Source organism: Streptomyces sp. NPDC008092 (assembly GCF_042957285.1).
GTDB lineage: Bacteria > Actinomycetota > Actinomycetes > Streptomycetales > Streptomycetaceae > Streptomyces.
In genome coordinates this window covers 1-57,671 of record NZ_JBIBHY010000013.1, presented here as the reverse complement: position 1 = coordinate 57,671, position 57,671 = coordinate 1, and the positions used below count along the sequence as shown (strand labels likewise).

Genomic DNA, 57,671 nt, shown 5'->3' with positions numbered 1-57,671 from the left:
CTGAGCGGTCGGCAGCCGGCGCATCGCGGCACGTCCGGCGGGGTGCTCAGACGGTCTGCCAGGGGTTGGTCTCGTAGCAGTCCACGAGCAGGTCCGTGACGGCCGGGGCGACGGCCAGCGCGGTCCCGTCGATGCTCGCCACCGGCAGGACCGGCGAGATCGAGTTCGCCAGGAAGGCGGAGCAGGCCGAGGAGCCGGACGCGCCGGCCACGAGGTCCCCGAGCCGGATCTCACGCCGCTCGGACGGGATGCCCTTGGCGTCCAGTCCCCGCTGCAGCAACTGCATCGTGATGCCGGGCAGCATGGCGGCCTCGGGCCAGATCACCCGCTCCCCGTCGTGGAAGCCGATGTTGGAGACCGACGCCTCGCTGATCCGGCCGTACCGGTCGGTGAAGAGCGCGTCGTCGTACCCGGCGAGCACCGCCTGCCGCCGACGGAGCGTGAGCCCGAACGTCCCGGCGTGCTTGACGTGCGGCAGGTCCCGCTCGTACTCGACCGCGCACAGCCGCACCGGTCCGGGCTGCGCCTCCGCCGGCGCGCTCGTCACCACGGCCAGGTCGGGCTCGACGAGTTCGCCGCGCACCACGTCACCGAGCCTTCCGGTGAAGGCCGTCACCCGGACCGACACCGCGTCCGGGCCCCCGGCGAGGGCGTGCCGCACGCAGTCCCGGACCCGTTGGGCGTCCAGCCCCCTGCCGAACAACTGACGGGCGCTCCCGTCCAGCCGCGCCAGGTGCAGATCCAGCCCCCGGACCGCGCCGTCCCGCACCTGCATCGAGGTGAAATGCGCGTAGTTGACCCGCGCGAGCAGCTTCAGATCCTCGCTGTCCGCTTCCGCCCCGTTGACCTCCACGCGGTCGATGGCGATCCCCCCTCCCGCCGTTGCCCACGGCCCGGCGGCCGTGCCCGGCCACGTTAGGCGCACGCAAGGCCGGTTCGAAAGCGAGCCGGTTCGGAAGCGAGCCAGTTTGGAGGCAGGCCGGTTCGGAAGCGAGCCAGTTCGGAGGCAGGCCGGTTCGGAAGCGAGCCAGTTCGGAGGCAGGCCGGTTCGGAAGCGAGCCAGTTCGGAGGCAGGCCGGTTCGGAGGCAGGCCGATTCGGAAGCGAGCCGGACCGGAAGCCGGCCGGACCGAAAGCGAGGCGGACCGACTTCCGCGACGACGGCCACCCCCGTAGCGCCCTCGGGGCGCGTTAAGCTGGCCGTGCAGCTGGTTCGTCCCCTCCGCCAGACGGGACGTCGCAAGAGGGAACCCGGTGGGAATCCGGGACTGCCCCGCAGCGGTGAGCGGGAACGACCGCCGTCATACGCACTGGATCCACCGGGTCCGGGAAGCGACGGCCAGTAGGTGTCCTCCGGAGGGAGGGCGTGCCCGCGAGTCCGAAGACCTGCCATCTGCCCGTGCGCGGACCACTCGTGCGCGGACATCCCGGTGACCTCGTGGGCGGGTCGGCGTGCATATCGGACGGACGGTCGCGTACTCGTTCACGGCGTACGACCGTTGCCGTCCGGTTCGTCACCCCTTCGCGCTCTCGTCCCGTCACCGGGATCTCAGGGAATCGTCTCGCGAAGGAGATCTCCGTGACAGCCAAGTCCGCAGCCGCGGCAGCCCGGGCCACCGTGTACGGCTACCCCCGTCAGGGGCCGGCCCGGGAACTGAAGAAGGCGATCGAGAGCTACTGGAAGGGCCGGGTCACCGCCGACGCCCTGCGGGCCGCCGCCGCCGGGCTGCGCCGCTCCACCTGGCGGCAGCTCGCCGAGGCCGGCCTCCACGAGGTGCCGACCGGCGACTTCTCGTACTACGACCACGTCCTCGACACCACCGTGATGGTCGGCGCCGTCCCCGAGCGGCACCGCGCCGCCGTCGAAGCCGATGCCCTGGACGGCTACTTCGCCATGGCCCGCGGTACGCAGGACATCGCGCCGCTGGAGATGACGAAGTGGTTCGACACCAACTACCACTACCTGGTGCCGGAGCTGGGCCCGGACACCGTCTTCGCCGCGAACTCCGCCAAGCAGGTGGACGAGTTGACGGAGGCGCTGGACCTCGGGCTCGCCGCCCGGCCGGTGCTGGTCGGCCCGGTCACCTATCTGCTGCTCGCCAAGCCGACGCCCGGCGCGCCCGCCGGCTTCGACCCGCTCACCCTCCTCGACCGGCTGCTCCCGGTGTACGCCGAGGTGCTCGCCGACCTGCGGGCGGCCGGCGCCGAGTGGGTGCAGCTCGACGAGCCCGCGCTGGTCCAGGACCGCACCCCGGCCGAACTGAACGCCGCCGCCCGCGCCTACCGGGATCTCGGCGCCCGCACCGACCGGCCGAAGCTCCTGGTCGCCTCCTACTTCGACCGGCTCGGCGAGGCCCTGCCGGTGCTGGCCAAGGCCCCGGTCGAAGGGCTCGCCCTCGACTTCACCGGGGCGGCGGCCGCCAACCTGGACGCCCTGGCCGCCGTCGGCGGGCTGCCCGGCAGGCGGCTGGTAGCCGGTGTGGTCGACGGCCGGAACATCTGGGTCAACGACCTGTCGGCGTCCCTCACCACCCTCGGCACCCTGCTGGGCCTCGCCGGCCGGGTCGACGTCGCCGCCTCCTGCTCCCTCCTCCACGTGCCGCTGGACACCGCCGCCGAGCGGGACATCGAACCGCAGATCCTGCGCTGGCTGGCCTTCGCGAAGCAGAAGACGGCCGAGATCGCGACCCTCGCCAGGGGCCTCGCCCAGGGCCCCGACACCATCGCCGCCGAACTCGCCGCCAACCGCGCCGACCTGGCCTCCCGAGCGGGTTCACCGATCACCCGTGATCCCGCCGTCCGTGCCCGCTGCGCCACCGTCACCCCGGCCGACGCCCGCCGCGCCCAGCCGTACCCCGACCGCGCCGCCGCCCAACGCGCGCACCTGCGGCTGCCGTTGCTGCCCACGACGACCATCGGTTCGTTCCCGCAGACCGGCGAACTGCGGGCCGCACGGGCGGACCTGCGGGCGGGCCGGACCGACACGGCCGGTTACGAGGCGCGGCTGCGGGCCGAGATCCAGGAGGTGGTCGCCTTCCAGGAGAAGGCGGGCCTGGACGTCCTGGTGCACGGCGAACCCGAACGCAACGACATGGTCCAGTACTTCGCGGAGCAGCTGACCGGGTACCTGGCCACCCGGCACGGCTGGGTCCAGTCGTACGGCACCCGGTACGTACGCCCGCCGGTGCTGGCCGGCGACATCTCCCGTCCCGAGCCGATGACGGTGCGCTGGACGTCGTACGCCCAGTCCCTCACCGACCGTCCGGTCAAGGGCATGCTGACCGGGCCGGTGACCATGCTGGCCTGGTCGTTCGTCCGTGACGACCAGCCGCTCGGCGACACCGCCCGCCAGGTCGCCCTCGCCCTGCGCGACGAGGTGGACGACCTGGAGGCGGCCGGGACCTCGGTGATCCAGGTGGACGAGCCCGCGCTGCGCGAGACCCTGCCGCTGCGGGCCGCCGACCGTCCCGGGTACCTGGCGTGGGCGACGGAGGCGTTCCGGCTCACCACCTCCGGAGTCCGTCCGGAGACGCAGATCCACACGCACATGTGCTACGCCGAGTTCGGCGACATCGTGCAGGCCATCGACGACCTCGACGCGGACGTCATCAGCCTGGAGGCGGCCCGCTCGCACATGCAGGTCGCCCGCGAACTCGCCGCGCACGGCTACCCGCGCGAGGCCGGCCCCGGGATCTACGACATCCACTCGCCCCGGGTGCCGGGCCCGGCGGAGGCCGCCGCCCTGGTGCGGACCGGCCTGGCGGCCATCCCCGCCGAACGGCTCTGGGTCAACCCCGACTGCGGGCTGAAGACCCGCGGCTGGCCGGAGGTCCGGGCCGCCCTGGAGAACCTGGTCGCGGCGGCGCGATCGGTGCGCGCGGAGCTGTAGCCGGCTCCTGGCGCGGGTGCCGGACGGCGTACTGTCGTGCGCGTCCGGCACCCGCCGTCACCGACACCCGCCGTCACCGACACCTGGCTCCGCCGGTATCTGCAGTCGCCGGTATCTGCAGTCGCCGGTGTCTGCTGTCCGACCGAGGAGGAACTTCCGCCCGTGACCTGCCGAGTCGTCCTCATAGCCCCCGCCATCACTCCCTCGCTGCGGCGGGCCCGCTTCGACGACGGTGACTCTATCGAGAAACCCGAGGCGGTGGCGCTGTCCCTGCCGGCCGCGGGCGAGACGGTCTGTTCCCCCAGCGTGCGCTGCCGGGAGACGGCGGCCGCGCTGGGCCTCGACGCCTCGGCGGAGCCCGAGTTGTCGGGCCTGGACGCGGGCCGCTGGCGGGGGTGGACGCTGGAGGAGGTCGGCACCGCCGAACCCGACGCGCTGCTCCAGTGGCTGACCGACCCGGGTGCCGCGCCCCACGGGGGCGAATCGGTACGGGAGTTGTGTGCCCGGGTCGCCGGCTGGCTGGACCGGACGGGCCTGACCATCGGCCGGACGATCGCCGTGGTGGAGCCGGAGGTGGTGCGGGCCATGGTGCTGCATGTGCTGGGGGCGCCCGAGGCCGCGTTCTGGCGGGTGGACGTCCCGCCGCTGTCGGCGACGGAGGTCACGGGCGGGCCTGGACGCTGGAACCTGCGGCTCGGCCAGGTCGGCGGTTAGACACCCGCCGGTCGGAGGTCGGCAGTCGGAGACCGGCAGTCGGAGACCGGGGGCCGGGGGCCGGGGGGTGTCCGGCGGGGCGCCGGAAATGCGGTGGAGCGGTGGGCCCCGTCCTGCCTAGGGTCGCGCCATGACCACCCGCACCTTCCGCGTCACCGTCCGCGGCGTCTTCGACGGCCTCGGCGCCGAGCAGCGCGCCGAACTGCTCTCCCGGGCCGCCGAACACGACGTGCTGCGCGCGGCCTTCACGGCCGAGGGCCACCTCACGTACGACATCGCCGCCCGCCCGGCCTTCACCTTCCGCTTCCAGGACACCGGGGAGGAAGAGGAGGACATCCTGGAGGCGACCGAGCGCGCCGAGGAGGCGGCGAGGGCGTGGCTCACCGAACGGGGCTACGGCTACAAGAACCTGCGGTCCAGCGCGGAGGACCTCTCCCAGGCGCCCTTGGGCAAGCGGCAGCGCCGGGCGGCCGCGCAGCGGCGGGACTGACTCCGACTCTCCTGGATACGGCCAGGGCGGCCTGAATTCGCCGTGGTTCAGGTCACGTCGGGATGTGGCCGGATTGTGGGGACCCTGTGCCCCGGGCGTGGCATGCTCGGGGCCACACCGAGTTACCGACCAGTTCTACTCGCCGGTAACCATGATCGGTGCCTCTTCGTCACCCCCCACCCTCAGGACTGACCTTGCGCAGACGCACAAGGCTCGGGCATGCCCTCATGCCCGCCTTCGCCGTGACCGCCCTTCTCCTCGCCGCGGGCTGCTCCGCGCCGCAGCACCAGGCCGCCGACGATCACGCCCGGGAGGCCGCCCAGGTCTCCGACGACTCCACCGCCGCCGCCGGCGCGGACGACCGGACGCTCGCCGTCGCCGCCGCACCGGCCACCGCCGCGACCACGGCCGCGGGCTCGGCCGGTGCGGGCCGGCCGGCACACCGCACCACGCTCACCGTCGCCTCGTACGACAGCAGGACCCGACGTGCCGTCATATCCGCGGCGGCGAAGGGGAACACGCCCGGCCATTCGAACGGCGGCTCGGCGGGCGGTTCGGCGGGCACGGTGAAGCCTGCTTCCCCGGCCGTCTCCCCGAGCCCCTCGCCGTCGCCCTCGACGTCGGCATCGGCCTCCGCCCGGCAGACCGCCGTCGGTGACGTCATCGCCAGCGCCCCCGCACCCGGCGCCCCGGACGGACTGCTCGCCAAGGTGACCAAGGTGCTCGGCGAGACCGACGCGGGCACCGAGGTGCAGACCGAGCCGGCGACCCTCGACGCCCTGCTCGGCGACGACACCGCGAAGGGCACCGTGCCCGTCGACCCGGCCGCCTTCGACGTCGACAAGCTGCTGCCCGACGTCAAGGTCTCCTGGTCCAAGGCCGGTGACGTGCACGTCGGCCCCGAGGGTGCCACCGTGCCGCTCGGCAGCCTCCGCCTGGACGTCAGCACCGGGATACCGGCCGCCGAGGGCGCGCCGGCCTCCGCCGCGGCCTCGGTCTCCGGCTTCGTCCAGGTCGCCCCGCAGGTCGACTTCGCCTACGGCGGCGCGGGCACCGGTACCGCACCCGGCTCCGCCTACCTCGGCGTCTCCGGCGACTGGGACTCCGGCTGGGCGGTCAGGGGCCGGGCCGGGGCCACGGCCACCCCGTTGCGCATCCCGTTCGCCAAGCTGCACGCCGACCCGGTCCTCCAGGTCGGCGCGGTCCCCGTCGTCGTCAACCTCGACCTGACCTGCTACCTCCAGGTGAGCGGCGACGGGAAGATCACCGTCGACGTGGAGCAGAACCTGAAGGGCGGCTTCAAGGCGGGCGGCACCTTCGGCACGGCCCAGGGCTGGACGCCGGTCAGCAGCTCGACCATGACGAGCACGCCGGTGCGCACCTCCGTGACCACGTCGGGAAGCGTCCGGACCACGCTGGGCGCCGAGGCCTCCGTCGGCCTCTACGGCAGCGTCGGCGTCACCGCCGACCTGGCGCCGTACCTGCGCGGCGAGGCGACCGGCACGGTCACCGCCACCTCCGCGACCCCGGGCGCGGACGTCCAGGGCACCTGGAACCTGTACGGCGGGGTCGACCTCTCCGGCACCCTCCGCCTCCAGCTGTCGGTCTTCGGCACACCGGTGCTGGAACGGGGCATCCCGCTGGGCGCCCTGCACCGCGAGTGGAAGCTGGCGGGCGGCAGCCTCTGACCCCGGGTCAGGCCGCGCCGCCCGGTATCCAGCCCTGCCGGCGCAGCACCGCCGAGACGTCCGGCGCCCGGTAGTGCTCCCCCTTGAGCACCTTGCCGTCGGCCCGGCGGGCCACCTGCCCGTCGGGCCCCAGCTTGCTCATGTTGGACCGGTGGATCTCGGCGAGCACCGCGTCGAGGTCGATCCCGTGCACCAGCGCGGTGCCGTACGCCACGTAGACTACGTCCGCCAGCTCGTGCGCGAGCCGGTCGAGGGGCCCGTCGACCGCGACCTCGGCGACCTCCGCGGCCTCCTCGGCGAGCAGCTCCCCCCGGTGCGCGGCCAGTTCGGGGGACACCTCGGCCGGCGTGGTGCGGGTGTCCAGGCCGAAGGCGTGGTGGAACTCCCGGACGAGGCGGGCGGGCGAGGTACCCGTCGGGGCACCGGGGACGGAACTGGTCATGCGAACGACTCTAGCGGCCGCCACTGACAGTCCCGGTCCGCCGCCGTGCCCCGGGCCCCGTCCCCCCGCCCTGGTCAGGACGGGGACCGGCTGGCAGGATCGCGCGCATGTCCAAGCTGCTCCCCCGTATCGGCAGGCGCCGCGCCCTCCAGGGTGCGACCGCCGGCGTCGTCGCGTTCGGCCTGCTGCTGTGGTGGCTGCTGCCGCTCGGCGAGAAGCCGCCGACCGGGACCATCGTCTTCAGCACCGGGACGCTGCGCGGCGTCTACCAGGAGTACGGCGAACGGCTCCGCAACGAGCTGCGCAAGGACATGCCGGGCCTGAAGGTGGAGCTGCGGCAGAGCAACGGGTCGTACGAGAACGTGCAGCGGGTGGCGACCGGCCACGCCGACTTCACCATCGCGGCGGCCGACGCGGTGGAGACGTACGAACTGAACGGCGGCCAGGACGCCGGACTGCTGCGCGGGGTGGCCAGGCTCTACGACGACTACGTCCAGCTCGTCGTACCCCGCGACTCGGGCATCACCAGCGTCGCGCAGCTGCGGCACAGGCGGGTGGCGATCGGGCTGCCCAACTCGGGGGTGCGGCTGATCGCCGACCGGGTGCTCAGGGCCGCCGGGATCGACCCGGCGAAGGACATCACACCGGTGTCCGACGGCATAGACACCGGCCCGGACCAGTTGCGGCGGGACAAGATCGACGCGTTCTTCTGGTCGGGCGGTCTGCCGACCAAGGGGCTGCTGGACCTGGCGAAGAAGTTCAGCTTCACGTTCGTCCCGATCGGCGGCAGCCTGGTCGCCAAGCTGCACACCGAGGGCGCGGCCTCGCTCTACTACCGGGCGACCAACATGCCGGAGTCGGCGTACCCGTCCGTGCAGCAGGGCACCACGGTGCCCACGATCGCGGTGTCCAACGTCCTGATGACCCGCAAGGACGTCGACCCGCGCCTCACCGAGTGGGTGACCCGCACGGTCATCAAGAGCCGCGACGACATCGGCAACCACGTCCACTCGGCCCAGCTGGTGGACCTGCGCACCGCGATCTACACGGACCCGCTGCCGCTGCAGGAGGGGGCGCGGCGCTACTACCGCTCGGTGAAGCCCTGAACTCAGCCCGGAGCGCCCCGGCTTGAAAGCGCCCCGAAGGGGCACTGGGGTACCCACCCCTCTCTCACCCGCCCCGCGGCACGGACACAGTCACCCGCAACCCCCGCGGTTCATGGTGCTCGTAGGCGATCGCTCCTCCCCCCGCCGCCAGCAGCGCCCGTGTGATCGACAGCCCCAGCCCCGACCCCTTCACGTTCTGATGCCGCCCGCTCCGCCAGAACCGGTCCCCCACGCGCGCGAGTTCCTCGTCCGTCAGCCCCGGTCCCGTGTCGGTCACCACGACCGTCGACACGTCACCGGCGGCGGTCACGGTCACCGCCACCGTGCCCCCCTCCGGCGAGAACTTCACCGCGTTGTCGATCACCGCGTCCAGCGCGCTGGACAGCGTGACCGGGTCGGCCCACCCGGTGGTCGGCGTGCAGTCCCCGGTCAGCCGGACCCCCTTCGCCGCCGCGGCCGGTGCCCACGCGGCGATCCGCTCCTCGGCCAGCCGCCCGAGATCGGTCAGCATCAGGACCGCCTCGGCGTGCTCGGCCAGCGCCAGGTCGAGCAGGTCGTCCAGGACCTGCGCGAGCCGCTTGCCCTCGGTGCGGACCGAGGCGATCTCCTCGTTGTCCTCGGGGAGTTCGAGGGCGAGCAGTTCGATGCGCAGCAGCAGCGCGGAGAGGGGGTTGCGCAGCTGGTGGGAGGCGTCGGCGACGAAGGCCCGCTGCTGCTCCAGCACGTCCTCGACGTTGTCCGCCATCTCGTTGAACGCCCGGGCCAGCCGTCTGAGTTCCGGCGGGCCGCCGGCCGCCGCGACCCGGGACTTGAGCCGGCCGCTGGCGATCGCGTGCGTGGTGGCGTCGAGCACCCGTACCGGCCGCAGCACCCAGCCGGTCAGCCGCAGCGCCGCGCCGACGGCGAGCAGCATCGCCGCGCACTCGCCGGCGCCGATGAGCAGCCAGTCGCGCAGGGTGCGGGAACGCATCGGCCCGGTGGGCGAGTCGGTGACCACCACGGCGACGACGTCGCCGTCCCGGATCACCGGCGAGGCCACCACCAGCCGGCTGCGCTGCCAGGGCCAGACCTGCGCGGGATCGTGGCTGCGGCGGCTCAGCAGTGCCTCGCCGAAGGCCTCCCGGACCTCGCCGGTCGTCGGCAGCACCCAGTCGTCGGGCGCGTTGGCCATGGAGGAGGAGTTCCGGTAGAAGACGCCCGCGCGGATGCCGTAGACGCCGTAGTAGCTGGCGAGTTCGCGGCGGAGGGTCTCCAGGCGGTCGTCCGTGTTCACGGGGCGCGCGGTGGCGGGCGTGTCGGTCACGAACTGGGCGAGGGCCGCGAACCGCGCGGTGTCGTCGATGCGGTCGACGACGACCTTCTGCTGCTGCGCGGAGGCCGTGCTGACGGCGAGCGGAACGCCGAGCGCGAGCAGCACGGCCGCCATCAGGACGATGAGCAGCGGAAGGAGGCGGGTGCGCACCCGTCCCCGCTACCCGGCCGGGGCGACGAGCCGGTAGCCGACGCCTCGTACGGTCTCGATGAGCGCGGGCATGCGCAACTTGGCGCGCAGGGAGGCGACGTGCACCTCCAGGGTGCGGCCGGTCCCCTCCCAACTGGTCTGCCAGACCTCGCTGATGATCTGCTCCCGGCGGAAGACCACGCCGGGCCGCTGGGCGAGCAGCGCCAGCAGGTCGAACTCCTTGCGGGTGAGCTGGACGACCTTGCCGTCCACGCTGACCTGGCGGGTGGGCAGTTCGATGCGGACGGCGCCGAGCCGCAGCGCGCTGTCGCCGTCGGCGCCGGCCTGGCCGTCCTCGTGGTGGGTGCGCCGGCTGACGGCGTGGATCCGGGCCAGCAGCTCCCCGGTGTCGTACGGCTTCACCACGTAGTCGTCGGCGCCGAGGTTGAGGCCGTGGATGCGGGAGCGGACGTCCGAGCGGGCCGTCACCATGATGACCGGGGTGCTGGTGCGCTTGCGGATCTTGCCGCAGACCTCGTAGCCGTCCTGGTCGGGCAGGCCGAGGTCGAGGAGGACGACGTCGTAGCCGTCGCTCTCGGGGACGAGGGCGCGGAGGGCCTCCTCGCCGTTGCGGGCGTGGGTGACGGAGAACCCGTGCCGGGCCAGGACCGCGGAGAGTGCGGCGGCGACGTGGTTGTCGTCCTCGACGAGCAGCAGTCTCATCCCGGCCCCCTCCGGTTCAGCGGTCGTACGGTCGTGGTTCGTCGCCGGCTTGTCCGTGGAAAACCTGCGCGTTGTAGAAAGCGCGCACGCGCGCGTGCACGAGGAGCAGTCACGCTGATGGACGCCGACGGCGTCAAGTGGGTTCCGGTGGCGGGCGGGTTCCGTTACGCGGCCGATACCCGGGCGGCCGCGGGCGCTACGACACGTGTCCGCCTGCTACCGGATCGTGATGCTCAGATCTCCCTCAGATGTAATGACGCTGGTCATTCGCTCTCACTACATTCCTCCGCAACCGAGGAGGACGGAGCCCGAAAGCGATGACCGAAGTATCGGTGGCCAAGCAGGACGTGGCCGCGACCGGCGAACTGGTCGTCCTGAAGAGTGTCAACAAGCACTTCGGCGCGTTGCACGTACTCCAGGACATCGACCTGACGATCGCCCGCGGTGAGGTCGTCGTGGTGATCGGGCCCTCCGGGTCCGGCAAGTCCACGCTGTGCCGCACCGTCAACCGTCTGGAGACCATCGACTCCGGAACGATCACCATCGACGGCAGGCCGCTGCCGCAGGAGGGCAGGGAGCTGGCCCGGCTGCGCGCCGACGTCGGCATGGTCTTCCAGTCCTTCAATCTCTTCGCACACAAGACGGTGCTGGAGAACGTGATGCTCGGGCAGGTCAAGGTCCGCAAGGCGGACCGGAAGCAGGCCGAGGAGAAGGCCCGCGCCCTGCTCGACCGGGTCGGCGTGGGCACCCAGGCCGACAAGTACCCCGCACAGCTCTCCGGCGGCCAGCAGCAGCGCGTCGCCATCGCGCGGGCGCTGGCCATGGACCCGAAGGTCATGCTCTTCGACGAGCCGACCTCGGCCCTCGACCCCGAGATGATCAACGAGGTCCTTGAGGTCATGCAGCAGCTGGCCAGGGACGGCATGACGATGATCGTCGTCACCCACGAGATGGGCTTCGCCCGCTCCGCCGCGAACCGGGTGGTCTTCATGGCCGACGGCCGGATCGTCGAACAGGCCACCCCGGACCAGTTCTTCAGCAACCCGAGCAGCGACCGGGCCAAGGACTTCCTGTCGAAGATCCTGCACCACTGATCCGCACGGCGACCCGAGTCACGTCACCCGTCCCGCACGGACCCCGTCTTTCATCACGCAAAGGATGTTCATCATGCAGCTCCGCAAGGTCACCGCAGCCTCGGCCGCCGTGCTCGCGCTCGCCCTGTCCGCCACGGCGTGCGGCAGCAGCGACAAGGACGACAGCGGCTCCTCGGGCGGCGGCAAGATCAAGGTCGGCATCAAGTTCGACCAGCCCGGTCTCGGCCTCCAGGAGCCCGACGGTTCCTTCTCGGGCTTCGACGTGGACGTGGCCACCTATGTGGCCGGGCAGCTGGGTTACAAGCCGAACCAGATCGAGTTCGTGCAGACCAAGAGCGCCGACCGGGAGAACGCCCTAGCGCGCGGCGACGTGAAGTTCATCGCGGCCACCTACTCGATCACCGACGAGCGCAAGGCGAAGGTGGACTTCGCCGGCCCGTACCTGCTGGCCCACCAGGACCTGCTGGTCAAGAAGGACTCGACCATCGCCAAGGGCGCGGACCTCAACGGCAAGAAGCTGTGTTCCGTGACGGGTTCGACCTCGGCGCAGAACATCCAGCAGACGATCGCCCCGAAGGCCAACCTCAAGGAGGTCGGCACCTACTCGGAGTGCATCGCCGGCCTGCAGAGCGGCGCCGTGGACGCGGTGACCACGGACGACTCGATCCTCGCGGGCTTCGCCGCGCAGGACAAGTACAAGGGCCAGTTCAAGCTCGCCGGCCTGAAGCTGAGCAACGAGAACTACGGCATCGGCGTCAAGAAGGGCGACTCCGCGACCCTGGACAAGATCAACAAGGCGCTGGAGAAGATGGTGAGCGACGGCTCCTGGGACAAGGCCGTCACCAAGAACTTCGGTCCGGCCGACTACAAGAACGAGCCCGCCCCGAAGATCGGCGTGATCGTCAAGTAAGGCACGGGTCCCAAGACGACCCTCTCGGGCGCGCCGCCCGCCACCGCTTCCCCGGCGGCGGCGCGCCATGCCCTCCCCGTACGCCACACACCCGGAAGCGCGGGAAATCGTGTTCGACTTTCTTCAAGGCTACGACGTTCTAGGGGCGTTCTGGACGACGGTGCAACTCACCGTCCTCTCGGCCGTCGGCTCCCTGGTCTGGGGCACCCTGCTGGCCGCGATGCGGGTCAGCCCGGTCCCGCTGATGCGCGGGTTCGGCACCGCCTACGTCAACATCGTCCGGAACATCCCCCTGACGGTCATCGTCATCTTCACCTCGCTCGGCCTCGCCGACATCTTCGGCGTGACGCTGGGCGCCTCCGACTTCAAGGTCCAGGGCTTCCGCCTCGCGGTGCTCGGCCTGACCGCCTACACCGCGGCCTTCGTCTGCGAGGCGATCCGCTCCGGCATCAACACCGTGCCCGTCGGACAGGCCGAGGCGGCCCGCGCGATCGGGCTGAACTTCTCGCAGACCGTGCGGCTGATCGTGCTGCCGCAGGCCTTCCGCGCGGTGATCGGCCCGCTGGCCAACGTCCTGATCGCGCTGACGAAGAACACCACGGTGGCGGCCGCGATCGGCGTCGCCGAGGCCGCGGCGCTGATGAAGACGATGATCGAGAACGAGGCCCAGACGCTGGCCATCGGCGCGGTCTTCGCCTTCGGCTTCGTGGTACTGACCCTCCCGACCGGCCTGATCCTCGGCTGGCTCGCCAAGCGCCTGGCGGTGAAGCGATGAGCTCCGTCCTGTACGACACCCCGGGGCCCCGCGCCAAGCGGCGCAACGTGGTCCTCTCCGTCGGCTTCGTCCTGCTCCTCGCCCTCACGGTGTGGTGGGTCTGGCAGAAGATGGACGACAAGGGCCAGCTCAAATGGGACCTGTGGCAGCCGTTCACCACCTCCGAGGCGTGGACCACGTACCTGCTGCCCGGCCTCGGCAACACGCTCAAGGCAGCGGCGCTCGCCATGGTCATCGCCCTCCCGCTGGGCGCGGTCTTCGGCATCGCCCGCATGTCCGACCACACGTGGGTGCGGATACCGGCCGCGTGGATCGTGGAGTTCTTCCGCGCGATCCCGGTCCTGCTGCTGATGCTGTTCGCCAACGAGTTCTACGTCCGCTCCACGGACGTCGGCAGCGACGAACGGCCGCTGTACGCGGTCGTCACCGGCCTGGTGCTCTACAACGCCTCGGTGCTCGCCGAGGTCGTGCGGGCCGGCGTCCTCGCACTCCCCAAGGGGCAGACGGAGGCGGCGTACGCCATCGGGCTGCGCAAGGGGCAGACGATGACCGGCATCCTGCTGCCGCAGGCGGTCACCGTGATGCTGCCGGCCATCGTCAGCCAGCTGGTGGTGATCGTGAAGGACACCGCGCTGGGCGGTGTGATGCTCCAGTTCACGGAACTGCTCACGGCACGCGGCACGCTGGCCGCCAACTACGCCAACGTCATCCCCAGCTTCGTCGTCGTCGGGGTCGTCTTCATCCTGCTGAACCTCGCACTCACCACGTTCGCCTCCTGGCTGGAGAAGCGGCTGCGGCGCAGCAAGCGCGGCACCGGCGCGGTGCTGGGCGCCGAGGACGTCGGCGACCTGAACGCGGCGGAGATCAGCGGCACCTTCGCGACCGGGGCGGGCGGAGCCAACGCCTGACTCCCGGTCAATCCGGACGACACGCGGAGGCAGCGGCCGTACGGGCGCTGCCTCCGCCGTTTTCCCGTGCGCCACGGCGTCCGCGCGCCCGCCATGCTGACGTGTCCCCGGGTGCGCCGCTTGACCGGGTGGCGCCCAGTCTGTTGCATACGTTCTGTGATCGTGCACCCTGCTCCACCCACGTGTTCATCGATGTCCGTCGGGACTTGCGTACGGGCAGGGGGCGCCGCGCCGTGGACCCGGTGATCATCGTCGGAGCGGGGCCCGTCGGGCTCACGCTCGCCCTGGCGCTGGCCCGCCAGGAGGTGCCGTCCGTCGTCCTGGACGAGGGTCCGGGCAAGGACGAGCCGCGCCCGGCGCGCACGGTGGTGCTCCGCGAGGACACCGCCGCCCTGGTGACGCGCCTGTCCGGCGCCCCGCTCGAAGACCTGGGCACCCGCTGGACCGGCTGGCGGTCGATGCGGCGCCGGCAGGTGCTGCGCGAGGTCGTCTTCGACGACGCCGGCGAGCCGTCCCCACTGCACCTCGCGCAGCACGTGCTGACCAACGCCCTGCGTGCCGCGATCAGCGACGAACCGCTGGTCAGGATCGTCACCGACAGCCGGCTGGACGCCGTCGAGCAGGACCGCTCCGGAGTCACCGCGCACACCCGTGGCCCCAAGGGCACCTGGTGGCGCGGCAGTTACCTGGTGGGCTGCGACGGCCCCCGCTCGACCGTGCGCAAGCTCCTGGACATCCGCTTCCCGGGCCGCACGGCGGTGGAACGGCACGCGGTCGCCGCGCTGCACACGGAACTTCCGTGGCCCGGTCAGGCGTTGCTCCATCGGACACCGCCGTGGCGGTCGTCCGGGCCCTCGGCCGGGGAGGTGACCGCCCGCCCCCTCCCGGACGGCGTGTGGCGCCTGGACTGGCTGCTGCCGCCCGGCAAGGACCTGGTCACGCCCGAGCTGCTCGTGAACCGGATCCGCGAGACCCTCGCGGGCTGGACGGGCGGCACCACACCGCCGTACGACCTGCTCGACACCGGCGTCCACACCGTGCACCACCGCCTCGCCCGCAGGTGGCGGGTGGGCCGGGTGTTCGTCGCCGGGGACGCCGCGCACCTGCTCGGCGCGCTCGGGACGCACGGCCTGGACGAGGGGCTGCGGGACGTGGACAACCTCGCCTGGAAGCTGGCCCCGGCCTGGCACCACGGCCCGCACGAGGCGCTGCTCGACAGCTACCAGGCCGAGCGGCGGGCGGTGGTCGCCGCCCGGCTGCGCGCCGCCGACCAGGTGCTGCCGGTGCTGCGCGGCAGCGGCGGGCTGCGCGGGTTCGTCCCCGGCGCGTCGCGGGGGCACGACGCGCTCCTCACCGACGGCCACCTGGGGCACGGTCCGCTCGGTGCGCCGGGGGCGTACGCCGACTCGCCGCTCGCCCCCCGTCATCTGGAGCACGAGATCCCGGTCGACACCGCGCCGGGCACCCCGGTCACCGATGTCCGGGTCACCGCGGAGGACGGCACCTTCGTGCAGCTGCGCTCGCGCCTCGGCCGCGGCGCGCTGCTCGTCGTCCTCATCGCGCCCGGCACCGGGGTGTGGGACCGCAAGCACTGGGTCTCGGCCGGGGTCATGCCCCGGCTCGCGGCGGCCGTGACCGCGCTGCCGCACCCCGCCGAGCTGCTGGTCGCCGAGGCCTACCCGGGCGCCCCGGCGCACGCGGTGCTGCTCGTGCGCCCCGACGGCCATCTGGTCACCGCCCTCAACGGGGTCCGCCCGGCCGACCTGTACGCGGCGGCCGAGGCGACCCTGGGCGGCAAGGACCAGGAGGCGGCCGAGCAGCCGGAGCAGCGGGCGGAGACGGAGGCGCAGGCCGGTTCCGCCGCGCGGTGACCGGGCCGTCCACATTCTGACGGTGAGTTGACCGGCCCGCACCGGCGTGGTGTACTCCGCATCGTGAACGACACCACTGTGCGCCTGTGGCGGAAGGTCCATGTGGACCTGGTCCGCTATGCGGGCTGCGTGTGTCTTCCGTCCTGCTGATTTCGCATTCCTCTTCTCTCCGGGTGCCGTCTGCGCCCGCTTCTGCGAACCCTCATCAGGATCGGTGCACGTGTCTGCCTCTCTCTCCTCGTCCTCTTCCTCCTCCGTTTCCGCGTCCGCCCCCGCGCCAGGCGCCGCGCCCACCCAGGCGGACCTCCTCGACTTCGTCCGGCGTACGGCCGCCGACGCCGGACTGATCGCTTCGCTCCCGCTCGACCCCGAAGGCCGCACCTGGGTACGGCTCGACGGCCCCGCCGGCAGCGAGGCCTGGCTGATCGGCTGGCCGCCCGGCTCCGGCACCGGCTGGCACGACCACGCCGAGTCGGTCGGCGCCTTCCTCACCGCCACCGGTGAGCTGAAGGAATACTCCCTGGCCACCCGGCTGCCCACCGACGGCTGGAAGACCCTGGAGCTCTCCGAGGGCGTCGACCGCGAGCGCCGGCTGCCGGCCGGGAAGGGCCGTTCCTTCGGCCGCGACCACGTCCACGAGGTGCACAACGAGTCCACGGAGCACCACGCGGTCTCCGTCCACGCCTACTACCCGCCGCTGCCGCGGATCCGCCGCTACAGCCGCACCGGACAGGTGCTGCGCCTGGAGCAGGTCGAGCGCCCGGAGGACTGGCAGTGAGCGGCACGGAACCCGAGGAGTCCCGCCCGGCGGAGCCACGTCCGGTGGGCATCGACGAGCTGCTGGAGCGGGTGCGCACGGGCTACCGGCGCGTCGAGGCGCAGGAGGCGTACGACGCGGCGCGCACCGGCGGGGCCCTGCTCGTCGACATCCGGTACGCGGCGCTGCGCGAGCGGGACGGACTGATACCCGGTGCGCTCGTCATAGAGCGCAACGAACTGGAGTGGCGCCTGGACCCCCGGGGCAGCCACAAGACCCCGGAGGCCACCGGCCACGACCTCCAGGTCGTCGTGATCTGCAACGAGGGCTACGCCTCCAGCCTGGCCGCCGCCTCCCTGCACCAGCTGGGCCTGCACCGGGCGACGGACCTGATCGGCGGCTTCCAGGCATGGAAGACGGCGGGCCTGCCGGTCACCGCCCAGCCGTCCTAGCCCCTACGGCTCCCCGGTCCCGGCCGGGTCCGTTCGGCTGTCGATGAGCGCGGCGAGACCGTCGAGCACCCGGCCGAGGCCGAACTCCCAGGCGTGCCCGGGGCTGTACGCGGCACCGTGCGCGGTACCCGCCGCGGTGCCGACCCGGGCGGCGGTGGGGTAGGCGCGCGGGTCGAGGACCTTTTCGAGCAGCGGGGCGTTGGCCGCCCACCACTGCTCGTCGTCCAGGGCGCTGTCCTCCCGGGCGGCGCGGGCCTCCGCCGCGGAGCGGGCGTTGGCCTGGACGAAGGTGAGCAGAAAGGTCAGGGCGGCGTCCAACTCCACGTCGTCGAGCCCGAGTCCGTCCAGTGCCGACAGTTCGTGTTCGTACTTGGCCATCATTCCCGGTCCCAGCGGCGGACGGCCGGTGGAGATCGTCGCGGCCCACGGGTGTGCCTCGAACAGCGCCCTGTTCTCCTCCGCCACCGCGATCAGCCTCACCCGCCACGGCCGGCCCGTGGTGTCCGCCCGGGACATCTGGACGTAGGCGGTGTCCAGCATGAGATCCAGAAGCTCGGCCTTTCCCGGCACATAGGTGTAGAGGGTCATCGGGACCACCCCCAGCTGCTGCGCGATGCGGCGCATGGTGACCGCGTCCAGGCCCTCGGCATCCGCCAGCGCGACGGCGACGGTGACGACCCTGTCGATGCTCAGCCGCTGCTGCGGACCGCGCCGCGGGGTGGCGGGGACCCGCCAGAGCAGTTCCAGAGAGCGGGCCGGATCACCGGCACTGCTTCGGTCGAGAGGCATCCGGACATCCTCCCTCACCGGCAAATCTGTGTGCAATTACTCTGTACGCAGTACAGTGTACTTCGTACAGAGTAATTGCCCAGGTCAAGGTCCCTCCAGATCAGGATCAAGGAGCTCCCGTGTCGATCACCGCTTCCGCCGTCTCCCTCAACGTCGACGACGTCGTGGCGTCCAGCACCTTCCTCACCGACCACTTCGGGTTCCGCGAGGAACTGGCCGCCGACGGATTCGCCTCGCTGGCCCGCGAAGACGCCGGGATGAACGTCGTCTACCTGCGCCGCGGCCTGGCCTCGCTCCCCGAGGACCAGCGCGAGGACCACGCCGACGGGGTGATCCTCGCCTTCGTCGTCGACGACCTCGAAGCCGAACTGGCCCGCCTGACCGCCGAGGGAGTCACGATCACGATGCCGCTGCGCGAGGAGCCCTGGGGTGAGCGCGCCTTCCAGGTCACCGACCCCAACGGCGTCATCGTCCAACTCGTCGACTGGAACGCGTCCGGCGGCCACTGAGCCGGTTCGGCCCGGCCCTTCACCGCCGCGCCCGGTCCTCCACCGTCACACCTGGTCCTTGGCGGTCGCCGCCGTCACCGCCGGCACCCGCAGCGCCACCCGCCCGGGAAGAGCCGAAGCCACCAGCGCGAGCAGCCCGGCGGTCGCGACGACCGTCACGTACAGCAACGGCGTGACGGTCGGTGCGGCACGGCCCGTCATGCCGACGCTGAACGCGGTCAGGACGGCGAGCGCGATGCCGCTGCCGAGCGCCGTGGCGAGCGTCAGTACGGACAGCACCTCGGTGCGCAGCATCCGCAGCACCTGACGCCGAGTGGCACCGGCCAGCCTGAGCAGTGCGAACTCCCGTACGCGGTCCGCGACCGACATGGCCAGCGTGTTGACGACGGCGATGGCGGTGAAGGCCAGGACCAGCCCCATGGCGAGGAGGTTGACCTCGGCGTTGTCCTGCTGGCGGTGGGCCCGGATCGAGTCGGCTGCGGTCGGCGAGAGAATTTCGAGCCCCGGGAACTCACGGAGCGTAGTCGCGAGTTGTGCATGTGTACGGGCAGTGCTGACGAGGACGGAGGAGGCGAGCGGGTTGTCCACGTGGTGCGAGACGAGGTCGTGGGCGAAGGTGAGGTCGCCGAAGCCGAGACCCCGGGCATAGACGGCGGCGACGGTGAGCGTGGCGGGCGTGCCGTCGCCGAGCGTGAGTTTCAGGGTGCTGCCGGGCCTCAGGTGGTGCTGATCGGCGGCCACTTCGCTGACGGCGACGGTGCGGCCGGTGAGCCGGCCGAGGGAGCCGGCGGTGACCTCGGGGTCCCAGGTGCGGGCGAGGCCCCCGGGGGTGACGCCCTGCGCCGGGTACTTGTCGAGTCCGATGCGGACGGTCGTGCGGACCACTTCGGTGGCGGTGTCGTGGTGCGCCCGCAACTGCCGTGCCGCCGCGGCCGGTACCCCGGGTCCCCGGGCGGCGACGACCCAGTCGGCGGTGATCCCGGCGCGGGCCTGGGCACGGGCGGCGTCGTCGAGGGTGGCCTGGACGAAGAGCACGGTGCAGGTCATGCCGATGAGCAGGGTGAGGGGGGTGACGACGGAGGCCATCCGGGCCGCGTTGCCGCGCAGGTTGGCGGTGGCGAGCCGCCCGCCGTGGCCGGTGAGCCGCAGCGGGCCGGCGAGCAGCAGCACGGCGGCCCTGACCAGCAGCGGACCGAGCAGGGCGACGGAGGTGGCGAGAACCACGACGGCGAGGAAGGTGACGGGAGTCGAGGCGGGTTCGGTACGCAGGGAGGTGAGCAGCACGACGAGGACGGCTCCACCGGCGAGCAGCAGCAGACCGGCGGCGATCCTGCCCCGGGCGGGCCGGGCGGGCTCGACGCGGGACTCGGCGAGCGCCTCGGTCGGCCGGATCCGGGTGATGCGCCGGGAGGCGACACGGGCGGCCGCCCAGGCACCGGCCAGGGTCGCGGCCAGCGCGGCACAGGGCGGGACGACACCGGTGGTGTGCTGAAGCGCGGCGGGTACGGCGCCGAGCGCGACGAACCTGGTGTGCAGCCAGGCGCCCAGGGGCAGTCCGAGGAGTGCGCCGAGGGTGCCCGCGGCCGCGCCGATGACCAGGGCCTCGCGGCCGAGCAGGCGACGGATCTGTCCCGGTGTGGCGGCGATGGCGCGCAGCAGGGCGAGTTCACGGTGGCGCTGCTGGACGGTGAGCGCGAAGGTGCCGACGACCACCAGGACCGCCACGAGCAGCGAGGTCCCGCCCATGGCGCCGCCCATGCTGACCAGCCGGACCCGGGCGGCGGCCGCGTCCAGGAACTCGACGGGGCCGCGGGCGTCCCCGGTGGAGACCTGGGCGGTGGTACCGCGCAGCGTCCGCGTCACGGCCTGCTTCAGCCGCTCCGGGTCGGTACCGGGCGTCGGCAGCACGCCGAACGCGGTGACCTGTCCGGGGTGCGCGGCCAGTCTGCGGGCCTCGGCGGCGGAGAAGAAGAGGGCCGTCTGGTGGCGTACGTCCGTGGCCGGGGCGGCGATTCCGGTGATCCGGTAGGCGCGCGGGGCCTGTGTGGACTGCACGGTGAGGGTGTCGCCGGGCCGCAGGCGGGCACGTGCGGCGAGGTCGCGGTCGACGACCAGGTCGGTGCCGGCCTGGGGCGCGCTGCCGGTGACCAGCCGGTAGGGGGTGAGCACGGCGGACTCCCAGGCGTGCCCGTAGGCGGTACGGCCGCCGGTGCCGCCTGCGGTCAGCGGCTGGGCGAGGAAGGTCAGTTCGGGCACCACCCGGGCGACACCGGGGGTACGGGCGAGCCCGGCCTCCAGACCGGCCGGCAGCCAGGCGCGTTCGGCGATGGGTTTCGCCTTGTGCTTGACCTTGGTCTTGCCGTGCTTGTGCTTGACGGTGGTCCGATGGACGTACTGGTCGGCGGAGACCACGACCGGGGTGGCCGCGTAGCGCTCGGTGCGGATCGTGCCGCGCAGGCCGGTGTCGAGGAGCGTGCCGCAGGCGGAAATCAGGGCGGCCGCGCAGAGCAGGGCGAGGAAGGCGCCGAGGAAACCGGCCTTGCGGGCGCGGACGGTCTTGAGGGCGTAGCGCAGCATCATGCCGTACACCGTCGTCCACGCGGGGGTCCCGGGGCACTGCGGCGGCCCGGCGTTCTGACGGGGGGTTAACCCCACCCCCTCCGAGGCCGACCCCCCGTCAGAAGTCCCCGCCCTCCAGGAACTCCGTGTCCTCGCCCTCCTCCTCCAGCGCCCGCCGGACGACCCGGAGGGCCATGCCCTCGGAGTACCCCTTGCGGGCGAGCATGCCGGCGAGGCGGCGGATCCGCTTGTCGCGGTCGAGGCCCCGGGTGGAGCGCAGTCTGCGGGCGACGAGTTCGCGGGCCGTCTCCTCCTCCTGCTCGGAGTCGAGCCGGCCGACGGCCTCGTCGACGAGTGCCGGGTCGACGCCCTTGGTGCGCAGTTCCTGGGCGAGCGCGCGCCGGGCCAGTCCGCGGCCGTGGTGCCGGGACTCCACCCAGGCGTCCGCGAACGCGCTGTCGTTGATCAGCCCGACCTCCTCGAACCGGGACAGCACCTCCTCGACGACGTCGTCGGGGATCTCCCGCTTGTGCAGGGCGTCCGCGAGCTGCTTCCGCGTGCGCGGGCTCCCGGTGAGCAGGCGCAGACAGATCGCCCGCGCCCGCTCAGCCGGGTCCGCTGGAGGTTCCCCCTGCTCGGCCCTCGACGAGGAGGAGGAACCCCCGTCCTCACCGGACGGCTCGCCGAAGCCACGCCGGCGGCGCGTCCCGGACTTCCGCGAGCCACGGCCGGGTGACCCGTGCCCGCGGGGCCCGTCCGGGCCACCGTGCGTGCCGTCGCCGTCGTACAAGCTGTCGCCGTACGCGCCGTCGCCCCCGTATGCGTCGCCCCCGTACTCGCCGCCGCCCGTTCCGTAGGACTCGCCACCGCCCCCGGCGGAGCCCGGGTCGCCCCCGGTGCCCCTCCCCCGTGGGGCACCGGGGGACGCGTATTCGTGGTCGGCCCAGTCGGTTCGTCGTGTCACGGCGTCAGCTCTTGGCGGCGGCCTTGGGCTTGGTGACCTTGGCGGCCGGGGCGGGCGCCGTCTTGGCCGCGTCGTCCGTGGCCGCGGTGGTGCTGACCGCCGCGTCCGCGCCCGGCTCGGCGGCGGGCTGCTCGGGACGGACGCCGACGCCCAGCTTCTCCTTGATCTTCTTCTCGATCTCGTTGGCCAGGTCGGGGTTGTCCTTGAGGAAGTTGCGCGCGTTCTCCTTGCCCTGGCCGAGCTGGTCGCCCTCGTACGTGTACCAGGCACCGGCCTTGCGGACGAAGCCGTTCTCCACGCCCATGTCGATCAGGCCGCCCTCGCGGCTGATGCCCTGGCCGTAGAGGATGTCGAACTCGGCCTGCTTGAAGGGCGGCGCGACCTTGTTCTTGACGACCTTGACCCGGGTGCGGTTGCCGACCGCCTCGGTGCCGTCCTTCAGGGTCTCGATGCGGCGGATGTCGAGTCGCACCGAGGCGTAGAACTTCAGCGCGCGGCCACCGGTCGTGGTCTCCGGGGAGCCGAACATCACACCGATCTTCTCGCGGAGCTGGTTGATGAAGATCGCGGTGGTCTTGGACTGGTTGAGCGCACTGGTGATCTTCCGCAGCGCCTGGCTCATCAGACGGGCCTGGAGACCGACGTGGCTGTCGCCCATCTCGCCCTCGATCTCGGCGCGCGGGACGAGCGCGGCGACGGAGTCGATGACGATGAGGTCGAGGGCACCGGAGCGGACCAGCATGTCCACGATCTCCAGGGCCTGCTCGCCGTTGTCGGGCTGGGAGAGGATCAGGTTGTCGATGTCGACGCCGAGCTTCTGCGCGTACTCGGGGTCGAGGGCGTGCTCCGCGTCCACGAACGCGACCTGACCGCCCGCCTTCTGCGCGTTGGCCACGGCGTGCAGGGTCAGGGTCGTCTTGCCGGAGGACTCCGGTCCGTAGATCTCCACCACACGGCCGCGCGGCAGGCCACCGACACCGAGGGCGACGTCGAGCGCGGTCGACCCGGTCGAGATGACCTCGATGGGCTCCTTCGTCCGGTCGCCCATGCGCATGACCGCGCCCTTGCCGAATTGCCGTTCAATCTGTGCGAGCGCGGCGTCGAGCGCCTTCTCGCGGTCGGTTCCTGCCATGGGTTCCACCCGGTTTGCTTGAGTCGATCGCTTCACGTCAAAGACGCTAACGCCTGCCACTGACAATGCGCCCCGACGCCGGTTCGACCTGTGGACAACTCGGGGACGTCTCCCCCGAAACCGTGTCGAACTGCCGCCGGGATCCCCGTCGCGGGCCGTGCCGGAGCTTCCATGAGAATGGATGTTCGAATTTCGTGTCAAGCGCACCACGCGATGCTCCCGCCACTTCCCCGCAGGGTGCTCACCCACTGCTCACCCGCTGCCCACTCACCACTCATCTCGCTCACCACACTCATCCCACTCACCGCTCACCCAGCGCCCACCCACCGGCTCCGGGCGTACGCGGCACGCGTGCCGGAGCGCGCGGCGTGCCGGGGGCGGCAGCCGGAAACGGGGCCGCGGCGCAGCCGCCCGCACCACCCGGCAGGGCGTTCACCCGATCGTGAGTTTCCGCATGCCCGCGCCCGTCGTGCCGCGATGCTCGAAGAGGCGGCCGGGGCGCCGCCTCCGGGTGCCGTGGGTGGGAGAGCACATGACACGTGAGACGGGGCGACGCGGTCTGGACGAGCAGGCCGTGCTGCTGGCGGCGGGGCTGGCCGATCTGGCGGTGAGCACGGTGGGCACTGCCTTCGGGACGTTACGGGGGCTGCTGCGCCGCTCGGACGCCGGCGCGCTGGCGGCGGAGGCCGAGCACGATCTCACCGCACGGGGGCGCCTGGTCCTGGACCGGTACGCGACCGTGCCCCCGGCCCATCTGGAGATCCTCGCCCGGCACGCCCTCGTCCGGCGGACCGCAGGCGATGACTGACCGGTGGGATCCGGCCGCCTTCAAGAACCGCGTCGACGACGTACTGCGCCGGTTCGTCGCCGAGGAGGCCGGCCTGTTCGCGGCGGTCGACCCGCTCCTGGGCCCGGTGGCCGGGCAGCTGGAGGCGGCGGTCGCGGACGGCAAACGGCTGCGGGCGGCGTTCTGCTACTGGGGCTGGCGTGCGGTGGGCCAGCCGGACAGCGACGCGCTGGTGCGGGCGGCGGCCTCCATGGAACTGGTGCACGCGGCCGCCGTCGTACACGACGACCTCATCGACGACAGCCCGCTGCGGCACGGCCGCCCCACCTCCCACATCGCCCTGCGTGCCGCCGTACGGGACCGTCCGCGCGCCGACGACACCGCGCGGTCGCTGGCGATGCTCGTGGGCGATCTGCTGATGTCACTGGCCGGGCAGCTGTTCGCGACCTGCGGGCTGCCCGCCGCCTATCTCGCCCGGGCCCGCCCCCTGTGGTCGGTACTGGCACGGGAGCTGATCGCGGGCGAGTGCCTGGAGCTCCTGCGCACCGGAGCCGGCCCGGACACCACGGCCTCGCTGAAGGTGATCCGCTACAAGACCGCCAAGTACACCGTCGAGCAGCCCCTGTTGATCGGCGGCACCCTGGCCGGGGCCGGCGAGCGGCTGTGCGAGGGGTACTCCGCGTACGGACTGCCGCTGGGCGAGGCCTTCCAGCTGCGCGACGACCTGCTCGGCCTGTTCGGGGCACCGGAGCACACCGGCAAGGCCAACGCCGACGACGTACGCGGCCACCGGCCCACCGCCCTGCTCGCGGAGACCTGGCGGCTGGCCCGTGCCGACGACCGGGAGCGGCTGGGCGCGCTGCTCGGCTGCCGTGATCTGGACGCGGACGGCCTGGACGCGGTCCGCGAGGTGATGTGCCGGCTCGGGGCACCCGACCGGATCGAGCACATGATCGGCGCACGGGTCGCGGAAGCGCTCGACGCCCTCCACGACCTGAACGTGCCGGCCCCCGCCACCGGCGCCCTGACCTCGCTGGCCCACTCGGCCGCGGTCCGCCTGTCCTGACCCCCACGGGTGACCCGGACGACTCTGACGACTCTGACGACCCGGACCACCCCGACTGCCCGGACGACCCCCGCGATGACAAGGAGCCCCCTGCCGTGATGCACACCGAGGCCTCGATGGCCCCCCTGCGGCACGCCGGTGACGAACTCGCCGACGCCACGGTCGCCGCACTCTTCGAGCGCGGGGAGGTGGGCACGTTCAACACCCTGATGCGCTACGTCTCCACCGCGGGCGCGCCCCTGCCGGACGGGCTGCCCGCGGTCGCGCGGGAGTACCTGGAGGCCACCCGGGTGCCGCCGTCCTGGGTGGACTGGGGCGAGATGGAGAAGGCCCGGCTGTTCTTCATCGACAACAACGTGCACATCTCGACCGCGCTGTCCTTCGCCGCCATGCCCGCCTGTTACGTCGTCCCGCGCGTGGCGAAGCTGCTGTCGGCCACCCACGGGCTGCGGTACCCGTCCAAGCGCATGGCGGAGACCGGTCAGTTCACCGTCTACCTCATGCGGCCCGACGCCTTCGAGGCCGGCAGCCGCTTCGTCCCGGCCGCCCAGAAGGTGCGCCTGCTGCACGCCTCCATCCGGCACCACCTCAGGCGCGAGAACCGCTGGGACACCGAGGCGCTCGGCACGCCGATCTGCCAGGAGGACATGATCGGCGGGCAGATGTTCTTCTCCATGCTGGTCCTCGACAGCCTGCACCGGCTGGGCATCCACCTGTCCACGGAGGGCGCCGAGGCGTACTACTACGCGTGGCGGGTGGTGGGCGCCATGCTCGGCGTCGACCAGGAGGCCGTCCCGGAGACCCTCGAGGAGGCACGCGCCTTCCTCGACCTCTACATGGTCCGGTACATGGGCCCCTCCGAGGAGGGCGCGGTCCTGACCCGGCAGCTCATCGACCTCTACGAGGAGGTCGTACCCGGCACCTTCTTCGACCCGGTCGTCTCCGCCCTGATCCGCCATCTGGTCGGCGACACCTGCGCCGACTGGCTGGAGGTGCCGCGCACTCCGTGGGACACCGTCGTCAAGGCCGTGCCGCACCTCCTCGGCGTCCTGGAGACCATCGAGGACCGCTCGCCGCTGGGCGCCTGGGCCCTGGACCGCCTCGGCCACCTCACCACCGTCCTCGAACTGTCCTCGCTCACCCGTGGCCGCGTCATGCACTACGCCATCCCCGAACACCTCAAGAAGGACTACGGCGTCCCGGGCTCCGTACCCCGCACCCGGCGGTGGACCCCGCCGCCCGCCACGGTCTCCTGATCCCCCTCCGCCCCCTCCGCCCCCTCCGCCCACTCCGCCCACTCCGCCCACTCCCCGGCGCCGCTACTCCCCTAGGCGTACGGCGGGTGTCTTCGGCCGGACGACGACCGCGCGGACGGGCGCCGGGAGGCTGGGCGCATGTCCTCCTCCGTGAAGAGTCCGCCCAGAAGGCCACCCGCGAACCCGCTGACCGGGATCCTGACCCGGGTGCGCCCCGCCGAGCGTCTCTGTCACGCGACCGGCATGCTCCTCGTCCTCTCCGGCCTGGCGCATCTGGTGGTGTTCGCGGTCGACGGCGGCCCCTGGTACGGGCCGGTCTCCTGGCGCAAGCCCGTCACGTTCGGGCTCTCTTTCGGGCTGACGCTGATGGCGGTCACCTGGGTCACCTCCTACCTGAGGGTCGGGGAGCGGCTGCGGACCGTCCTGCTGCTGGTGTTCGCCGCCGACTGCGTGGTGGAGGTCGGCGGGATCACCCTGCAGGCGTGGCGCCGGGTGCCCTCGCACCTCGACATGGAGACGCCCTTCGACACCGCGGTGTCGATGACGCTCGCGGTGGGCGGCGGGATCCTGGTGGTGCTGCTCACCGTCTTCGCGGTGGTGTCCTTCCGGCGCCGGCCGGCCGGTCCGGAGGGCATGGCGCTCGCGGTGCGCTCCGGGTTCGCGGTCCTGCTGGTGGCGCTGGCCTCGGGAGCGGCGATGATCGCGCGCGGGGTGGTGCTCGTCCGGACCGGGCACCAGCAGGCGGCGTACGACTCGACGGCCCCGCTCAAACCGCTGCACGGGGTCAGCCTGCACGCGGTGCTGGTCCTGCCGGCCCTGGCCTGGCTGCTGTCCCGCACGCGATGGAGTGAGCGGACCCGGTGGCGGGTCGTGGCCGCGGCGGTGGGCTGTTACGCGGCGGCCGTCGCCGCCGCCGGGGTGTGGGCCGTACTCACCTACTGATCGCGACTCACCTGCTGATCGCGGCTCGGCCGCGGATCGCGGCGGCCGTCAGGCGGAGCCTCCCTCGGACTCCGGCTCCTCGGCCGGCCGCTGCCATATGAAGCGCTGCGTCAGGCGCCGCGCGCGCGTGAGCAGCCCGGGGCCGCCCGTGCCGCGCGGACGGTGCCCGTGCACCCGTGGGTCGTCCGTGACGTCGTACCGCTTCACGTAGGCGCTCAGGAACGCCTGGAGCGTCGCGACCGCCGGGATGGCGATCAGTGCGCCGACGGCGCCGAGGAGCGCGGTGCCCGCGATGACCGAACCGAAGGCGACCGCCGGGTGGATATCGACCGACTTGGAGGTCAGCTTGGGCTGGAGCATGTAGTTCTCGAACTGCTGGTAGATCACGACGAACACCAGCACCCACACCGCGTACAGCGGGTTGACGGTGAACGCGATCAGCATCGGCAGCGCGCCCGCGAGGTAGGTGCCGATGGTGGGGATGAACTGCGAGACCAGTCCGACCCACACGCCCAGCACGGGCGCGTACGGCACGCCGAGGGCCTCCAGCAGGATGTAGTGCGCGATCCCGGAGATCAGCGCCATCACACCGCGCGAGTACAGGTAGCCGCCGGTCTTGTCGACGGCGATCTCCCAGGCGCGCAGCACCTCGGCCTGGCGGGCGGGCGGCAGCACGGAGCACAGGGTGCGGCGCAGCCGGGGGCCGTCGGCGGCGAAGTAGAAGGCGAACAGCGTGATCGTCAGCAGCTGGAAGAGGCCGCCGAGCACCTGCCCGGACACGTCGAGCGCACCGGCCGCGCTGTTCTGCGCGTACTTGCGCAGCCAGTCGGAGTGCAGCAGGCCCTCCTGGACGTCGACCCGCTTCAGTTCGGTGTGGAAGGTGTGGTTGACCCAGTTGATGACCGAGTCCAGGTAGTCCGGGAAGTCCTCGACGATCTTGATGATCTGTCCGGCCAGCATCGAGCCGAGCAGCGTGATGAAGCCCGCGACGGCGATCGCCAGGCCGAGGAAGACCAGGAAGGTCGCGAACCCGCGGCGCATGCCGCGGGAGGCCATCCAGCTCACCGCGGGCTCGATGGCGAGCGCCAGGAAGAACGCGATGAGGATGTTGATCAGCAGGCCGGTGAGCTGGTGGAAGGCCCAGCTGCCCAGCTGGAAGGCGGCGACGAGGGCGAGCGCCAGCACCATGGCGCGCGGCAGCCAGCGCGGCATGCGGGCGCCCGGTACCGCGGCGCCGGCGGCCGGTGGTCCGGTGCGCGGCGTCGTGTCGACCGTGTCGGCCGGGGATGCGTCCTGGGCGGTCCGCCCGTCCTCGTCAGTGGATACCACGGTGCAAGTCTCGCCCACGCCACTGACAACGCGTGGCCCGTATCCGATCTCCGTGCACGGTCAGCGCCTCTCCCCCGGAACGTTCATGACCGCGCAGACCACGCGCCACACGTCCTTGGCCTCCCAGCCGGCGTTCAGCGCCTCGTGCACCGTCAGCCCGCCGAGCTCCGTCATCACATGATCGCGCGCGAAGGTGTCGGCGTACCCGGAACCGAAGTGTTCCGCCATCCGCTGCCAGAAAACCGTCAACCGCATGAAACCAGTATCCCGCCCCTGAGAGTGGGCCCTGCCCGGGACCGCTTGCCGAGACCGCTTTCCGCCCTACGGTCTTGCGCATGGCCGAAACCGGAGCTTCCCCACTCCCCCCTACGCCCCCGGCGCACCCCCCGCTCTTGCGCGCCGAACAGTTCATGTGGCTCACCGCGCGCGTGCTGGAGCAGCGTCTCTTCTCGTACCACTTCCTGAACGGCGGCCCCGATCCGGTGGAGACCGCGCTGGAGGCCTACCGCAACGAGGACGGCGGCTACGGACACGCGCTGGAGCCCGATCTGCGCGGTCCGGTGAGCCAGCCGCTGCACACCGGGCACGCGCTGCGGGTCCTGGACGCCATCGGGCGGTGCGGCGGGCAGCGGGTGGAGCGCGTGTGCCGCTATCTGACAGCGGTCTCCACGGCGGACGGGGCGCTGCCGGCGGTCCGTCCGAGCCAGCGCGGCTACCCGACGGCGCCGTTCGTCCCGGTCGTCGACGACCCGCCCAGCGAGCTCCTGGCCACCGGTCCGGTGGTGGGCCTGCTGCACCGCAACGAGGTCTGGCACGCGTGGCTGTTCCGGGCCACCGACTTCTGCTGGCAGGCGATCGAGTACCTGGAGAAGTCGCACCCCTACGAGGTCGAGGCCGCGGTCGCCTTCCTGGACACGGTGCCCGACCGCTCGCGCGCGGAGGCGGCCGCCGACCGGCTGGGCCGCCTGGTGCGCGAGCAGCGGCTGGCCGCGCTGGACCCCGAGCGCCTCGACGCGTATCCGGTGGCGCCCGGCTACGCCCCGCGTGAGCACCACTTCCCGCACGACTTCGCGAAGTCTCCGGACTCGCTCGCGCGCGCGTGGTTCACCGACGAGGAGATGAGCCGCTCGCTCGACTTCCTCAGCGCCGGGCAGGAGGCGGACGGCGGCTGGCCGGTCCGCTGGCGGCAGTGGGCACCGGCCGCCTCCCTGGAGGCCCGCCCCAGGGTGACGATCGAGGCCCTGCACACGCTCAGGGCGTACGGCCGCTTCGTGGGGTGACGGAGGCCGGGTGGCCGAAGTGTCAGCCGGTGACGGCGCGCAGTCCCGCCGTGACCGCCACGGCGACGCCGACGACGACCAGGAAGGGCGCGCGCAGCACCAGCGCCACGGCGGCCGCCCCGAGGCCCGCGGCCCGCGCGTCCAGCACGAGCGCGTGCCCTTCGGCGAACGTCTGCTGAGCCGTGAGGGCGGCGAGCAGGGCCACCGGCAGCAGGGCGGCCAGCCGCCGCACCACCGGCCGCTCCAGCACTCCCGCGGGCACCAGCAGGCCGGCGAGCTTGACGGCGTAGCAGCCGAGGGCGGTCACGCCGATCGCGATCCAGAAGTTCACCGGGTCTCCTCGGGTGCCTTGTCGTGGGTACGGTCGCGGCCGGACCGGCGGCCGGAGACGAACAGGGCGGCCGGTGCCGCCAGCGCGGCGACCAGGACCGGCACCCCGGCCGGCAGCACGGGCAGCAGGCCGAGCCCCAGCAGCACCGCGAGGGCGGCGACCGCACGGTCGGTCGTGGTCTTCAGCATGGGGGCGAGCAGGGCGAGGAAGACGGCGGGACCGGCCGCGTCCAGGCCCCAGGCGTCGGTGTTCCCGACGGCCTTGGCACCGAGCGCGCCGAGCAAGGTGGTGAGGTTCCACAGCACGTACAGGGTGAGCCCGGTGACGGTGAACCCGAGCCGGGCGGCGCGGCGCGTCGGCTGGGCCAGGGTGACCGCGGTGGTCTCGTCGATCACCCACTGGGCGGCGAACGGCCGCACCGCGCGCGGGAGGGCCAGCACCTGCGAGAGGCGCAGCCCGTAGAACGCGTTGCGCACCCCGAGGAAGAAGGCGCCGGCCGCCGCGGTGAACGGGTTGCCACCGGCCGCGAGCGCGCCCACCAGGGCGAACTGGGAGGCGCCGGTGAAGACCAGGAGGCTGAGCGCGCAGGTCTGGAGCAGGCCGAGCCCGCTGCCGGCCGAGGTCACCCCGAAGGCGAACCCGGAGAGTCCCACGGCGACCCCGACCCCGAGGGCGTCCCTGACGACGGCGGAGTCCGGCTTCGGGCCGCCTTCGCCGCGTATGTCTGCGCGTGCTGTCTGTTGTGCCACGCCTCAGGACGCTACGGGCGGCCGTCCCGCGCGTCTTGTACGTTCTTGCGCTCGCGCTGATAGGCGCCCGGCGGGACGCCGACGATCCGGGCGAAGTGCCGGTTGAGGTGCGGCTGGTCGGTGAAGCCCACGGTGACGGCGGCCTCCGCGGGTGCCGTGCCGGCGTCCAGCAGCAGCCGGGCGCGGCGCACCCGGGCGTCGGTCAGCCAGGTGTGCGGGGGCATGCCGTAGGCGTCGCGGAACGCCCGCAGCAGCGCGAAGGGGCTGGTGCCGAGGTCGGTGGCGAGCCGCTCCAGGGTCGGCGGCTCGGCCATCCGCTCCTCCAGCACCGCACGCGCGCGTGCGGCGAGCCGGGCGCCGGCGGTACGGACCTGCCGCTGCGGCAGCGGGCCGCCGTTCAGCCGCAGCAGCCGGGTGACCGCGACCCTGAGCAAGGTGTCGGCGGCGAGCGCGTTGCCCTCGTCGGCGGCGCGCAGCACCCGGTGCACGAGGGCCACGCTGTACGGGTCGTCCAGCACCGGGCTGACGAAGCCGGGGGTACCGCGGATCCCGGTGGTCTCGGCGGCGATCCCCGCCACCAGGTCCGGCGCCGGGTAGACCGCCCCGTACCGCCAGCCCTCGGGCACCCCGGCCCGCCCGGTGTGCGGGGTGTCCGGGTTGACCAGCGCGAGCGCCCCCGCCCCCGCGGACACGTCGGAGCCCCGGTGGTGGAAGACCTCGACGCCGTCCGCGATGGCGGCGATCACGAAGTGCTCGTGGGTGTGCCGGACGAACGTCTTGCGAACGTACCGGGCACGCAGCAGATCGACACCGGGCAACGCTTCGTACCGCCAGTGCCGCGCCCGCTCGTCCGATGCCGTCATACGACCATTGTCGACCGCCGACCCCACCCGACCGTCCGCAGCCGCCACCCCGCCTCTCGACTCCGCGAGGGCAGCGCCCCCGAAAGGGGCGCTGGGGGTCCCCCCGGCCGAAGGCTGGGGGAGGAACTGCGCCACAAGCCCCCACCGGCCCGCACGCGAAACGACACCCACCCGACTCTCCGAGCCGCCGCCCTCACCCGACTCTCCGAGCCGCCGCCCTCACCCGACTCTCCGAGCCGCCGCCCTCACCCGACTCTCCGAGCCGCCGCCCTCACCCGACTCTCCTGAGCCGCCGCCCTCACCCGACTCTCCGAGCCGCCGCCCTCGCCCGGCTTCCCTGAGCGCTGCCCCTCTCCCGCCCCTCTCCCGCCCCTCTCCCGCCCCTTTCCCGCCGCCCTCGCGAGGCCGCCGACGGCGAATCCGCCCCACCGGGGCCACCCGCACCCGACGACGAGACCGTCACGGGTGGTGCGGGTGGGAACACGAGGGCCGAAGGCGGAGCCGAGGCCTCTCGACCCCGGCTGTCAGTGGCCAGGTGCAGGATGGACCCATGCCGAAATCCGCACACCGAGCCCTCGACGGCTTCTCCCCCGCGACCCGCGGCTGGTTCACGGGGGCGTTCTCCGCGCCCACCGCGGCCCAGGCGGGCGCGTGGCAGGCCATCGGCGCGGGCTCGGACGTGCTGGTGGTCGCCCCGACCGGCTCCGGCAAGACGCTGGCCGCCTTCCTCGCCGCCCTGGACCAGCTGGCCTCCACCCCGCCCCCGGCCGACCCGAAGAAGCGCTGCCGGGTGCTGTACGTGTCCCCGCTCAAGGCCCTCGCGGTCGACGTCGAGCGGAACCTCCGCAGCCCCCTGACCGGCATCCGCCAGGAGTCCGTGCGCCTCGGCCTGCCCGAGCCGGAGGTCCGGGTCGGCATCCGCTCCGGCGACACCCCGGCCGCCGAGCGCCGCGCCCTGTCCACCCGCCCGCCGGACATCCTGATCACCACCCCTGAGTCCCTGTTCCTGATGCTGACGTCGGCCACGCGCGACGCGCTGGCCGGCATCGAGACGGTGATCCTGGACGAGGTGCACGCGGTCGCCGGCACCAAGCGCGGCGCGCACCTCGCGCTCTCCCTGGAGCGGCTGGACGAGCTGCTGCCGAAGCCGGCCCGCCGGATCGGCCTGTCGGCGACCGTCCGCCCGGTCGACGAGGTGGCCCGCTATCTCTCGCCGCGCCGCAAGGTGGAGATCGTCCAGCCGAAGTCCGGCAAGGAGTTCGACCTCTCCGTCGTCGTCCCGGTGGAAGACATGGGAGAGCTGGGTGGCTCCCCGGCCACCGACGGCGGCGAGGGCGCGGAGAAGCCGTCGATCTGGCCGCATGTGGAGGAGCGGATCGCCGACCTGGTGCAGGCGCACCGCTCGACGATCGTGTTCGCGAACTCCCGCCGCCTGGCGGAGCGGCTGTGCAACCGGCTCAACGAGATCGCCTACGAGCGGGCGACCGGCGAGCCTCTCGACGAGCACCACTCCCCGGCCGAGCTGATGGGCGGCTCGGGCGCGGCCCAGGGCGCCCCGCCGGTCCTCGCCCGCGCGCACCACGGCTCGGTCTCCAAGGAGCAGCGCGCCCTGGTCGAGGAGGACCTGAAGGCCGGCCGGCTGCCCGCCGTGGTGGCCACCTCCAGTCTCGAACTGGGCATCGACATGGGCGCGGTGGACCTGGTCGTCCAGGTCGAGTCCCCGCCGTCGGTCGCCTCCGGCCTGCAGCGCGTCGGCCGGGCGGGTCACCAGGTCGGCGCGGTCTCCACCGGCGTGGTCTTCCCCAAGTACCGGGGTGACCTGGTGCAGGCGGCCGTGGTCACCGAGCGGATGCGCACCGGTTCCATCGAGTCCCTGAAGGTCCCGGCCAACCCTCTCGACGTGCTGGCCCAGCAGCTGGTCGCGATGACCTCGCTGGACACCTGGCAGGTCGACGACCTGCTGGCCACCGTCCGTCGCGCGGCCCCCTTCGCCGCGCTCCCGGAGTCGGCGTTCACCGCGGTCCTCGACATGCTCGCGGGCCGCTACCCGTCGGACGCGTTCGCGGAGCTGCGCCCGCGCGTGGTCTGGGACCGGGTCGCGGGGACGGTCACCGGCCGCCCGGGCGCCCAGCGGCTCGCCGTCACCTCCGGCGGCACGATCCCCGACCGGGGCCTCTTCGGCGTCTTCCTGGCCGGCGCCGACCCCAAGAAGGGCGGCGGCCGGGTCGGCGAGCTGGACGAGGAGATGGTGTACGAGTCCCGGGTGGGCGACGTCTTCACCCTGGGCACCAGCTCCTGGCGCATCGAGGACATCACCCGCGACCGCGTCCTGGTCTCCCCCGCCCCCGGGGTGCCGGGCCGGCTGCCGTTCTGGAAGGGCGACCAGCTGGGCCGCCCGCTCGAACTGGGCCGCGCGGTCGGCGCGTTCCTGCGCGAGGTCGGCGCGCTCTCCAAGGACGACGCCCGGCTGCGGCTCCTCGCCGCAGGCCTGGACGCCTGGGCGGCGGACAACGTGCTGTCGTACCTGGACGAACAGCGCGAGGCCTGCGGCCATGTCCCCGACGACCGGACGATCGTCGTGGAGCGCTTCCGCGACGAGCTGGGCGACTGGCGGGTCGTCGTGCACTCCCCGTTCGGCGCCCAGGTGCACGCCCCCTGGGCGCTCGCCCTCGGTGCCCGGCTCTCCGAGCGGTACGGCATGGACGCCCAGGTCATGCACGCCGACGACGGCATCGTGCTGCGGCTGCCCGACGCCGACCTGATGGGCCTCGACCTGCTCGACCAGGCCCCCGTGAAGGCCGGCACGGAATACGACGCCGAGCAGGCGCCCGTCGGCGCGGCGGACGTCGCCTTCGACAAGGGCGAGGTCGACCAGATCGTCACCGACCAGGTCGGCGGTTCGGCCCTGTTCGCCTCCCGCTTCCGTGAGTGCGCCGCCCGTGCGCTGCTGCTCCCCCGCCGCAGCCCCGGCAAGCGCACCCCGCTGTGGCAGCAGCGCCAGCGCGCCGCCCAACTGCTTCAGGTGGCGAGCGAGTTCGGGTCGTTCCCGATCGTCCTGGAGGCCGTCCGCGAGTGCCTCCAGGACGTCTTCGACGTACCGGGCCTGGTCGAGCTGATGGGCGACCTCGAATCCCGCAGGGTCCGCCTGGTCGAGGTCACCACCCCGGAGCCGTCCCCGTTCGCCCGTTCCCTCCTCTTCGGATACGTCGCCCAGTTCCTGTACGAGGGCGACTCCCCGCTCGCCGAGCGCCGCGCGGCCGCGCTCTCGCTGGACTCCCGGCTGCTGGCCGAGCTGCTCGGCCAGGCGGAGCTGCGGGAGCTGCTGGACGCGGAGGTGCTGACCGAGCTGGAGCGCGAGCTGCAGTGGCTGGCCGAGGACCGCCGGGTCAAGGACCCGGAGGGCGTGGCCGACGTGCTGCGGCTGCTCGGGCCGCTCACGGCCGCCGAGTTGGCGGAGCGGGGCGCCGAGCCGCAGTGGGCCGCGGAGCTGGCGGGCGCCCGGCGGGCCATCAAGGTGCGGATCGCCGGTACCGACCACTGGGCGGCGATCGAGGACGCGGGCCGGCTGCGCGACGCCCTCGGCACCGCCCTGCCCGTCGGCGTCCCCGAGGCCTTCACCGAGCCGGTGAAGGACCCGCTCGGCGATCTCCTCGCGCGGTACGCGCGCACCCACGGCCCGTTCACGTCGACCACCGCGGCCGCCCGCTTCGGGCTCGGGGTGGCGGTCACGGAGGGCGCGTTGCAGCGGCTCGCCGCGGGCGGGCGGGTGGTGCAGGGCGAGTTCCATCCGGCAGGCATCGGCCAGGAGTGGTGCGACGCGGCGGTGCTGCGCAGGCTGCGCCGCCGTTCGCTGGCCGCGCTCCGGCACGAGCTGGAGCCGGTGGCACCGGCCGCGCTCGCCCAGTTCCTGCCGCAGTGGCAGCACATCGGCAAGGGGCACGGGCTGCGCGGCGTCGACGGACTGGTGCGTGCCGTGGAGCAGTTGCAGGGCGCGTCCGTACCGGCGTCGGCTCTGGAGAAGCTGGTCCTGCCGTCCCGGTTGGCGAACTACTCGCCCGCGATGCTCGACGAACTCACCGCGGCGGGCGAGATCGTGTGGGCCGGTGCGGGCGCCCTGCCCGGCAAGGACGGCTGGGTCTCCCTGTACATGGCGGACGCGGCCCCCGTGCTCCTCCCGCCGCCGCACCCGCTGGAGCTCACCGCCCTCCACCAGTCCGTCCTCGACGCCCTCTCCGGGGGCTACGGCCTGTTCTTCCGCCAGATCGCCGACCAGGTCCGCGCCACCACGCACCCCGACGCCACCGATCCCCAACTGGCCGACGCCGTCTGGGACCTGGCCTGGTCCGGGCGGCTCACCAACGACACACTGGCCCCGATGCGCGCCCTGCTGGGGTCGGGCCGTACCGCGGGCTCCACCGCGCACCGCGCCAAGCGCGCCGTCCCGCGCGGCCGCTACGGCTCGCTGACGGCCGCCGCCCGCCCTGCCTCCCGCACCGGCCCGCCGACCGTGGCCGGGCGCTGGTCCCTGCTGCCGCAGCGCGAGCCGGACACCACCGTGCGCGCCCATGCGCTGGCCCGCACCCTGCTCGACCGGCACGGCGTGGTGACCCGGGGCGCGGTCGCGGCGGAGGGCGTGGAGGGCGGCTTCTCGGCGGTGTACCGGATCCTGTCGGCCTTCGAGGAGAGCGGCCAGGCGCGCCGGGGCTATGTCGTGGAGGGCCTGGGCGCGGCCCAGTTCGCGATGGACGGCGCGGTCGACCGGCTGCGCGCGGTGTCCAACGCCCGCGACCGGGGCGAGGTCCTGCCGGGTACCGGCTTCGGAAGCACGGGAGCCACCGGCGCCCCGGCGTCAGCCGATCCGGACGGCGGCCACGGCGGCCACGGCAGCGCTGATCCCGGCGAACTCCTCGACCCCCTCGGCCCCTTCGACACGGCCGGCTTCCCCGACCTGGACGGCGACTTCACCTGGCCGCCCGAGCCGCCCACCGCCCCGGGCGACTACGTCTCCCCCAAGGACCTCGCCCCCGCCGACCCGTTCGCCGCACCCGGCTACGGCGGCCCCCGAGGCAGCGGCCCCGCGAACCCGTACGGCCCGAGCTCCTACGGCCCGAACCCCTACACCTACGGCAACCGCCACACCCGCACCCCCGTCGCCCCCGACCCCAGAGCCGTGGTCCTCGCCGCCGCCGACCCGGCGAACGCCTACGGCGCCGCCCTCCCCTGGCCCGAGCCGCCGACCGGCGCCGGGCACAAACCGGGCCGCAAGGCGGGTTCGCTGGTGGTCCTGGTCGACGGAGAGCTGACCCTCTACATGGAGCGGGGCGGCAAGACCCTGCTGGCCTGGCCCACCGCCCCCGACACGGCCGCCGCCGAGGACGCCCGGCTGCGTACGGCGGCGGAGGCTCTCGCGGCCGCCGCCCGCGCGGGCACCCTCGGCACGGTGACGGTGGAGCGCGTCAACGGCGCCCAGGCCCTGACCTCCCCCCTGGGCACCCTCCTGGAGGGAGCGGGCTTCATCGCGACCCCGCGCGGCCTGCGGCTGCGGGCGTGAAGCACGGTGCGCGCCGCGCCTCCCGTCCCCTCGTGCCACCCTTGACCCATGCCCGAAGGTGACACGGTCTGGCAGGCCGCGAGGCGCCTGCACGACGCGCTCGCCGGCCAGGTGCTGACCCGCACCGACTTCCGGGTGCCCAAGTACGCCACGGTCGACCTCGGCGGCCGTACGGTCCTCGGCACCACCTCGCGCGGCAAGCACCTGCTGACCCGTTTCGAGGGCGGCCTGACCCTGCACACGCACCTGCGGATGGAGGGCGCATGGAAGGTCTTCGGCGCCGGTGAGCGCTGGCGGGGCGGTCCCGCGCACCAGATCCGGGCGATCCTCGCCACCCCCGACCGCACGGCCGTCGGGTACCGCCTCCAGGTCCTGGAGTTCCTGCGCACCGGCGAGGAGGAACGCGCCGTGGGCCACCTCGGCCCCGACCTGCTGGGCCCCGACTGGAACCCCGACCGTGCTCTCGCCAACCTCCTCGCGGACCCGGCCCGCCCGCTCGGCGAGGCCCTGCTCGACCAGCGCAACCTCGCCGGGATCGGCAACATCTACAAGAGCGAGCTCTGCTTCCTGATCGGCGCGACCCCCTGGCTCCCGGTCGGCGCGCTCCCCGCCGACCGCGCCGCGATCCTCCCCGGTCTCGCCCAGCGGCTCCTGGAGGCCAACCGCGACCGCGTGGTGCGCCGGACCACCGGCCTGCGCGACCACGACCTCTTCGTGTACGGCCGCGCGCCCCGCCCCTGCCTGCGCTGCCGCACCCCGGTCCGCCTCGCCGACCAGGGCGACGGATCGCGCGAGCGCCCCACCTACTGGTGCCCCGCCTGCCAGACCGGCCCGGCTCCGGCCCCGGGTTCCCTGCGCGCCCACGGGACCCGCCCCCGCACAGGTAATTGACGGACCGTCAGAAACGCTCGTACCGTCCCTTCATGCCCCTCACGGCGTACGACCTCACCGGACGCACCGCATTCGTCACCGGCGCCGCCGGCGGCATCGGCCGGGCGTCGGCCGTGCTGCTCGCCGAGGCGGGCGCGACCGTGCACTGTGCCGACCGGGACGCGGACGGCCTGCACGAGACGGCGGCGCTGATCAAGGACCGGGGCGGCACCGCCCGCACCCACCCCCTCGACGTCACCGACCAGGCGCGGCTCGGGGAGGCCGTGCGGTCCTGCGGGCGGCTGGACGTCATGGCGGCGATCGCCGGGATCATGCACCGCAGCCCGGTCCTGGAGACCAGGGACGAGGACCTCGACCGGGTGCTCGGCGTCAACTTCAAGGGCGTGCTGTACGCCTGCCAGGAGGCCGCGCGCCTGATGCTTGCCGGGCAGAGCGGGGGCAGCATCATCACCATGGCCTCCGGCGCGATCGACACCGGCGGCCCCGGCCTGCTCTGCTACGGCGCGGCCAAGGCGGCCGTGGTCCAGCTGACCAAGACGCTCGCCAACGAGGTCGGCCGGCAGGGCATCCGCGTCAACGCGGTCGCTCCTGGCTGGACCCGCACCCCCATGACCGACCGCGACGACAGCGCGGAGCAGGAGCAGACGGAGGCCCGGATGGCCCGGATGTCGCCGCTGGGCCGGGTCGGCGAGGCGGAGGACGTGGCGCACGCGGTGCTCTATCTGGCCTCCGACGCGTCCTCGTTCACGACGGGCCAGATCCTGCGCCCGAACGGAGGGGTGGCGATGCCCTGGTAGCCCCCTGGGTCCGCCAGGCCGTCCGCCAGCGCGCCGGTCCCAGGGCCCCCGCCGCCCGGGCCCGCGGCACGCAGTTCACCGGCAGCAGGCTCAGTCCCCAGCCGCCGGCCGCCACGGTCCCTTCCAGCGCCCCGGCGCCGTCGGTGAACGTGATCCGCAGCACGGCCCACCACCACACCGCCGCGAATCCCAACGCAACCCCCCAGCGCACTATCCGCCCCACCATGGCCGTCACCTCCAGCCGGACGCTAGACCGCCGCCCGGTCCGCCGGGGAGGCGCACCGAGGGCTCACCGATGCAACGGCCCTGGACCGGCATCGGTCTCTGCTAGGCGTTCTCCGCCTCGGCCACGGTTTTCAGGCCCGTGTCGGACGGCGGGCTCTTCACGACGTACATGCGTTCTCTCCGGTCGTCAGCCCCCGGCAAGCGTTCCTCCACCATGACCGGATCGGCGGACACCGGCAAATGGACGCATGCCGCCCGCAGACGCACGAAGGCCCCGGCCGGGCCTTCCCAGGTCTCCCGGGAGGGCCCCGGCCGGGGCCTCGCGCACTTCTTCGACGCCAGGTCGGCGCCGCGTCGCTCTACATCCGCGCAGGCGTCACGCGGCGACCACGTCCACCGCCTCGGCGGGCGCCTTGATGGTCACCCGTTCCGGTGGCACGCCGGTCACCGAGACGGTACCCAGCATCGGGCGAACCGGCGTGGGCACGGGCTCGGTGGCCTGGGCGGACTGGGCCAGCTCGGCGAGGGCGAGCTCGTCGCTCACTTCTCGCATGAGCTCGGACATCCGTACGTCCAGCGCGTCGCAGATGGCGGAGAGCAGCTCGGAGGAAGCCTCCTTCTGCCCCCGCTCCACCTCGGAGAGATAGCCGAGTGAGACTCGGGCGGACGAGGAGACTTCGCGCAGAGTACGGCCCTGGCGCTGGCGCTGCCGACGCAGCACGTCACCCAGCAGGCGACGGAGCAGAATCATCGGTGGCTCCCTCCTCGGACCGCGTAGCCGCATCCTTCACGCCCCACCGTACCGCCTTGCGCCGCGGCCGTGCGGGGAGCGATGTCGTGTTCACTCAGGGCTGCAAACATCAAAACCCCCCGTTCTGTTCCGTATCCTGTGTCCGCTCATTCCCGGTCTGTTCGCTCGCAAGCTCCCTCAGAAGCAGTGCGAGCACGCTCCGTACACTCTCTCTACGAATTTCCGCGCGGTCGCCGTTCAACCGCAGGGCCTCCACTTTTCCGCCAGCGGCAGAACCGGAACCAGGGCCGAACGGCCCGTCCACGGCCACGAACACGGTCCCGACCGGTTGGCCGTCCTGCGGTTCCGGTCCGGCGACCCCGGTGGTCGCGAGGCCCCAGTCGGCGCCCAGCGCCTTGCGCACTCCGGCCGCCATCTGGGCCGCGACCTGCGGATCCACCGCTCCCCGCTCGGCCAGCAGGGTGGCGTCGACGCCGAGCAGGTCGTGCTTCAGCTCGGTGGCGTAGGCGGTGACGGAGCCCCGGAACGCCTTGGACGCCCCCGGGACCGTTGTGATCTCCGCGGCAACCAGGCCGCCGGTCAGCGACTCGGCGACAGCAAGGGTCTGCCCTCTCACCGTCAGTAGTCGCACCAGTTCGGCGGCCGTGGAATTCACGCTTCCGAGTCCTCCAACGCTGCTGTGCGCTCGGCGATTCCCTGCCGCCGCAGCACAATGGCTTGTCTCACATAGTCGAGTCCGGTGACGACGGTCAGGACGACGGCAGCGGCCATCACCCAGAACCTCAGGGTCGCCAGCCACCCCGTCAGCGCCAGCACGTACATCCCGACGGCCACGCCCTGGGTGAGCGTCTTGAGCTTGCCGCCGCGGCTGGCCGGGATCACGCCGTAGCGGATGACCACGAAACGCATCAGCGTGATGCCGAGTTCCCTGGCGAGGATCACGATCGTCACCCACCAGGGCAGATCGCCCAGCCCGGAGAGACAGATCAGCGCCGCTCCCATGATCGCCTTGTCGGCGATGGGGTCGGCGATCTTCCCGAAGTCGGTGACGAGGTTGTAGGTGCGTGCCAGATGCCCGTCGAACAGGTCGGTGATCATGGCGATGGCGAAGGCCGCCCAGGCCAGCGAGCGCCACGCCGGGTCGTAGCCGCCGCCGGCCAGCATCAGGGCGACGAAGCCGGGCACCAGGACCAGCCGGAGCATCGTCAGCAGATTGGCGACGTTCCACAGGCTGGCCTGGTTGACGGCGGCTGCGGCGATCTTCCCGCCGCGTACGGGCCGCTCACCGTCGTGGGAACCGGTGTCACGGGAACCGGAACCGTGGGAACCGGAATCCGGGGCCGCACCGGAGGCGGCGGCGGAACCCGGGGCGCCGTGCGCGCCGGAGGAGGAGCCGCCCGCGGCGGACGCCGGGACTCCGGTCATCTGCCGGCCTCCTCACTCCATGCGGGCGAGCCCTGCAGCGGCTCGGCCACCAGGTCGACACCTTCCGTACCGACCACCTTCGCCTCGACCATACGACCCACGTGCAGTCCCGCGCCGCTGGTGAGCAGCACCTGTCCGTCCGTCTCGGGCGCCTGGTGGGCCGCCCGGCCGTAGACGCCGTCCTCGTCGTCCACGGACTCCACGAGGACGTGCACGGTCTCGCCGAGGCGCTCCTCGGCCCGCTGCGAGACAAGCTCCTCGGCGAGCCGGGAGATGTGCGCGAGGCGCTCGGCGACGACCTCCTCGGCGAGCTTGTTCTCGTACGTGGCCGCCTCGGTGCCCTCCTCGTCGGAGTAGCCGAAGACACCGATGGCATCCAGCCGCGCGCCGTTCAGGAAGCGCTCCAGCTCGCCGAGATCGGACTCGGACTCGCCGGGGAAGCCGACGATGAAGTTGGAGCGGACACCTGCCTGCGGGGCCTTGCTGCGGATGGTGTCGAGCAGCTCCAGGAAGCGGTCGGTGTCGCCGAAGCGGCGCATGGCCCGCAGCACGCCCGGGGCGGAGTGCTGGAAGGACAGGTCGAAGTACGGGACGACCTTCGGGGTGGAGGTCAGCACGTCGATCAGGCCGGGCCGCATCTCGGCGGGCTGGAGGTAGCTGACGCGCACCCGCTCGACGCCGTCCACCTCGGCCAGCTCCGGCAGCAGGGACTCAAGGAGACGGATGTCACCCAGGTCCTTGCCGTAGGAGGTGTTGTTCTCGGAGACCAGCATGATCTCCTTCACGCCCTGCTCGGCCAGCCACCGGGTCTCGTTCAGCACGTCGCTCGGGCGGCGGGAGATGAAGGAGCCGCGGAAGGACGGGATGGCGCAGAAGGAGCAGCGCCGGTCGCAGCCGGAGGCGAGCTTGACCGAGGCGACCGGGGCGCCGTCCAGGCGGCGGCGCAGGGGTGCACGCGGGCCGGAGGCGGGCGCGACGCCCTCGGGGAGGTCGACCGGGCCGTGCCCCGGGAGCGCCACCGCCGCGGCCGAGTCCTGCCGCTCGGCGGGGCTGATGGGCAGCAGCTTGCGGCGGTCGCGCGGGGTGTGCGAGGCGTGGATGCCGCCGTTGAGGATGGTCTGCAGGCGGTCGGAGATGTCGGAGTAGTCGTCGAAGCCGAGCACGCCGTCCGCCTCGGGCAGCGCCTCGGCGAGTTCCTTGCCGTACCGCTCGGCCATGCAGCCCACCGCCACGACGGCCTGGGTTCTGCCGTGTCCCTTGAGGTCGTTGGCCTCCAGGAGGGCGTCGACCGAGTCCTTCTTGGCGGCCTCGACGAATCCACAGGTGTTGACGACGGCGACGTCCGCGTCCGATGCGTCCTCGACGAGCTGCCAGCCGTCCGCCTCCAAGCGGCCTGCGAGCTCCTCCGAGTCCACCTCGTTACGGGCGCAGCCGAGAGTGACAAGTGCGACGGTACGGCGTTCAGGCATGGGCTCAAGACTACTTTGTCTCACTGACAGCCCACGTCGAAGGGGCTGGCCGATCATGGCCAACCCCTTGTGTACGTGCATAATCCGAACGATTATCCGACTTCCGGGTCGCCCTTGGTGTACGTCAGACGCTCCACCGCACCCGGCCGGAACTGGTCCTCGATCTTCTTGCCGTTGACGTAGAGCTGAATGGCTCCGGCGTCGCCGAGGATCAGGTTGATCTTGGAGCTGTCCTGGAAGGTCTTGGACTCGCCCTTCTTCAGGAGCCCGTCGAAGAGCATCCGGCCGTTGTGGTCCTTGGCCGAGATCCAGCTGCGTCCGTTGACCGCGCTGACCTGGACGGTGACCTTGTCCTGGGGCGCGGCGGCGATCGCGCTGTCGGAGGGCTCGGGGGTCTTGTCCGGCCTGCTCTCCTTCGGGGTCGGCGAGACCGGCTTGCTGGTCGACGGGGCGGGGCCCTCGGCGACCGACTGCTTGGCGTCGTCGCCGTTGCCGCCCTTGAAGGCGGTGAAGCCGACGAAACCGATCACGACGACGATCGCGGCGACCATGGCCGCCGTCCAGTTGGGTCCGCGCCGCTCGGGGCGGATACGTTCCGCCTCGAACAACGGCGCGGCGGGCGTCGGCGCGGGCCGCCCACCACCGTGCTCCGCCGCGAACTGCGCGAGCAGCGGCTCGGGGTCGAGGCCGACGGCCTTGGCCAGGGTCCGGATGTGCCCGCGGGCGTAGACGTCGCCGCCGCAGGGCGCGAAGTCGTCGGCCTCGATGGCGTGCACGATGGCGATACGGACCCGGGTGCTCCCGCTGATGTCGTCGACGGTCAGCCCGGCGGCGATGCGGGCCTGCTTGAGGGCTCGGCCTACGGAGGGGCGGTTTTCCTCGGACACGTCTGGGAACGGACGCTCGTCTTCAGGGGAGTTGCTGCCGATGGACACGGGGGCGCCTTTCGAGCGTGTAGCCACCTGTGCTGGAGGTTCAGTCTATGGGGGGTGCGAAAGGGTGAGGCAACCGGGCGGTACGACTTTGTACGCCATCGGTATGGCCCGACATCCCGATGACAGGTCAGGTGCGCGCCCCAGAATGGGGTGCACACCTTTCCTCTCGCTCAACTTGACGTACGTCAAAGGGAAACGGTTGCCCGACGGTCCCTAACGGGTGGATCACGACGACGACACCACCCGGCCCGCAGGCGCCCGTAGCCCTCAGACAGGTCTACCCCTCAGGTCTACCCCTCGGACTCCCCGCGGATCACAGCAAGCACCCCGTCCAGCTCATCAGGTTTTACCAATACGTCGCGCGCCTTGGACCCCTCGCTCGGCCCGACCACGCCGCGCGACTCCATGAGGTCCATGAGCCGGCCGGCCTTGGCGAAGCCGACGCGCAGCTTGCGCTGGAGCATGGACGTGGAGCCGAACTGGGTGGAGACGACCAGCTCAGCGGCCTGGCAGAGCAGGTCGAGGTCGTCGCCGATGTCCTCGTCGATCTCCTTCTTCTGCTTGGTGCCCACGACGACGTCGTCCCGGAAGACCGGCGTCATCTGGTCCTTGCAGTGCTGGACGATCACCGCGACCTCTTCCTCGGTGACGAACGCGCCCTGCATACGGGTCGGCTTGTTCGCCCCCATCGGCAGGAAGAGTCCGTCGCCCTTGCCGATCAGCTTCTCGGCACCGGGCTGGTCGAGGATGACGCGGCTGTCGGCGAGCGAGGAGGTCGCGAAGGCGAGCCGGGAGGGCACGTTCGCCTTGATGAGACCGGTGACCACGTCGACCGACGGGCGCTGGGTGGCGAGCACCAGGTGGATGCCGGCGGCCCGCGCGAGCTGCGTGATGCGCACGATCGAGTCCTCGACGTCACGCGGGGCGACCATCATCAGGTCGGCGAGCTCGTCGACGATGACCAGCAGGTACGGGTACGCCTGGAGCTCGCGCTCGCTGCCCTCGGGCGTCTTGAGCTTGCCGTCCCGGACGGCCTTGTTGAAGTCGTCGATGTGCCGGTAGCCGAAGGCGGCCAGGTCGTCGTAGCGCAGGTCCATCTCGCGGACGACCCACTGGAGCGCCTCGGCGGCCCGCTTCGGGTTGGTGATGATCGGCGTGATCAGGTGCGGGATGCCCTCGTACGCGGTCAGCTCGACGCGCTTGGGGTCGACGAGGACCATCCGCACGTCCTCCGGGGTCGCCCGCATCATGACCGAGGTGATCAGGCAGTTGATGCAGGACGACTTTCCGGAGCCGGTGGCGCCGGCGACCAGCATGTGCGGCATCTTCGCCAGCGAGTGCATGACGTAGCCGCCCTCGACGTCCTTGCCGAACGCGACCAGCATCGGGTCGTCGTCCTCGGCGGACTCGGCGAGCCGCAGCACGTCACCGAGGTTGACCATCTCGCGGTCGGTGTTGGGGATCTCGATGCCGACCGCGGACTTGCCCGGGATCGGGCTGATGATCCGCACGTCCGGGCTGGCGACGGCGTACGCGATGTTCTTGGTGAGCGCGGTGATCCGCTCGACCTTCACGGCGGGGCCGAGCTCGACCTCGTAGCGGGTGACCGTCGGTCCGCGGGTGAAGCCGGTGACGGCGGCGTCGACCTTGAACTCGGAGAAGACGTTGGTGAGCGAGGCGACCACCCGGTCGTTGGCCTCGCTGCGCGCCTTGCCGGGGCCGCCGCGGGTGAGGAGGTCGAGCGAGGGCAGCGAGTAGGTGATGTCGCCGGAGAGCTGGAGCTGCTCGGCGCGCGGCGGCAGGTCGCGGGGCTCCTCGGGCGCCGGCTTGGTCAGGTCCGCCACGACCGGCTCGACCCTGAGCTTCTCCTGCTTGGGACGCGCGGCCGGGACCGGACTCGGGCTCGGGCTCGGCACCGGCACGGGTGTCGGCGTGGTGTCCTCGCGGTCGCCGACGCTGACGCCCTGGGTGAGGTCCGCGACGAGCGGCGATGGCGGCATGCCGTGCAGGACGGCGCCGTCGAGCGCGGCGGCGGCCGCCGCCGCGACGTCCACGGCGTCCATCTGGCGGCCCAGCTCGGGCTGCGGCACGGCGGAGCGCCGCGGACGGCCCCGGCGCTTGGCGAGGGCCTCCCGCTCGGCGTTGTCGGGGTCGAACTCCTGGGGGGCTCCGGAGCGCCTTCGGGGGCGCGCGGGCAGCGCCTGGCGCCACTGATCGTCGTAGCGCTCGTCGTCCTCGCTGTACTCCGGGTACTCGTCGTCGGGCTCGGGGTCGTGCAGCAGCCCGAGGCGCGCGCCGAGCGCCCGCAGCCGCTGCGGGATGGCGTTCACCGGGGTGGCGGTGACGACGAGCAGCCCGAAGACCGTGAGCAGCACCAGCAGCGGTACGGCGAGGACCTCGGTCATGGTGTACGTCAGCGGGGTCGCCGCCGCCCAGCCGATGAGGCCGCCGGCGTCCCTTATGCCCTGCATGCCGTCGCTGCGGGCGGGCGAGCCGCAGGCGATGTGCACCTGGCCGAGCACACCGATGACCAGCGCGGACAGGCCGATCACGATCCGCCCGTTGGCGTCCTGCTGCTCGGGGTGGCGCATGAACCGCACGGCGATCATCGCGAGCAGTATGGGCACCAGCAGGTCGAGACGGCCGAAGGCGCCGGTGACGAGGATCTCGACCAGGTCTCCGACCGGGCCGCGCAGGTCGGCCCAGGTGCCGGCGGCGACGATCAGGGCGATGCCGAGCAGGAGCAGGGCGATGCCGTCCTTGCGGTGGGCCGGGTCCAGGTTCCTTGCTCCCTGTCCTATGCCGCGGAAGACGGCGCCGACGGCGTGCGCGACACCGAGCCAGAGGGCGCGCACCAGGCGGTACACACCCCCGGTGGGGCTGGGCGCCGGCTTGGGTGCCGGCGCGGACTTCTTCGCCGCGGTCCTCTTGGCGGGCGCCTTCTTGGCCGGGGCTTTCTTCGCGGCGGCCTTCTTCGCCGGAGCCTTCGAGGGAGCGGCCTTCTTCGCGGGCTGCTTCTTGGCTGCCGAGGGACGTGAGGCCATGGGTGTGAGATTACCGGGGGATGCGACAGGGGACACGTGTGCCCACAGCTTCACCCGTTCGTGTCGCCCTTCGCGGGGCGCGGAACTGACGCGCGCTCATGGACAACTGCGTCCGCGGTCGCGCTCAGTTCTGCGACGGGAGCGACGGCGTGGCGCCGCCGGTGCCCGGTTCGAGGGCGTCGAGCGCCCGGCGCAGGCCGGTGAGTTTGCGCTCCAGGTGGGCCGCCGTGGCCACCGCGGCCGCGTCCGCGGACTCGTCGTCCAGCTGCTTGGACAGCGCCTCGGCCTGCTCCTCGACGGCCGCGAGCCGGGCGGACAGCTCGGCGAGCAGCCCCGCGGACTCCTTGCCGGCGACCGCGCCCTTGCCGCCGCCCTCCAACTGGAGCCGCAGCAGCGCCGCCTGCTCGCGCAGCTGGCAGTTCTTCATGTACAGCTCGACGAACACCGAGACCTTCGCGCGGAGCACCCACGGGTCGAACGGCTTGGAGATGTAGTCCACCGCGCCCGCGGCATAGCCCCGGAAGGTGTGGTGCGGGCCGTGGTTGATGGCGGTGAGGAAGATGATCGGGATGTCCCGGGTCCGCTCCCGCCGCTTGATGTGCGCCGCGGTCTCGAAACCGTCCATGCCCGGCATCTGGACGTCCAGCAGAATCACCGCGAAGTCGTCCGTGAGCAGTGCCTTGAGTGCTTCCTCCCCGGACGATGCCCGCACCAGTGTCTGATCGAGCGCAGAGAGGATGGCCTCCAGCGCCAGCAGATTCTCCGGCCGGTCATCGACCAGGAGGATCTTGGCCTTCTGCACCATGGCCCGCCCTCCTCGCCCCGGATGTGCACCGGGCGCCGCCCCAGGGGACGACTCCCTTTCGCCGCCCGTCCTTGTGCCGGTCATGGTAGCCGCACCCCGCCTGTCGCCACACCCTGTCACCGCGATGTCACTGTGCACGTAGCAGAAACGCAGCCGGAGACCAGAAGGTTCCCCCAATCCCGCACTTCTACACGGGTTCCGCCACCCTGAGTCAGCAACTCCCCGTGCACACGGAAGGTTCCCGAAACGTTCACATCACACCCGGCCGTTCCGGTCACTCCTCGCGCATCCACTGCTCCATCACCGCCAGAAGATGATCGGGGTCGACCGGCTTGGTGACGTAGTCCGAGGCGCCCGACTCGATGGCCTTCTCCCGGTCGCCCTTCATCGCCTTCGCGGTGAGCGCGATGATCGGCAGCCCGGCGAACTGCGGCATCCGGCGGATCGCGTGGGTCGTCGCATAGCCGTCCATCTCGGGCATCATGATGTCCATCAGAACGACCGCGACATCGTCGTGCTGCTCCAGGACCTCGATGCCCTCCCGGCCGTTCTCGGCGTACAGCACCGACAGGCCGTGCTGCTCCAGGACGCTGGTGAGCGCGAAGACGTTGCGGATGTCGTCGTCGACGATCAGCACCTTCTCCCCGCCGAACCGCATGCCCCGGCGCGGCTGCGCGGACCGCGCGTCCTGCTCGGCGAGCACCGGCCACGCCTCGGCCACCGGAGCGCCCCGGCGGCGGCGCCTGAAGAGCGCCGCGGCACCGTTCTGGGTCTCCTGGTACGACTTCACCTCGGCCGGCGTCTCGATCTCCACGCCGGACATCTCCAGGGCGAGGTTCTGCGAGGCCACCAGGTCCCCGGCCTCCAGCTGGGGCACGGCCTGCTGGTAGCCCTGCGGCGGCAGCTCGCTGGGGTGCAGCGGCAGGTACAGCGTGAACGTGGAGCCCCGGCCCGGCTCGCTCTGCGCGTGGATCTCACCGCCGAGCAGCTGCGCGATCTCCCGCGAGATCGAAAGACCGAGGCCCGTACCGCCGTACTTGCGGCTGGTCGTGCCGTCGGCCTGCTTGAACGCCTCGAAGATCACCCGCATCTTGCTGGCCGCGATGCCGATGCCGGTGTCGGTCACCGAGAACGCGATCAGCGGCGCGTCCGGATCGCTGAGCGAACCGGCCTCCAGGAGCTGCTCCCTGATCCCCACCGGGACATCGCCGCTCGCCGGCCGGATCACCAGCTCCACCGACCCGGAGTCGGTGAACTTCACCGCGTTGGAGAGCAGGTTGCGCAGCACCTGCAGGAGCCGCTGCTCGTCGGTGTGCAGGGTGGCGGGCAGCTCCGGCGAGACCCGCACCGACAGGTCCAGGCCCTTCTCCGCGGTCAGCGGCCGGAAGGTGGCCTCCACGTAGTCCACGAGCTGGACGAGCGCGATACGCGTCGGGGAGACGTCCATCTTGCCCGCCTCGACCTTCGACAGGTCCAGGATGTCGTTGATCAGCTGGAGCAGGTCCGAGCCCGCGCCGTGGATGGTCTCGGCGAACTCCACCTGCTTCGGCGACAGATTGCCCTCGGCGTTGTCGGCGAGCAGCTTGGCCAGGATCAGCAGCGAGTTGAGCGGGGTGCGCAGCTCGTGCGACATGTTGGCGAGGAACTCGCTCTTGTAGCGCATGGAGACGGCGAGTTGCTCGGCGCGCTCCTCCAGGACCTGCCGGGCCTCCTCGATCTCGGTGTTCTTCACCTCGATGTCCCGGTTCTGCTGGGCCAGCAGCTCGGCCTTCTCCTCCAGTTCGGCGTTGGACGCCTGCAGGGCCTTCTGCCGGTTCTCCAGTTCGGCCGACCGCTCCTGGAGCTGCTCGGTCAGCTCCTGCGACTGCTTCAGCAGCACCTCGGTCTTGGTGTTGACGGAGATGGTGTTGACGCTGGTCGCGATCATCTCGGCGATCTGGTTGAGGAAGTCCTTCTGGATCTGCGTGAACGGCGTGAAGGACGCCAGCTCGATCACGCCGAGCACCTTGCCCTCGAACAGCACCGGAAGCACGATCACCTGCGCCGGCGGGGCCTCGCCGAGCCCGGAGGAGATCTTCAGGTAGCCGGTGGGCGCCTTCTCCACCAGGATCGTGCGCTTCTCCTGGGCGGCGGTCCCGATCAGCGCCTCACCGGGCCGGAACGACGTCGGCATGGAGCCCATCGAGTAGCCGTAGGAACCGAGCATGCGCAGCTCGTAGGCGTCCTCGTTCTCGGCGTTCGTGTCCTTGCCGTCGACCAGCGGCATCGCCAGGAAGAACGCGCCGTGCTGCGCGGTCACCACCGGCGTCAGCTCGCTCATGATCAGGGACGCCACGTCCACCAGGTCGCGGCGGCCCTGCATCAGTGCGGAGATCCGGGCCAGGTTGCCCTTGAGCCAGTCCTGCTCCTGGTTGGCGACCGTGGTGTCGCGCAGGTTGGCGATCATCTTGTTGATGTAGTCCTGGAGTTCCTGGATCTCACCGGACGCGTCCACGTCGATCTTCAGGTTCAGGTCGCCGCGGGTCACCGCGGTCGCCACGCGCGCGATGGCACGCACCTGCCGGGTCAGGTTCCCGGCCATCTCGTTCACGGACTCGGTGAGGTCCCGCCAGGTGCCGTCGACGTCACGCACGCGTGCCTGCCCGCCGAGCGCCCCCTCGGTGCCCACCTCCCGGGCGACCCTGGTGACCTCCTCGGCGAAACTCGACAGCTGGTCGACCATCGTGTTGATCGTCGTCTTGAGTTCGAGGATCTCGCCGCGGGCGTCAATGTCGATCTTCTTGGTCAGGTCGCCCTTGGCGATGGCCGTGGTGACCATCGCGATGTTGCGCACCTGGCCGGTCAGGTTGGACGCCATCTGGTTCACCGACTCGGTGAGGTCCTTCCACGTCCCCGCCACACCCGGTACGTGCGCCTGGCCGCCCAGGATGCCGTCCGTGCCCACCTCACGGGCCACCTTGGTGACCTGGTCGGCGAACGAACTCAGCGTCCGCACCATCTGGTTGATCGTGTCGGCGAGCTGGGCCACCTCACCGCTCGCCTCGATGGTGACCAGCCGCGTCAGGTCGCCGTTGGCGACCGCCGCCGAGACCTGGGAGATGTTGCGCACCTGAGTGGTCAGGTTGTTGGCCATCAGGTTCACGTTGTTGCTGAGGTCCTTCCAGATACCCGTGATACCCGGAACGTGCGCCTGACCGCCCAGGATGCCCTCGGTGCCCACCTCACGGGCCACCCGGGTCACCTGCTCGGCGAAGGACGACAGCTGGTCGACCATCGTGTTGACCGTCGTGACGAGCTCAAGGATCTCGCCCTTCGCGTCAACAGTGATCTTCTTCGACAGGTCGCCCTTGGCGACCGCGGTCGTGACCTCGGCGATGTTGCGCACCTGGATGGTCAGGTTGTTCGCCATGAAGTTCACGGACTGGGTGAGGTCCTTCCAGGTGCCCGCGACCCCCTGCACCTCGGCCTGGCCGCCGAGGATGCCCTCGGTGCCCACCTCGCGCGCCACGCGCGTGACCTCCTGGGCGAACGACGACAGCTGGTCGACCATCGTGTTCAGGGTGTTCTTCAGCTCCTGGATCTCACCGCGCGCGTCCACGGTGATCTTCTGGGAGAGGTCACCGCGGGCCACCGCCGTGGCGACCTGGGCGATGTTGCGCACCTGGGCCGTCAGGTTGCCGGCCATGCCGTTCACGGAATCCGTCAGATCCCGCCACACACCGGCCACACCGGGCACCTGCGCCTGCCCGCCCAGCCGTCCTTCCGTACCCACCTCGCGGGCCACCTTGGTGACCTGGTCGGCGAAGGCGGACAGTTGATCAACCATCGTGTTGATCGTGTTCTTCAGCTCAAGGATCTCGCCGCGCGCGTCGACGTCGATCTTCTGGGACAGGTCGCCCCGCGCCACCGCCGTCGTCACCTGGGCGATCTGCCGCACCTGCGAGGTCAGGTTGCCGGCCATGAAGTTGACGGAGTCCGTCAGCTCCTTCCAGGTGCCCGAGACGCCGTCCACGCGCGCCTGGCCGCCCAGCCGGCCCTCGGTGCCCACGTCCCTGGCCATCCGCGTCACCTGGTCGGCGAAGCTGGAGAGCTGGTCCACCATCGTGTTCACGGTGTTCTTCAGCTTCAGCATCTCGCCGGAGACGTCGACCGTGACCTTCTGCGACAGGTCGCCGTTGGCCACCGCCGTCGTCACCTGGGCGATGTTGCGGACCTGGCCGGTCAGGTTGCGGAACGCGGTGTTGACGGAGTCCGTCAGGTCCTTCCAGGTACCGGCGGCTCCGGGCACCTGCGCCTGACCGCCCAGCTCACCCTCGACACCGATCTCCCGGGCCACGCGGGTGACCTCGGCACCGAACGACGACAGTTGATCAACCATGCCGTTGACGGTGTTCTTCAACTCCAGCATCTCGCCGGCCACGTCGACCGTGACCTTCTGCGAGAGATCACCGTTGGCCACGGCCGTCGTCACGGCGGCGATGTCGCGCACCTGGGTGGTCAGGTTCCGGAAGACCGTGTTGACGGAGTCCGTCAGGTCCTTCCACGTGCCCGCCGCGCCCGGCACGTTCGCCTGCCCGCCCAGCCGACCCTCGCCACCGACCTCGTTGGCCACGCGCGTGACCTCGTCCGCGAAGATCCGCAGCGTCTCGGTCATCTGGTTGATCGTCTCGGCGAGCTGCGCGACCTCACCGCGCGCCGGAACGGTGACCTTGCGCGACAGGTCACCGTTGGCGACCGCGGTGGTCACCTCCGAGATCCCGCGCACCTGGGCCGTCAGGTTGCCGGCCATGGTGTTGACGGAGTCGGTGAGTTCCTTCCACGTACCCGCCACACCGGGCACGTTCGCCTGGCCGCCCAGGATGCCGTCCGTACCCACCTCGCGGGCGACCCGGGTCACTTCGGAGGAGAACGCCGACAGCTGGTCCACCATCGTGTTGACGGTTTCCTTCAGCTCCAGCATCTCGCCGGCGACCTGGACCGTGACCTTCCGCGACAGATCACCCTTGGCGACCGCCGTCGTCACGAGCGCGATGTCCCGCACCTGTGCCGTCAGCCGGTACGCCATCGTGTTCACCGAGTCCGTGAGATCACGCCACGAACCGGACATACCGCGCACCCGGGCCTGACCGCCCAACTTGCCCTCGGTACCCACCTCGCTGGCCACCCGCGTGACCTCGTCGGTGAACGTCGACAACTGGTCGACCAGGTTGTTGACGGTCCGGCCGACCTTCAGGAACTCACCGCGCAGCGGATGCCCGGCCCCGTCCGCCGACGGCGACCGCAGCTCCATGCGCGGCGACAGGTCACCCTCGGCCACCGCCGTCAGGACCCGGCCGACCTCGGAGACCGGCCGCACCAGGTCGTCGACGAGAGCGTTGGAGTTGTCGATGGCGGCCGCCCAGGAACCTTCGCAGGCGCCCGTCTCCAGCCGTTCCGTGAGCTTTCCCTCACGTCCCACGACACGCCGTACCCGCGACAGCTCACCCGTGAGGTGGAGATTGCGGTCGGCCACCTCGTTGAAGACCGCCGCGATCTCCGACATCACGCCGTCCCCGGACACCGTGAGCCGCTTGCGGAAGTTGCCGTCCCGCATCGCCACGAGCGCCACCAGCAACCGGTTCAGGGACGCCGTGTCCACCGCGGTGGTCCCGTCACCGCCCCGCTGCCTGCTCAGGGACGGTCCGCCTTTCGCACGCGCCTTAGTGCCCCGCGCCGCTGCGCCAGACTCCACTGTGTCCCTCCCGCAGGGGTCGACCGTTACTGCTGTGCTCGGACACCGCCATACTCGGCGTACCGCTTACTCCGGCGTACCAGTTACTGCTGCGTATCTCCGCCGGACGACATCCGGCCACACCAGGGGCTGCTGCCCGCCCTGCACACAACGCATTCGGGCTGACCGCACCTTCATCAGAAGCTTGCCCAGTGTTTCACCCTCACCGAACCAGGCCATAACAGTTCGGCAGCTTCGCACATCGTCCGCACACCCTGGGGGCGTAAACACTGGCGACCGGCATCCGCTCGGACGGCGAAGGTAAGTAACCTTGCATGCGGCTGTCCAGCCGCACCGGTCCGTCCGGCCTGGGCGGTGGCACGAGAACGAGCGGGCATTCGGAGGGGCGGCCGCAGACCATGACCACCGGAGTGATCCCCGGGGGACACAACCCGGAGCCACGGCCCACGGGCGAGCGCATGCCGCAACAGCGGCACCAGCCCGGCCAGGCAGGCCCGCATGTCGAGACCCGGTCGAGGAGTTCTGTGATCACCGCGCGCGCGGCCGCCAGCTTCGAGCCCGTCGGGCGATCGGTCGCGACCGCCCGGTCCTTCGTCCGCGACACCCTCCAGGGCTGGGGCTTCGCGGACGTCGTCGACGACGCCGTGGTCCTCACCAGCGAACTGGTCACCAACGCCGTGGTGCACGCCGGCACCCACGCCGACGTCCTGTGCCTGCGCACGGACGACGGGGTGCGGATCGAGGTCGCCGACCGCTACCCGGAGCGCGAGGTCCCGCTCCAGGGCTCCGCCGTCAACATGGGCAGCCCCGACCGCGAGGGCGGCCGCGGACTGCAGCTCTGCGCGGCCCTCGCCGCCCGCTGGGGTGTCGAATACACGTCCACGTACAAAAATGTCTGGTTCCAGCTGGACCTCCCCGAACGCCCGGTGGGCACCCGCGCGGCCGGACCGTCCCTCCCCGCCGACCTGCTGCCCCTCGCCGACGGCCGGGTCCGGGTCGCGGTCGTCCAGATCGACCGCAAGGGCTCCGTCTCCGCCTGGAACGAGGACGCCGAGGAGATCTTCGGCCACACCGCCGCCGAGGTCACCGGCAAACCCCTCACCGACCTCGCCGCCTGGCCGCACACCCCCGGCACCGGCACCGGCATCGCCGAGGCCCTCCAGCTCTCCCGCTGGGAGGGCAGCTACGGCATCCGCGGCGCCGACGGCCGCGTGACCCCCGTCTACGCCTCGCACCTGAGAGTCCGTGACACCGGCGGCGAGCCCTCCACGGTCTGCCTGCTCGTCCGCGACCACGAACGGGCCGTCCTCCAGACCCCGTTGCGCGTCCCCGCCTCCGACGCCGGCGGCGCCCCCGACGGCCAGAGCAGCGACCCCTTCGAGGTGTTCATCGGCTCCCCGGCCCCGGACGACCTCGACGGCCTCCTCCAGCGCACGGTCGAACGCGCCCGCGACATGCTCGACGGCGACTCCGCCTTCCTGCTCCTCGCCACCGACGACGAGACCGAACTGGAGGTCCGCGCCTCCACCGGGCTCCCCTCGGCCCGACAGCGCTTCGCGCGCGTGCCCGTGGAAGCCGGCCCCGGCCGCTACGGCTCGGCCCGCATGCCGGCCGTACACGACGACCTGGCGGCCGTTCCCGGCGCGGTCCCCCTCCTGGCCGGCACCGGCATGCGCTCGGTCGTCACCGTGCCGCTGAAGGTCGAGGGACGCCTGACCGGCTCCCTGGGCGTCGCGGCCGAGGCACCGGGCAGGTACTCCAACGAGGAGGCGCTGCGCCTCCAGTTCGCCGCCGACCGCATCGCCCTGGCCGTCGAGTCGGCCCGCCTCGGCGAGCTGGAACGGCTGCGCCGCGGCTCGCTCAGCTTCCTCGTCGAGGCCTCCGACCTGCTCGCCGGCACCCTGGACCGCGACCAGACCCTCGCCCTGATGGCGCAGATGACGGTCCCGACCCTCGCCACCTGGTGCGCCGTCTACACCATCGCCGACCAGGCCTCCGACCCGTACCTGTCCTACGTCCTGCACGAGGACGAGGAACTCATCGACGGCATCAAGTCGTTGCTCTCCAAGGTGCCCCCGCCGGACCCGGTACCGACCCCCGGCGCCCGCGTCTGGACCGCCCCCGGCGAGCACGCCCACCAGGCCGCCCTGCGCAGCTCCATGCGCAGCCTCGGCCTGACCGGCGGCCCCACCCGCCAGGTCTCCTCCGGCATCGGCCCGACACTCGCCACGGCCTCCGCCGTGGGCGGCGAGACCGTGGTCCTCCCCCTGGTCGCCCGCAACCGCGTCATCGGCATGCTCACCCTCGGCAAGCCCACCGACGAACACTTCCGCCAGGAGATCCTGGAACTCGCCGAGGACCTCTCCCGCCGGGCCGCCCTGGCCCTGGACAACGCCCGCCTGTACTCGGAGCGCACAGCCATCAGCCAGGCCCTCCAGCGCAGCCTCCTGCCCCCGGGCACCCCGCACATCGAGGGCATGGAGGTCGAGGTCATCTACCGCGCGGCCGGCGAGGGCAACGAGGTCGGCGGCGACTTCTACGACGTCTTCCCCATCGCCGACAACGCGTACGGCTTCGCCATCGGCGACGTCTGCGGTACGGGCCCCAACGCGGCCGCCGTGACCGGCCTCGCCCGGCACGCGCTCCGCCTGCTGGCCCGCGAGGGACTCAGCGGCCCCGCGGTCCTGGAGCGCCTCAACTCGGCCATCCTCGACGAGGGAGCCCGCAGCCGCTTCCTGACCCTCCTGTACGGCGAGATGCGCCCCCAGGAGGACGGCAGCGCGGAGATGAAGGTGGTCTGCGCCGGCCACCCGCTCCCCCTGCGCCTGCGTCAGGACGGCACCGTGGAGGCGGCCGCAGAGCCGCAGCCTCTGCTCGGTGTCATCGAGGACCTGGAGCTGTACGAGCAGACGGTCACCCTCGACCCGGGCGACGTCCTCCTCTGCGTCACGGACGGCGTGACGGAACGCCGGGAGGGCACGCGCATGCTCGGCGACGACGGCCTCGCGGACGTCCTGACGACCTGCACCGGCCTTACGGCGGGCGCGGTCGCCGCACGCATCATGCGCGCGGTGGAACGCTTCGCGTCGGACGCCCCGTCCGACGACATGGCCATCCTGGCGATGCGGGTCCCCGGTCTCCAGAAGGACTGAGGGGGACGGGGAAAGAGGGCATGAAAAAGGCCTCGCCCTTACGGGCGAGGCCTTTCGATCGGAGCCCCCAAACGGAATCGAACCGTTGACCTTCTCCTTACCATGGAGACGCTCTGCCGACTGAGCTATGGGGGCCTGTTGCCTTTTCGAGGTTTCCCCCGCCGCAACGGAATAGATCATACCCCGAACAGGCCCGAGTTCCCAAACTCGTTCAGAAGGCGGGCTGAAGCAGTCCGCCGAGCGCATTGCAGGCGGACACGATCCGCTGCATCTCCCGCTTCGTCAACGCCGCGTCCACGGGCAGCGCCAGCGTCTCGTCCGAGGCCACCTCGGTCTCCGGCAGCGAGACACAGCGACGGAATTCCGGCAGCCGGTGCACAGGCGTCTTCACCGGTACCCGGCAGTCAACTCCCTTGCCGCGCAGGGCCCGAGCGAAGGCATCCCGGTCGGGCCGGCCGTTCCCCGGCACCCGCACGACGTACTGCTGGTAGGTGTGCCCGTCACCACCGTCGGGTGTCCGCACACCACGGAGCTTCGCATCGAGGTAGGAGGCCCGCTGCCGGCGCTGCGCGATCTCGTCGTACGGCGCCTCCGACTCACCCTGCTCCAGCACCAGCAGCCCGTGCCGCTGACCCAGCTCACGCAACCGCCGGACATCGGCCCACCGTCCGAACCGGTGCACGACAACCACCGCTGCGGAACGGGCAGTTACGGCCGCTTCCACCGCCGTCACGTCGAGGCAGTAGGTCAGCGGATCTATGTCGGCGAACACCGGAAGCGCACCGGCCAGTGTCACGGCCTCGGCGACTTCGACGTTCCCGAAGGCCGGCACGATGACCTCGTCGCCGACTCCGACACCGGCGGCCCTGAGCATTGCAGCAGTACCCATGCTGGGATGCTCGGCGCGGAACGTGAACGACACGTTACGCAAACCAAAAAAGGGTTGGACCCGGAACCGAAGTTCCAGATCCAACCCTTTGAAGAATTGTTCGGCGGTGTCCTACTCTCCCACAGGGTCCCCCCTGCAGTACCATCGGCGCTGTGAGGCTTAGCTTCCGGGTTCGGAATGTAACCGGGCGT

The 57,671-nt window shown here is 72.0% G+C and carries 47 protein-coding genes, 1 tRNA gene, 1 rRNA gene and 1 riboswitch (1 of these 50 running past the window's edge); of the genes, 24 read left to right on the top strand and 25 right to left on the bottom strand.

The genetic code is table 11. The features are described from left to right. Positions 1-4, top strand: partial view of an IclR family transcriptional regulator C-terminal domain-containing protein gene (locus ACFZB3_RS35690; RefSeq protein ID WP_391383746.1) — the end only. 725 nt of this gene lie to the left of the window's left edge; only the last 4 of its 729 coding nucleotides appear in the window; its start codon lies off the left edge, out of view; the stop codon is at positions 2-4. Between the two features lie 42 nt (positions 5-46). On the opposite strand, the gene ACFZB3_RS35685 is transcribed toward ACFZB3_RS35690, so the two are convergent. Next, on the bottom strand, positions 47-853 hold the full coding sequence (locus ACFZB3_RS35685) for an aminotransferase class IV (protein WP_391383082.1): 807 nt from the start codon (positions 851-853) through the stop codon (positions 47-49). A 338-nt stretch (positions 854-1,191) separates the two neighbouring features. Continuing rightward, positions 1,192-1,408, top strand: a riboswitch (cobalamin riboswitch). A gap of 170 nt (positions 1,409-1,578) precedes the next feature. Here ACFZB3_RS35685 and metE point away from each other — a divergent pair. From metE to ACFZB3_RS35665, 4 genes are all read left to right on the top strand, one after another. Continuing rightward, positions 1,579-3,888, top strand: coding sequence for a 5-methyltetrahydropteroyltriglutamate--homocysteine S-methyltransferase (gene metE, locus ACFZB3_RS35680; RefSeq protein ID WP_391383080.1), 2,310 nt, complete (start codon positions 1,579-1,581; stop codon positions 3,886-3,888). Between the two features lie 162 nt (positions 3,889-4,050). Continuing rightward, on the top strand, positions 4,051-4,602 hold the full coding sequence (locus ACFZB3_RS35675) for a histidine phosphatase family protein (RefSeq protein WP_391383077.1): 552 nt from the start codon (positions 4,051-4,053) through the stop codon (positions 4,600-4,602). A gap of 130 nt (positions 4,603-4,732) precedes the next feature. After that, positions 4,733-5,092, top strand: coding sequence for a DUF6204 family protein (locus ACFZB3_RS35670; protein ID WP_391383072.1), 360 nt, complete (start codon positions 4,733-4,735; stop codon positions 5,090-5,092). 227 nt (positions 5,093-5,319) lie between these two features. After that, positions 5,320-6,780, top strand: coding sequence for a hypothetical protein (locus ACFZB3_RS35665; RefSeq protein WP_391383744.1), 1,461 nt, complete (start codon positions 5,320-5,322; stop codon positions 6,778-6,780). Between the two features lie 7 nt (positions 6,781-6,787). Here ACFZB3_RS35665 and ACFZB3_RS35660 read toward each other — a convergent pair whose 3' ends face one another. Beyond that, positions 6,788-7,222 (bottom strand): MazG nucleotide pyrophosphohydrolase domain-containing protein, encoded by a 435-nt coding sequence (locus ACFZB3_RS35660; RefSeq protein ID WP_391383070.1) that lies wholly within the window; start codon positions 7,220-7,222, stop codon positions 6,788-6,790. 107 nt (positions 7,223-7,329) lie between these two features. Here ACFZB3_RS35660 and ACFZB3_RS35655 point away from each other — a divergent pair, with 107 nt between their 5' ends. Then, positions 7,330-8,328, top strand: a complete 999-nt coding sequence (locus ACFZB3_RS35655) for a TAXI family TRAP transporter solute-binding subunit (RefSeq protein ID WP_391383067.1) — start codon at positions 7,330-7,332, stop codon at positions 8,326-8,328. 64 nt (positions 8,329-8,392) lie between these two features. Here ACFZB3_RS35655 and ACFZB3_RS35650 read toward each other — a convergent pair whose 3' ends face one another. Beyond that, positions 8,393-9,790, bottom strand: coding sequence for an ATP-binding protein (locus ACFZB3_RS35650; RefSeq protein WP_391383064.1), 1,398 nt, complete (start codon positions 9,788-9,790; stop codon positions 8,393-8,395). A 9-nt stretch (positions 9,791-9,799) separates the two neighbouring features. After that, on the bottom strand, positions 9,800-10,492 hold the full coding sequence (locus ACFZB3_RS35645) for a response regulator (protein ID WP_391383061.1): 693 nt from the start codon (positions 10,490-10,492) through the stop codon (positions 9,800-9,802). A gap of 317 nt (positions 10,493-10,809) precedes the next feature. On the opposite strand from ACFZB3_RS35645, the gene ACFZB3_RS35640 reads away from it, so the two are divergent. From ACFZB3_RS35640 to ACFZB3_RS35605, 8 genes are all read left to right on the top strand, one after another. Next, positions 10,810-11,586: an ATP-binding cassette domain-containing protein gene (locus tag ACFZB3_RS35640; protein ID WP_391383058.1), complete on the top strand. Its 777-nt coding sequence runs from the start codon at positions 10,810-10,812 to the stop codon at positions 11,584-11,586. 73 nt (positions 11,587-11,659) lie between these two features. Next, positions 11,660-12,496, top strand: a complete 837-nt coding sequence (locus ACFZB3_RS35635) for a transporter substrate-binding domain-containing protein (protein ID WP_391383054.1) — start codon at positions 11,660-11,662, stop codon at positions 12,494-12,496. A gap of 109 nt (positions 12,497-12,605) precedes the next feature. Next, positions 12,606-13,271 (top strand): ABC transporter permease subunit, encoded by a 666-nt coding sequence (locus ACFZB3_RS35630; RefSeq protein WP_391383051.1) that lies wholly within the window; start codon positions 12,606-12,608, stop codon positions 13,269-13,271. Next, positions 13,268-14,179 carry an ABC transporter permease subunit gene (locus ACFZB3_RS35625; protein WP_391383046.1) on the top strand — a complete coding sequence of 304 codons (912 nt, stop codon included), beginning with the start codon at positions 13,268-13,270 and terminating at the stop codon, positions 14,177-14,179. Before ACFZB3_RS35630 ends, ACFZB3_RS35625 begins: the two co-directional genes overlap by 4 nt. 233 nt (positions 14,180-14,412) lie before the next feature. Next, positions 14,413-16,050, top strand: a complete 1,638-nt coding sequence (locus tag ACFZB3_RS35620) for an FAD-dependent monooxygenase (RefSeq protein WP_391383043.1) — start codon at positions 14,413-14,415, stop codon at positions 16,048-16,050. Positions 16,051-16,113: 63 nt separating this feature from the next. Then, positions 16,114-16,200 (top strand): putative leader peptide, encoded by an 87-nt coding sequence (locus tag ACFZB3_RS35615; RefSeq protein ID WP_350779852.1) that lies wholly within the window; start codon positions 16,114-16,116, stop codon positions 16,198-16,200. A 70-nt stretch (positions 16,201-16,270) separates the two neighbouring features. Further along, the gene (locus tag ACFZB3_RS35610) at positions 16,271-16,828 is read left to right on the top strand and encodes a cysteine dioxygenase (RefSeq protein ID WP_391383040.1); all 558 of its coding nucleotides are present in this window, start codon (positions 16,271-16,273) and stop codon (positions 16,826-16,828) included. Continuing rightward, positions 16,819-17,259: a rhodanese-like domain-containing protein gene (locus ACFZB3_RS35605; RefSeq protein WP_391383742.1), complete on the top strand. Its 441-nt coding sequence runs from the start codon at positions 16,819-16,821 to the stop codon at positions 17,257-17,259. Before ACFZB3_RS35610 ends, ACFZB3_RS35605 begins: the two co-directional genes overlap by 10 nt. 3 nt (positions 17,260-17,262) lie before the next feature. On the opposite strand, the gene ACFZB3_RS35600 is transcribed toward ACFZB3_RS35605, so the two are convergent. Next, positions 17,263-18,048, bottom strand: coding sequence for a TetR/AcrR family transcriptional regulator C-terminal domain-containing protein (locus tag ACFZB3_RS35600; protein WP_391383037.1), 786 nt, complete (start codon positions 18,046-18,048; stop codon positions 17,263-17,265). 119 nt (positions 18,049-18,167) lie between these two features. On the opposite strand from ACFZB3_RS35600, the gene ACFZB3_RS35595 reads away from it, so the two are divergent. Beyond that, positions 18,168-18,557 carry a VOC family protein gene (locus ACFZB3_RS35595; RefSeq protein ID WP_391383034.1) on the top strand — a complete coding sequence of 130 codons (390 nt, stop codon included), beginning with the start codon at positions 18,168-18,170 and terminating at the stop codon, positions 18,555-18,557. 45 nt (positions 18,558-18,602) lie between these two features. On the opposite strand, the gene ACFZB3_RS35590 is transcribed toward ACFZB3_RS35595, so the two are convergent. The 3 genes from ACFZB3_RS35590 to recA form a co-directional block, all read right to left on the bottom strand. After that, positions 18,603-21,137, bottom strand: a complete 2,535-nt coding sequence (locus ACFZB3_RS35590) for an FtsX-like permease family protein (RefSeq protein ID WP_391383029.1) — start codon at positions 21,135-21,137, stop codon at positions 18,603-18,605. 97 nt (positions 21,138-21,234) lie between these two features. Next, entirely contained in the window at positions 21,235-22,080 is an 846-nt protein-coding gene (gene recX / locus ACFZB3_RS35585) for a recombination regulator RecX (protein ID WP_391383027.1), read from the bottom strand. A gap of 4 nt (positions 22,081-22,084) precedes the next feature. Continuing rightward, a complete protein-coding gene (gene recA / locus ACFZB3_RS35580) occupies positions 22,085-23,212 on the bottom strand; it encodes a recombinase RecA (protein ID WP_391383023.1) in 1,128 nt (375 codons plus the stop codon). A 532-nt stretch (positions 23,213-23,744) separates the two neighbouring features. Here recA and ACFZB3_RS35575 point away from each other — a divergent pair. The 4 genes from ACFZB3_RS35575 (at position 23,745) to ACFZB3_RS35560 (ending at position 27,263) form a co-directional block, all read left to right on the top strand. Then, positions 23,745-24,020, top strand: coding sequence for a polyprenyl synthetase (locus ACFZB3_RS35575; RefSeq protein WP_391383020.1), 276 nt, complete (start codon positions 23,745-23,747; stop codon positions 24,018-24,020). After that, complete coding sequence (locus ACFZB3_RS35570) at positions 24,013-25,065, top strand: polyprenyl synthetase family protein (RefSeq protein ID WP_391383019.1); 1,053 nt, start codon at positions 24,013-24,015, stop codon at positions 25,063-25,065. Before ACFZB3_RS35575 ends, ACFZB3_RS35570 begins: the two co-directional genes overlap by 8 nt. 95 nt (positions 25,066-25,160) lie before the next feature. Next, positions 25,161-26,321 (top strand): oxygenase MpaB family protein, encoded by a 1,161-nt coding sequence (locus ACFZB3_RS35565; protein WP_391383016.1) that lies wholly within the window; start codon positions 25,161-25,163, stop codon positions 26,319-26,321. Between the two features lie 243 nt (positions 26,322-26,564). Continuing rightward, a complete protein-coding gene (locus ACFZB3_RS35560) occupies positions 26,565-27,263 on the top strand; it encodes a hypothetical protein (protein ID WP_391383739.1) in 699 nt (232 codons plus the stop codon). 48 nt (positions 27,264-27,311) lie between these two features. Here ACFZB3_RS35560 and ACFZB3_RS35555 read toward each other — a convergent pair whose 3' ends face one another. Together ACFZB3_RS35555 and ACFZB3_RS35550 are read right to left on the bottom strand one after the other, a co-directional pair. Then, the gene (locus ACFZB3_RS35555) at positions 27,312-28,592 is read right to left on the bottom strand and encodes an AI-2E family transporter (protein WP_391383013.1); all 1,281 of its coding nucleotides are present in this window, start codon (positions 28,590-28,592) and stop codon (positions 27,312-27,314) included. A 60-nt stretch (positions 28,593-28,652) separates the two neighbouring features. Beyond that, positions 28,653-28,847, bottom strand: a complete 195-nt coding sequence (locus ACFZB3_RS35550; protein WP_391383010.1) for a DUF3046 domain-containing protein — start codon at positions 28,845-28,847, stop codon at positions 28,653-28,655. An 80-nt stretch (positions 28,848-28,927) separates the two neighbouring features. Between ACFZB3_RS35550 and ACFZB3_RS35545 the strand changes: the two genes are divergently transcribed. Next, a complete protein-coding gene (locus tag ACFZB3_RS35545; protein ID WP_391383007.1) occupies positions 28,928-29,872 on the top strand; it encodes a hypothetical protein in 945 nt (314 codons plus the stop codon). Positions 29,873-29,894: 22 nt separating this feature from the next. On the opposite strand, the gene ACFZB3_RS35540 is transcribed toward ACFZB3_RS35545, so the two are convergent. The 3 genes from ACFZB3_RS35540 to ACFZB3_RS35530 are packed head-to-tail and all read right to left on the bottom strand — an operon-like array spanning position 29,895 to position 31,815. Further along, a complete protein-coding gene (locus ACFZB3_RS35540; RefSeq protein ID WP_391383004.1) occupies positions 29,895-30,203 on the bottom strand; it encodes an AzlD domain-containing protein in 309 nt (102 codons plus the stop codon). Next, a complete protein-coding gene (locus ACFZB3_RS35535; RefSeq protein ID WP_391383000.1) occupies positions 30,200-30,952 on the bottom strand; it encodes an AzlC family ABC transporter permease in 753 nt (250 codons plus the stop codon). Before ACFZB3_RS35535 ends, ACFZB3_RS35540 begins: the two co-directional genes overlap by 4 nt. A gap of 11 nt (positions 30,953-30,963) precedes the next feature. Next, on the bottom strand, positions 30,964-31,815 hold the full coding sequence (locus tag ACFZB3_RS35530; protein ID WP_391382998.1) for an AraC family ligand binding domain-containing protein: 852 nt from the start codon (positions 31,813-31,815) through the stop codon (positions 30,964-30,966). Between the two features lie 550 nt (positions 31,816-32,365). On the opposite strand from ACFZB3_RS35530, the gene ACFZB3_RS35525 reads away from it, so the two are divergent. Genes ACFZB3_RS35525 through ACFZB3_RS35515 form a run of 3 tightly spaced genes read left to right on the top strand, consistent with a single transcriptional unit; the run spans position 32,366 to position 39,054 of the window. Continuing rightward, positions 32,366-37,366 (top strand): ATP-dependent helicase, encoded by a 5,001-nt coding sequence (locus tag ACFZB3_RS35525; RefSeq protein ID WP_391382996.1) that lies wholly within the window; start codon positions 32,366-32,368, stop codon positions 37,364-37,366. 48 nt (positions 37,367-37,414) lie between these two features. Further along, entirely contained in the window at positions 37,415-38,257 is an 843-nt protein-coding gene (locus tag ACFZB3_RS35520; protein WP_391382994.1) for a DNA-formamidopyrimidine glycosylase family protein, read from the top strand. A 32-nt stretch (positions 38,258-38,289) separates the two neighbouring features. Continuing rightward, positions 38,290-39,054: an SDR family oxidoreductase gene (locus ACFZB3_RS35515; protein WP_391382991.1), complete on the top strand. Its 765-nt coding sequence runs from the start codon at positions 38,290-38,292 to the stop codon at positions 39,052-39,054. A 327-nt stretch (positions 39,055-39,381) separates the two neighbouring features. Here ACFZB3_RS35515 and ACFZB3_RS35510 read toward each other — a convergent pair whose 3' ends face one another. The 9 genes from ACFZB3_RS35510 to ACFZB3_RS35470 all read right to left on the bottom strand — a co-directional run bounded on the left by ACFZB3_RS35510 (position 39,382) and on the right by ACFZB3_RS35470 (position 53,439). Beyond that, positions 39,382-39,513 (bottom strand): hypothetical protein, encoded by a 132-nt coding sequence (locus ACFZB3_RS35510; protein WP_391382988.1) that lies wholly within the window; start codon positions 39,511-39,513, stop codon positions 39,382-39,384. Between the two features lie 142 nt (positions 39,514-39,655). Next, positions 39,656-40,030 (bottom strand): helix-turn-helix transcriptional regulator, encoded by a 375-nt coding sequence (locus ACFZB3_RS35505; RefSeq protein ID WP_351484950.1) that lies wholly within the window; start codon positions 40,028-40,030, stop codon positions 39,656-39,658. A 109-nt stretch (positions 40,031-40,139) separates the two neighbouring features. Next, entirely contained in the window at positions 40,140-40,685 is a 546-nt protein-coding gene (locus tag ACFZB3_RS35500) for a nicotinamide-nucleotide amidohydrolase family protein (RefSeq protein ID WP_391382985.1), read from the bottom strand. Further along, complete coding sequence (pgsA, locus tag ACFZB3_RS35495) at positions 40,682-41,455, bottom strand: CDP-diacylglycerol--glycerol-3-phosphate 3-phosphatidyltransferase (RefSeq protein ID WP_391382983.1); 774 nt, start codon at positions 41,453-41,455, stop codon at positions 40,682-40,684. Before pgsA ends, ACFZB3_RS35500 begins: the two co-directional genes overlap by 4 nt. After that, positions 41,452-42,924 carry a 30S ribosomal protein S12 methylthiotransferase RimO gene (gene rimO / locus ACFZB3_RS35490; protein WP_391382980.1) on the bottom strand — a complete coding sequence of 491 codons (1,473 nt, stop codon included), beginning with the start codon at positions 42,922-42,924 and terminating at the stop codon, positions 41,452-41,454. Before rimO ends, pgsA begins: the two co-directional genes overlap by 4 nt. A gap of 92 nt (positions 42,925-43,016) precedes the next feature. After that, positions 43,017-43,859, bottom strand: coding sequence for a RodZ domain-containing protein (locus tag ACFZB3_RS35485; RefSeq protein WP_391382976.1), 843 nt, complete (start codon positions 43,857-43,859; stop codon positions 43,017-43,019). Between the two features lie 290 nt (positions 43,860-44,149). After that, on the bottom strand, positions 44,150-46,903 hold the full coding sequence (locus ACFZB3_RS35480; protein ID WP_391382973.1) for a DNA translocase FtsK: 2,754 nt from the start codon (positions 46,901-46,903) through the stop codon (positions 44,150-44,152). A gap of 124 nt (positions 46,904-47,027) precedes the next feature. Next, positions 47,028-47,708 (bottom strand): two-component system response regulator, encoded by a 681-nt coding sequence (locus ACFZB3_RS35475; protein WP_189262252.1) that lies wholly within the window; start codon positions 47,706-47,708, stop codon positions 47,028-47,030. A 274-nt stretch (positions 47,709-47,982) separates the two neighbouring features. Further along, positions 47,983-53,439 carry a HAMP domain-containing protein gene (locus ACFZB3_RS35470; RefSeq protein WP_391382970.1) on the bottom strand — a complete coding sequence of 1,819 codons (5,457 nt, stop codon included), beginning with the start codon at positions 53,437-53,439 and terminating at the stop codon, positions 47,983-47,985. A gap of 398 nt (positions 53,440-53,837) precedes the next feature. Here ACFZB3_RS35470 and ACFZB3_RS35465 point away from each other — a divergent pair, with 398 nt between their 5' ends. Beyond that, complete coding sequence (locus tag ACFZB3_RS35465) at positions 53,838-56,591, top strand: SpoIIE family protein phosphatase (RefSeq protein ID WP_391382966.1); 2,754 nt, start codon at positions 53,838-53,840, stop codon at positions 56,589-56,591. Between the two features lie 62 nt (positions 56,592-56,653). Here ACFZB3_RS35465 and ACFZB3_RS35460 read toward each other — a convergent pair. The 3 genes from ACFZB3_RS35460 to rrf form a co-directional block, all read right to left on the bottom strand. Next, a tRNA-Thr gene (locus ACFZB3_RS35460) sits at positions 56,654-56,726 on the bottom strand. A 76-nt stretch (positions 56,727-56,802) separates the two neighbouring features. Continuing rightward, complete coding sequence (locus ACFZB3_RS35455) at positions 56,803-57,465, bottom strand: DegT/DnrJ/EryC1/StrS family aminotransferase (protein WP_391383736.1); 663 nt, start codon at positions 57,463-57,465, stop codon at positions 56,803-56,805. 113 nt (positions 57,466-57,578) lie between these two features. Further along, a 5S ribosomal RNA gene (gene rrf, locus ACFZB3_RS35450) occupies positions 57,579-57,671 on the bottom strand; the annotation flags it as partial.

Coding starts and splice junctions, on each gene's coding strand:
- ACFZB3_RS35530 (WP_391382998.1), bottom strand. CDS start 31,815: ATGACGGCATCGGACGAGCGGGCGCGGCACTGGCGGTACGAAGCGTTG.
- ACFZB3_RS35545 (WP_391383007.1), top strand. CDS start 28,928: ATGGCCGAAACCGGAGCTTCCCCACTCCCCCCTACGCCCCCGGCGCAC.
- ACFZB3_RS35480 (WP_391382973.1), bottom strand. CDS start 46,903: ATGGCCTCACGTCCCTCGGCAGCCAAGAAGCAGCCCGCGAAGAAGGCC.
- ACFZB3_RS35550 (WP_391383010.1), bottom strand. CDS start 28,847: ATGCGGTTGACGGTTTTCTGGCAGCGGATGGCGGAACACTTCGGTTCC.
- ACFZB3_RS35560 (WP_391383739.1), top strand. CDS start 26,565: ATGCTCCTCGTCCTCTCCGGCCTGGCGCATCTGGTGGTGTTCGCGGTC.
- ACFZB3_RS35635 (WP_391383054.1), top strand. CDS start 11,660: ATGCAGCTCCGCAAGGTCACCGCAGCCTCGGCCGCCGTGCTCGCGCTC.
- ACFZB3_RS35455 (WP_391383736.1), bottom strand. CDS start 57,465: ATGCTCAGGGCCGCCGGTGTCGGAGTCGGCGACGAGGTCATCGTGCCG.
- ACFZB3_RS35645 (WP_391383061.1), bottom strand. CDS start 10,492: ATGAGACTGCTGCTCGTCGAGGACGACAACCACGTCGCCGCCGCACTC.
- ACFZB3_RS35625 (WP_391383046.1), top strand. CDS start 13,268: ATGAGCTCCGTCCTGTACGACACCCCGGGGCCCCGCGCCAAGCGGCGC.
- recA (WP_391383023.1), bottom strand. CDS start 23,212: ATGGCAGGAACCGACCGCGAGAAGGCGCTCGACGCCGCGCTCGCACAG.
- ACFZB3_RS35665 (WP_391383744.1), top strand. CDS start 5,320: ATGCCCGCCTTCGCCGTGACCGCCCTTCTCCTCGCCGCGGGCTGCTCC.
- ACFZB3_RS35505 (WP_351484950.1), bottom strand. CDS start 40,030: ATGATTCTGCTCCGTCGCCTGCTGGGTGACGTGCTGCGTCGGCAGCGC.
- ACFZB3_RS35640 (WP_391383058.1), top strand. CDS start 10,810: ATGACCGAAGTATCGGTGGCCAAGCAGGACGTGGCCGCGACCGGCGAA.
- ACFZB3_RS35600 (WP_391383037.1), bottom strand. CDS start 18,048: ATGCCTCTCGACCGAAGCAGTGCCGGTGATCCGGCCCGCTCTCTGGAA.
- ACFZB3_RS35655 (WP_391383067.1), top strand. CDS start 7,330: ATGTCCAAGCTGCTCCCCCGTATCGGCAGGCGCCGCGCCCTCCAGGGT.
- ACFZB3_RS35590 (WP_391383029.1), bottom strand. CDS start 21,137: ATGATGCTGCGCTACGCCCTCAAGACCGTCCGCGCCCGCAAGGCCGGT.
- ACFZB3_RS35570 (WP_391383019.1), top strand. CDS start 24,013: ATGACTGACCGGTGGGATCCGGCCGCCTTCAAGAACCGCGTCGACGAC.
- ACFZB3_RS35575 (WP_391383020.1), top strand. CDS start 23,745: ATGACACGTGAGACGGGGCGACGCGGTCTGGACGAGCAGGCCGTGCTG.
- pgsA (WP_391382983.1), bottom strand. CDS start 41,455: ATGACCGGAGTCCCGGCGTCCGCCGCGGGCGGCTCCTCCTCCGGCGCG.
- ACFZB3_RS35515 (WP_391382991.1), top strand. CDS start 38,290: ATGCCCCTCACGGCGTACGACCTCACCGGACGCACCGCATTCGTCACC.
- ACFZB3_RS35525 (WP_391382996.1), top strand. CDS start 32,366: ATGCCGAAATCCGCACACCGAGCCCTCGACGGCTTCTCCCCCGCGACC.
- ACFZB3_RS35465 (WP_391382966.1), top strand. CDS start 53,838: ATGACCACCGGAGTGATCCCCGGGGGACACAACCCGGAGCCACGGCCC.
- ACFZB3_RS35475 (WP_189262252.1), bottom strand. CDS start 47,708: ATGGTGCAGAAGGCCAAGATCCTCCTGGTCGATGACCGGCCGGAGAAT.
- ACFZB3_RS35670 (WP_391383072.1), top strand. CDS start 4,733: ATGACCACCCGCACCTTCCGCGTCACCGTCCGCGGCGTCTTCGACGGC.
- ACFZB3_RS35520 (WP_391382994.1), top strand. CDS start 37,415: ATGCCCGAAGGTGACACGGTCTGGCAGGCCGCGAGGCGCCTGCACGAC.
- rimO (WP_391382980.1), bottom strand. CDS start 42,924: ATGCCTGAACGCCGTACCGTCGCACTTGTCACTCTCGGCTGCGCCCGT.
- ACFZB3_RS35660 (WP_391383070.1), bottom strand. CDS start 7,222: ATGACCAGTTCCGTCCCCGGTGCCCCGACGGGTACCTCGCCCGCCCGC.